The 55,701-nt window shown below is 60.2% G+C and carries 54 protein-coding genes and 1 pseudogene (1 of these 55 cut by a window edge); 26 read left to right on the forward strand and 29 right to left on the reverse strand.

Translation table 11 applies throughout. The features are described 5' to 3' along the window. Positions 1-85 precede the first annotated feature (85 nt). The 4 genes from QRN48_RS18845 to QRN48_RS18860 all read left to right on the forward strand — a co-directional run bounded on the left by QRN48_RS18845 (position 86) and on the right by QRN48_RS18860 (position 4,185). Positions 86-1,333 (forward strand): ribonucleotide-diphosphate reductase subunit beta, encoded by a 1,248-nt coding sequence (locus tag QRN48_RS18845; protein ID WP_037012114.1) that lies wholly within the window; start codon positions 86-88, stop codon positions 1,331-1,333. A 253-nt stretch (positions 1,334-1,586) separates the two neighbouring features. Further along, positions 1,587-2,120, forward strand: coding sequence for an REP-associated tyrosine transposase (locus QRN48_RS18850; RefSeq protein WP_285352323.1), 534 nt, complete (start codon positions 1,587-1,589; stop codon positions 2,118-2,120). 150 nt (positions 2,121-2,270) lie between these two features. After that, positions 2,271-2,990, forward strand: a complete 720-nt coding sequence (locus QRN48_RS18855; protein WP_285352325.1) for an HNH endonuclease — start codon at positions 2,271-2,273, stop codon at positions 2,988-2,990. 208 nt (positions 2,991-3,198) lie between these two features. Beyond that, positions 3,199-4,185 carry a restriction endonuclease gene (locus QRN48_RS18860; protein WP_285352327.1) on the forward strand — a complete coding sequence of 329 codons (987 nt, stop codon included), beginning with the start codon at positions 3,199-3,201 and terminating at the stop codon, positions 4,183-4,185. A gap of 726 nt (positions 4,186-4,911) precedes the next feature. Here QRN48_RS18860 and QRN48_RS18865 read toward each other — a convergent pair. Continuing rightward, entirely contained in the window at positions 4,912-6,165 is a 1,254-nt protein-coding gene (locus QRN48_RS18865) for a glycine hydroxymethyltransferase (RefSeq protein WP_285352329.1), read from the reverse strand. Positions 6,166-6,189: 24 nt separating this feature from the next. Further along, on the reverse strand, positions 6,190-6,915 hold the full coding sequence (locus QRN48_RS18870) for a GntR family transcriptional regulator (protein ID WP_285352331.1): 726 nt from the start codon (positions 6,913-6,915) through the stop codon (positions 6,190-6,192). Between the two features lie 154 nt (positions 6,916-7,069). Between QRN48_RS18870 and QRN48_RS18875 the strand changes: the two genes are divergently transcribed. The 4 genes from QRN48_RS18875 (at position 7,070) to QRN48_RS18890 (ending at position 12,280) form a co-directional block, all read left to right on the forward strand. Continuing rightward, entirely contained in the window at positions 7,070-8,281 is a 1,212-nt protein-coding gene (locus QRN48_RS18875; protein WP_037012125.1) for a pyridoxal-phosphate-dependent aminotransferase family protein, read from the forward strand. Between the two features lie 157 nt (positions 8,282-8,438). Beyond that, the gene (locus QRN48_RS18880; protein WP_285352333.1) at positions 8,439-9,737 is read left to right on the forward strand and encodes an MFS transporter; all 1,299 of its coding nucleotides are present in this window, start codon (positions 8,439-8,441) and stop codon (positions 9,735-9,737) included. A 72-nt stretch (positions 9,738-9,809) separates the two neighbouring features. Beyond that, the gene (locus QRN48_RS18885) at positions 9,810-10,574 is read left to right on the forward strand and encodes a 2-keto-4-pentenoate hydratase (RefSeq protein WP_285352335.1); all 765 of its coding nucleotides are present in this window, start codon (positions 9,810-9,812) and stop codon (positions 10,572-10,574) included. 1,121 nt (positions 10,575-11,695) lie between these two features. Next, positions 11,696-12,280: a DcrB/PsbP domain-containing protein gene (locus tag QRN48_RS18890; RefSeq protein WP_191945483.1), complete on the forward strand. Its 585-nt coding sequence runs from the start codon at positions 11,696-11,698 to the stop codon at positions 12,278-12,280. A gap of 85 nt (positions 12,281-12,365) precedes the next feature. Here the strand turns inward: QRN48_RS18890 and QRN48_RS18895 are convergent, their stop codons facing one another. Together QRN48_RS18895 and QRN48_RS18900 are read right to left on the reverse strand one after the other, a co-directional pair. Next, a complete protein-coding gene (locus QRN48_RS18895) occupies positions 12,366-13,535 on the reverse strand; it encodes an RsiV family protein (RefSeq protein ID WP_285352338.1) in 1,170 nt (389 codons plus the stop codon). A 102-nt stretch (positions 13,536-13,637) separates the two neighbouring features. Continuing rightward, positions 13,638-14,273: a LysE family translocator gene (locus QRN48_RS18900; protein WP_285352339.1), complete on the reverse strand. Its 636-nt coding sequence runs from the start codon at positions 14,271-14,273 to the stop codon at positions 13,638-13,640. A 301-nt stretch (positions 14,274-14,574) separates the two neighbouring features. On the opposite strand from QRN48_RS18900, the gene QRN48_RS18905 reads away from it, so the two are divergent. After that, positions 14,575-15,654 carry a diguanylate cyclase gene (locus QRN48_RS18905; protein ID WP_285352340.1) on the forward strand — a complete coding sequence of 360 codons (1,080 nt, stop codon included), beginning with the start codon at positions 14,575-14,577 and terminating at the stop codon, positions 15,652-15,654. 36 nt (positions 15,655-15,690) lie between these two features. Here the strand turns inward: QRN48_RS18905 and QRN48_RS18910 are convergent, their stop codons facing one another. From QRN48_RS18910 to QRN48_RS18935, 6 genes and pseudogenes are all read right to left on the reverse strand, one after another. Continuing rightward, positions 15,691-16,410, reverse strand: a complete 720-nt coding sequence (locus tag QRN48_RS18910) for a hypothetical protein (protein WP_285352342.1) — start codon at positions 16,408-16,410, stop codon at positions 15,691-15,693. A 172-nt stretch (positions 16,411-16,582) separates the two neighbouring features. Beyond that, positions 16,583-16,863: pseudogene (locus QRN48_RS18915) on the reverse strand (LuxR C-terminal-related transcriptional regulator). Between the two features lie 372 nt (positions 16,864-17,235). Further along, positions 17,236-18,555, reverse strand: a complete 1,320-nt coding sequence (locus QRN48_RS18920) for an MFS transporter (protein ID WP_285352346.1) — start codon at positions 18,553-18,555, stop codon at positions 17,236-17,238. A gap of 116 nt (positions 18,556-18,671) precedes the next feature. Next, positions 18,672-20,843, reverse strand: coding sequence for a TonB-dependent siderophore receptor (locus QRN48_RS18925; RefSeq protein ID WP_285352348.1), 2,172 nt, complete (start codon positions 20,841-20,843; stop codon positions 18,672-18,674). A gap of 222 nt (positions 20,844-21,065) precedes the next feature. Further along, positions 21,066-22,232, reverse strand: a complete 1,167-nt coding sequence (locus tag QRN48_RS18930; RefSeq protein WP_285352350.1) for a PQQ-dependent sugar dehydrogenase — start codon at positions 22,230-22,232, stop codon at positions 21,066-21,068. 62 nt (positions 22,233-22,294) lie between these two features. Beyond that, positions 22,295-22,651 carry a hypothetical protein gene (locus tag QRN48_RS18935; protein ID WP_285352481.1) on the reverse strand — a complete coding sequence of 119 codons (357 nt, stop codon included), beginning with the start codon at positions 22,649-22,651 and terminating at the stop codon, positions 22,295-22,297. Between the two features lie 427 nt (positions 22,652-23,078). Here QRN48_RS18935 and QRN48_RS18940 point away from each other — a divergent pair, with 427 nt between their 5' ends. The 3 genes from QRN48_RS18940 to QRN48_RS18950 all read left to right on the forward strand — a co-directional run bounded on the left by QRN48_RS18940 (position 23,079) and on the right by QRN48_RS18950 (position 25,710). Continuing rightward, a complete protein-coding gene (locus tag QRN48_RS18940; RefSeq protein ID WP_285352353.1) occupies positions 23,079-23,915 on the forward strand; it encodes an AraC family transcriptional regulator in 837 nt (278 codons plus the stop codon). 54 nt (positions 23,916-23,969) lie between these two features. After that, positions 23,970-24,572 carry a LysE family translocator gene (locus tag QRN48_RS18945; RefSeq protein ID WP_285352355.1) on the forward strand — a complete coding sequence of 201 codons (603 nt, stop codon included), beginning with the start codon at positions 23,970-23,972 and terminating at the stop codon, positions 24,570-24,572. Between the two features lie 67 nt (positions 24,573-24,639). Further along, positions 24,640-25,710 carry a diaminopimelate epimerase gene (locus tag QRN48_RS18950; RefSeq protein ID WP_285352357.1) on the forward strand — a complete coding sequence of 357 codons (1,071 nt, stop codon included), beginning with the start codon at positions 24,640-24,642 and terminating at the stop codon, positions 25,708-25,710. Position 25,711: 1 nt separating this feature from the next. On the opposite strand, the gene QRN48_RS18955 is transcribed toward QRN48_RS18950, so the two are convergent. From QRN48_RS18955 to QRN48_RS18985, 7 genes are all read right to left on the reverse strand, one after another. Further along, complete coding sequence (locus tag QRN48_RS18955; protein ID WP_191945472.1) at positions 25,712-26,149, reverse strand: nucleoside deaminase; 438 nt, start codon at positions 26,147-26,149, stop codon at positions 25,712-25,714. A 61-nt stretch (positions 26,150-26,210) separates the two neighbouring features. After that, positions 26,211-26,726: a hypothetical protein gene (locus QRN48_RS18960; RefSeq protein ID WP_285352360.1), complete on the reverse strand. Its 516-nt coding sequence runs from the start codon at positions 26,724-26,726 to the stop codon at positions 26,211-26,213. Positions 26,727-26,990: 264 nt separating this feature from the next. Then, positions 26,991-27,557: a GNAT family N-acetyltransferase gene (locus QRN48_RS18965; protein ID WP_285352362.1), complete on the reverse strand. Its 567-nt coding sequence runs from the start codon at positions 27,555-27,557 to the stop codon at positions 26,991-26,993. Between the two features lie 44 nt (positions 27,558-27,601). Then, entirely contained in the window at positions 27,602-28,615 is a 1,014-nt protein-coding gene (locus tag QRN48_RS18970; protein WP_285352364.1) for an ABC transporter substrate-binding protein, read from the reverse strand. Between the two features lie 57 nt (positions 28,616-28,672). Next, positions 28,673-29,182: a sigma-70 family RNA polymerase sigma factor gene (locus QRN48_RS18975; protein WP_285352366.1), complete on the reverse strand. Its 510-nt coding sequence runs from the start codon at positions 29,180-29,182 to the stop codon at positions 28,673-28,675. Positions 29,183-29,296: 114 nt separating this feature from the next. After that, complete coding sequence (locus QRN48_RS18980) at positions 29,297-30,088, reverse strand: phosphate/phosphite/phosphonate ABC transporter substrate-binding protein (RefSeq protein ID WP_285352368.1); 792 nt, start codon at positions 30,086-30,088, stop codon at positions 29,297-29,299. Between the two features lie 15 nt (positions 30,089-30,103). Further along, a complete protein-coding gene (locus QRN48_RS18985) occupies positions 30,104-31,045 on the reverse strand; it encodes a fatty acid desaturase (RefSeq protein WP_285352369.1) in 942 nt (313 codons plus the stop codon). 85 nt (positions 31,046-31,130) lie between these two features. Between QRN48_RS18985 and QRN48_RS18990 the strand changes: the two genes are divergently transcribed. Next, positions 31,131-31,565: a GNAT family N-acetyltransferase gene (locus tag QRN48_RS18990; RefSeq protein WP_285352371.1), complete on the forward strand. Its 435-nt coding sequence runs from the start codon at positions 31,131-31,133 to the stop codon at positions 31,563-31,565. Positions 31,566-32,566: 1,001 nt separating this feature from the next. Here QRN48_RS18990 and def read toward each other — a convergent pair. From def to QRN48_RS19005, 3 genes are all read right to left on the reverse strand, one after another. Continuing rightward, positions 32,567-33,106, reverse strand: a complete 540-nt coding sequence (gene def / locus QRN48_RS18995; protein ID WP_285352373.1) for a peptide deformylase — start codon at positions 33,104-33,106, stop codon at positions 32,567-32,569. Positions 33,107-33,170: 64 nt separating this feature from the next. Continuing rightward, complete coding sequence (locus QRN48_RS19000; protein WP_285352376.1) at positions 33,171-34,169, reverse strand: YihY/virulence factor BrkB family protein; 999 nt, start codon at positions 34,167-34,169, stop codon at positions 33,171-33,173. A 267-nt stretch (positions 34,170-34,436) separates the two neighbouring features. Then, a complete protein-coding gene (locus QRN48_RS19005) occupies positions 34,437-34,628 on the reverse strand; it encodes a CsbD family protein (protein ID WP_037012165.1) in 192 nt (63 codons plus the stop codon). Positions 34,629-35,073: 445 nt separating this feature from the next. On the opposite strand from QRN48_RS19005, the gene QRN48_RS19010 reads away from it, so the two are divergent. After that, positions 35,074-35,454, forward strand: coding sequence for a hypothetical protein (locus tag QRN48_RS19010; RefSeq protein ID WP_037012167.1), 381 nt, complete (start codon positions 35,074-35,076; stop codon positions 35,452-35,454). Between the two features lie 62 nt (positions 35,455-35,516). Here QRN48_RS19010 and QRN48_RS19015 read toward each other — a convergent pair whose 3' ends face one another. Further along, the gene (locus tag QRN48_RS19015; protein ID WP_285352379.1) at positions 35,517-36,353 is read right to left on the reverse strand and encodes a CvfB family protein; all 837 of its coding nucleotides are present in this window, start codon (positions 36,351-36,353) and stop codon (positions 35,517-35,519) included. Between the two features lie 383 nt (positions 36,354-36,736). On the opposite strand from QRN48_RS19015, the gene QRN48_RS19020 reads away from it, so the two are divergent. The 4 genes from QRN48_RS19020 to QRN48_RS19035 all read left to right on the forward strand — a co-directional run bounded on the left by QRN48_RS19020 (position 36,737) and on the right by QRN48_RS19035 (position 39,440). Next, a complete protein-coding gene (locus QRN48_RS19020) occupies positions 36,737-36,916 on the forward strand; it encodes a PFL_1563 family small protein (RefSeq protein WP_037012170.1) in 180 nt (59 codons plus the stop codon). 198 nt (positions 36,917-37,114) lie between these two features. Beyond that, positions 37,115-37,600, forward strand: a complete 486-nt coding sequence (locus QRN48_RS19025; protein WP_285352383.1) for a hypothetical protein — start codon at positions 37,115-37,117, stop codon at positions 37,598-37,600. Between the two features lie 160 nt (positions 37,601-37,760). Further along, positions 37,761-38,504, forward strand: coding sequence for a TorF family putative porin (locus QRN48_RS19030; RefSeq protein WP_274603692.1), 744 nt, complete (start codon positions 37,761-37,763; stop codon positions 38,502-38,504). Between the two features lie 63 nt (positions 38,505-38,567). Next, a complete protein-coding gene (locus tag QRN48_RS19035; RefSeq protein ID WP_285352386.1) occupies positions 38,568-39,440 on the forward strand; it encodes a DUF6279 family lipoprotein in 873 nt (290 codons plus the stop codon). A 17-nt stretch (positions 39,441-39,457) separates the two neighbouring features. Here QRN48_RS19035 and QRN48_RS19040 read toward each other — a convergent pair whose 3' ends face one another. Then, complete coding sequence (locus tag QRN48_RS19040) at positions 39,458-39,781, reverse strand: hypothetical protein (protein ID WP_037012175.1); 324 nt, start codon at positions 39,779-39,781, stop codon at positions 39,458-39,460. 125 nt (positions 39,782-39,906) lie between these two features. Then, positions 39,907-41,259: a DEAD/DEAH box helicase gene (locus QRN48_RS19045; RefSeq protein ID WP_037012177.1), complete on the reverse strand. Its 1,353-nt coding sequence runs from the start codon at positions 41,257-41,259 to the stop codon at positions 39,907-39,909. Positions 41,260-41,439: 180 nt separating this feature from the next. On the opposite strand from QRN48_RS19045, the gene QRN48_RS19050 reads away from it, so the two are divergent. Further along, on the forward strand, positions 41,440-42,720 hold the full coding sequence (locus tag QRN48_RS19050) for a mechanosensitive ion channel family protein (protein WP_285352415.1): 1,281 nt from the start codon (positions 41,440-41,442) through the stop codon (positions 42,718-42,720). 3 nt (positions 42,721-42,723) lie between these two features. Here QRN48_RS19050 and QRN48_RS19055 read toward each other — a convergent pair whose 3' ends face one another. After that, the gene (locus QRN48_RS19055) at positions 42,724-43,677 is read right to left on the reverse strand and encodes an AraC family transcriptional regulator (protein ID WP_285352417.1); all 954 of its coding nucleotides are present in this window, start codon (positions 43,675-43,677) and stop codon (positions 42,724-42,726) included. Positions 43,678-43,791: 114 nt separating this feature from the next. On the opposite strand from QRN48_RS19055, the gene QRN48_RS19060 reads away from it, so the two are divergent. Both QRN48_RS19060 and QRN48_RS19065 read left to right on the forward strand, forming a co-directional pair. Further along, positions 43,792-44,712 carry an alpha/beta fold hydrolase gene (locus QRN48_RS19060; RefSeq protein ID WP_285352419.1) on the forward strand — a complete coding sequence of 307 codons (921 nt, stop codon included), beginning with the start codon at positions 43,792-43,794 and terminating at the stop codon, positions 44,710-44,712. Positions 44,713-44,734: 22 nt separating this feature from the next. Beyond that, complete coding sequence (locus QRN48_RS19065) at positions 44,735-45,649, forward strand: alpha/beta fold hydrolase (RefSeq protein WP_285352421.1); 915 nt, start codon at positions 44,735-44,737, stop codon at positions 45,647-45,649. A 126-nt stretch (positions 45,650-45,775) separates the two neighbouring features. On the opposite strand, the gene QRN48_RS19070 is transcribed toward QRN48_RS19065, so the two are convergent. From QRN48_RS19070 to QRN48_RS19080, 3 genes are all read right to left on the reverse strand, one after another. Next, positions 45,776-46,012, reverse strand: a complete 237-nt coding sequence (locus QRN48_RS19070; protein WP_037012180.1) for a hypothetical protein — start codon at positions 46,010-46,012, stop codon at positions 45,776-45,778. Between the two features lie 152 nt (positions 46,013-46,164). Continuing rightward, positions 46,165-47,031, reverse strand: a complete 867-nt coding sequence (locus tag QRN48_RS19075) for a carboxylate/amino acid/amine transporter (protein ID WP_191944500.1) — start codon at positions 47,029-47,031, stop codon at positions 46,165-46,167. 394 nt (positions 47,032-47,425) lie between these two features. Then, positions 47,426-47,740: a 3-phosphoglycerate kinase gene (locus QRN48_RS19080; RefSeq protein WP_191944499.1), complete on the reverse strand. Its 315-nt coding sequence runs from the start codon at positions 47,738-47,740 to the stop codon at positions 47,426-47,428. Positions 47,741-47,790: 50 nt separating this feature from the next. Here QRN48_RS19080 and QRN48_RS19085 point away from each other — a divergent pair, with 50 nt between their 5' ends. The 4 genes from QRN48_RS19085 (at position 47,791) to QRN48_RS19100 (ending at position 51,867) form a co-directional block, all read left to right on the forward strand. Further along, positions 47,791-48,717 (forward strand): LysR family transcriptional regulator, encoded by a 927-nt coding sequence (locus QRN48_RS19085; protein ID WP_037012184.1) that lies wholly within the window; start codon positions 47,791-47,793, stop codon positions 48,715-48,717. Positions 48,718-49,022: 305 nt separating this feature from the next. Continuing rightward, the gene (locus tag QRN48_RS19090) at positions 49,023-49,580 is read left to right on the forward strand and encodes a peptidylprolyl isomerase (RefSeq protein WP_037012186.1); all 558 of its coding nucleotides are present in this window, start codon (positions 49,023-49,025) and stop codon (positions 49,578-49,580) included. A 189-nt stretch (positions 49,581-49,769) separates the two neighbouring features. Then, positions 49,770-51,602, forward strand: a complete 1,833-nt coding sequence (locus QRN48_RS19095; RefSeq protein ID WP_285352424.1) for an ABC transporter ATP-binding protein — start codon at positions 49,770-49,772, stop codon at positions 51,600-51,602. Next, the gene (locus QRN48_RS19100) at positions 51,589-51,867 is read left to right on the forward strand and encodes a hypothetical protein (protein ID WP_285352426.1); all 279 of its coding nucleotides are present in this window, start codon (positions 51,589-51,591) and stop codon (positions 51,865-51,867) included. The genes QRN48_RS19095 and QRN48_RS19100 overlap by 14 nt, the downstream gene beginning before the upstream one ends. Positions 51,868-51,923: 56 nt before the next feature. Here QRN48_RS19100 and QRN48_RS19105 read toward each other — a convergent pair whose 3' ends face one another. Next, positions 51,924-53,051 carry a GNAT family N-acetyltransferase gene (locus QRN48_RS19105; protein WP_285352428.1) on the reverse strand — a complete coding sequence of 376 codons (1,128 nt, stop codon included), beginning with the start codon at positions 53,049-53,051 and terminating at the stop codon, positions 51,924-51,926. A gap of 278 nt (positions 53,052-53,329) precedes the next feature. Between QRN48_RS19105 and QRN48_RS19110 the strand changes: the two genes are divergently transcribed. Next, on the forward strand, positions 53,330-54,649 hold the full coding sequence (locus tag QRN48_RS19110; RefSeq protein ID WP_037012190.1) for a putative porin: 1,320 nt from the start codon (positions 53,330-53,332) through the stop codon (positions 54,647-54,649). 334 nt (positions 54,650-54,983) lie between these two features. Here the strand turns inward: QRN48_RS19110 and QRN48_RS19115 are convergent, their stop codons facing one another. Further along, positions 54,984-55,701: the 3' portion of a beta-ketoacyl-ACP synthase III gene (locus QRN48_RS19115; RefSeq protein WP_191944495.1), read on the reverse strand. It continues 404 nt past the right edge of the window; the window shows 718 of its 1,122 coding nt (coding positions 405-1,122); its start codon lies off the right edge, out of view; it ends in the stop codon at positions 54,984-54,986.

Below are 55,701 nucleotides of genomic sequence, written 5' to 3' on the forward strand. Positions count from 1 at the left end.
GCCCCGCTATCAGCAACGCTGGCAACGCATACTTTGAAATCCACAGGCCGCTTAAAACCGGTCCTCTAGCAGGAGCCTCCTCACCATGCTGAGCTGGGACGAATTCGACAAAGAAGACGCCGCTGAACCCGCCAAAGGCGCCAACGCCGGCCACGCTTCCGAAGCCGCGATGGACAAACTCGACAGCGCCGGTGGTGCTGCTGCGCTTGAAGCCCGCGCCGTCAGCGCAAACGACTCCGACGCCATTGCCCGCGCCAAAGCTGCGCTGGACAAGCTGGACGTCGCAGAAGGTCTTGCCGAACTCGAAGGCTCAGCCGCCCGCGTCGCGGTCGACGAAAAACGCATGATCAACTGCCGCGCCGACCTCAACCAGCTCGTGCCATTCAAGTACGACTGGGCCTGGCAGAAGTATCTGGACGGCTGCGCCAACCACTGGATGCCGCAAGAGGTCAACATGACCACGGACATCGCCCTCTGGAAAGACCCGGAAGGCCTGACCGACGACGAGCGCCGCATCGTCCTGCGCAACCTGGGCTTCTTCTCCACCGCCGACTCCCTTGTTGCCAACAACCTCGTGCTGGCCGTGTATCGCCTCATCACCAACCCTGAATGCCGCCAGTACATCCTGCGCCAGGCCTTCGAGGAAGCGATCCACACCCACGCTTACCAGTACTGCATCGAATCGCTGGGCATGGACGAAGGCGAGATCTTCAACATGTACCACGAGATCCCGTCGGTCGCCAAAAAGGCAGCTTGGGGCTTGAAGTACACCCGTTCGATCTCCGATCCGAAGTTCGAAACCGGCACCGTTGAGACCGACAAAGAACTGCTGCGCAACCTGATCGCCTACTACTGCGTTCTGGAAGGCATCTTCTTCTACTGCGGCTTCACCCAGATCCTCTCCATGGGTCGCCGCAACAAAATGACCGGCGTCGCAGAACAGTTCCAGTACATCCTGCGTGACGAGTCCATGCACCTGAACTTCGGCATCGACGTGATCAACCAGATCAAAATCGAAAACCCGCACCTGTGGGATGCCGAGATGAAGGAAGAAGCCACCCAGATGATCCTTCAAGGGACCCAACTGGAAATCGAATACGCCCGCGACACCATGCCCCGCGGCGTACTGGGCATGAACGCAGCGATGATGGAGGACTACCTCAAGTTCATCGCAAACCGTCGCCTGAGCCAGATTGGTTTGAAGGAAGAGTACCCAGGGACCACCAACCCGTTCCCATGGATGAGCGAGATCATGGACTTGAAGAAAGAGAAAAACTTCTTTGAGACGCGGGTTATTGAGTATCAGACGGGTGGGGCTTTGAGCTGGGATTGATTTGATCTCGATTCAGTAAGCTGCATACAAAAGGGGCTGCCAGAAATGGCGGCCCTTTTTATTGCGCTGTCCGAATGATGATGATCGTTCCCACGCTCCGCGTGGGAACGCAAGCCCCTCGACGCTCCGCGTCCATCACGCCGTAGCCACCTAACAAACTGAAGCACCCCGCAACACCAAAACGATTCAACCCACCAACCACTTAAACTAGCCTCCGACGCTCCGCACCCATTTCAGATTAAAGGACGAATCCATGGGCCGAAGCCGCTACACGATTACGGAAATCGACAAACCCCACTTTCTGACCTGCACCATCGTTGAATGGCTACCGCTATTCACCCGCCCCGCCTTGGTGGACATCGTGCTGAATACATGGCGCTTTCAACAGGCGAATCAGGGCCTACAGCTTTACGGATATGTCATCTTAGAAAATCATCTCCACTATCTTGCTCAGTCTCCGGACCTTGCAAAGTCTGTGGCTGGCTTCAAGTCCTACACGGCGCGAAACATCATCGACCACCTCCAACTCGCGCATGCTGAAAGCACCCTTCAACGTCTTCGATTTGCAAGGCGCGCGCATAAGGTCGACCGCGTTTATCAGGTCTGGCAGGAAGGCGTGCATGCGGAGATGGTCTACAGCCAGAACGTCATGCAGCAGGAGCTCGACTACATACATCAGAACCCGGTAAAGCGAGGGTATGTGGACTTCGGAGAGCAGTGGCGATATTCGAGCGCGCGCGATTATCAAGGTGAGTCGGGGCTGATCGAGGTACGGCGTTGGTGCTGATGGACGCAGAGCGTCCTGGGCTGCATTCCCATGCAGAGCGCGGGAACGATCAATAGCGCAGGAAACGCAGCCGTCTTCTGTAGGAAATTTCCTAGACGAAGATAATGGCAATTCAGTATCGTTTGAAGGTCTTGAGCCTTCGGCGGTCGCATGGAAATTAAGAAAGGCAGTCTCAGATGGACGGATGTCGAGATAAGAGCATCAGTAGACGCGTACCTCGACATGCTGGAACGCGAGCAGAATGGCCAGAAGATTAACAAAGCTCATGAGAACCGAGCCTTGCGAGCAGGACCGCTGGCGGGACGCAATGCCAGCGCCGTCGAGTACAGAATGCAAAATATCTCAGCGGTTTTGAGCCAGATGGGCCGTCCCGGCATCGTTGGCTACAAACCCGCAGGTCACGCTGGCGCTAATGTCGAAAAGATCATTCGCGAAAGACTTAACGAGTGGGACAACAAACCTAATCCTGAAGACTTTGAACCTACAGCTGATGACGCGACGCTTGAACGGCGAGCGACTCAGCTTGAAAAGCGCACGATTAAAAATCCTCCGGAAGGTATAGCGAAGCCGCAACAATCAGCCTCTTCTAGAGCGATGTTTGTCCGCGATCCAGCGGTAAGAGCGTGGGTCCGTCAGCAAGCCCACGGTATTTGTGAAGGGTGTGGCGAGTCAGCTCCGTTTCTTATGAACGGGGTCCCATTCCTCGAAGTTCATCATGTGAAGCATCTAGCAGATCAAGGTTCGGATCGCATAAGCAACGCTGTCGCGCTTTGCCCGAACTGTCACCGCCGCTGCCACCACTCAAGCGACAGGGAAGAATTCACCGCGTCGTTGTATCAGAAGGTGCTTAGATTGACGCGAGAAGATTAGGTCAGCTGGCCCACTGTTTGCGAACTGAGTCGGACCGGGCCTTACTCGCTCTTCATGCGAGCGAGCAACGAAAAGGCAGGCCTATCGCAGCGGCGCAACCAGCCGATATATCGATATCCGCATTACCGCATCGCGAGCAAGCTCACTCCTACAGGTTCTGGAGCGCTCACCAAACATCCCTTCACGGACCAAGAAAAGACCAAAGGACATGGCCAAGAAAACCTCCCTCTTCGAAGACCTGTTTCACATCGCCAGCAAACTACCCTGGTGGCTTAGCGCTCTGATCGCGATCAGCTCCGGCCTCTATCTGCACTCGGTAGCAACCGCGCCGATGCCGGTCTATTCCGACCCTCAACACTTGCAGTCAGTAGTGTTCGGCACCTTCTGGCGCACGTTTGCCATGTTCGGCCAGTACCTGCTGCCATTCATCTTCACCGCCGGCGCTATCGCCTCAATCATCGGCCGCCGCAAACGCCGCAATCTCTTCGAATCCGCTGCCACCAGCAAAGGCAATCCCCTGCTGAGCATCACCTGGCACGAGTTCGAATTACTGGTGGGCGAAGCCCTCCGCCGCCGTGGCTACTCAGTACGAGAAACAGGCAAAAACGGCCCGGACGGCGGCATCGACCTGATTGCGCGCAAAGACGGCGAGACGTACGTGATGCAGTGCAAGCAATGGCGCTCCATGCAGGTGGGCTTGCCGGTGGTGCGGGAGTTGTATGGCGCGATGGCGGCCGAGGGCGCGGTCGGTGGTTTCGTGGTCACCAGTGGGACGTTCACCAAACCAGCGAGGGATTTTGCGGCCGGACGTAATGTGCAGTTGGTCGACGGCACAGTGCTGAAGCAGTGGATCGCTGAAGCAAGAAAGCCCGGTCCGCAACCTGCTGCCGAGGTGTTGCCAGAGCGTGTTGAGCCAGTGGTTGTGGAGCGGGAGCCGGTGGTGACGCGGAGCGCCGACCTCGTCCCTCTTCCAGTCCAAGCGCCAGCTACAACCGTGACGCAACCCGTCACCCAAGAAGCCGAGCCGAAACCTGCGTCCCTGCCTCCTGCCCCGCTATGCCCACATTGCCGTAAGACCATGGTGGTGCGTGTCGCGAGAAGTGGCGCCAACGCGGGCGGGAATTTCTGGGGTTGTGGGGATTACCCGAAATGCCGGGGGATTCGTCCGATCTTCGCGCCAATGACGGTTAAGTGACGGCGCCAGACCCGATAAGGACGTCAGCCAATGCCTGACGTGCTCTACACAGATATCGCAGCGACAAGCGGCCTCTGCGCCAACACATTGGCTGCGTTGTGAGATGGCGTTGTGTCAGTGACGAATTGGGCGCTGACGCTATTTTTGGGGGCAAGCGCGTTCCTACAGTGGGTGTGTGCTTGGCAGGGACAAGGCGGCCGCCGCGCCAACACACTGGCTGCGTTGTGAGATGGCGTTGTGTCAGTGACGGATTGGGCGCTGACGCTATTTTCGCGGGCAAGCGCGCTCCTACAGTGGATCGGTGCTTGGCAGGGACAACGCGGCCGCTACGCCTGGCTGGGTTATGAGATGACGTTGTGTCAGTGACGGATTGGGCGCTGAGGCCATTTTCGCGGGCAAGCGCGCTTCTACAGTGGGTGTGTGCCTGGCAGGGACTGTCGGGCGGCGCCCGTACAAAAGTGAAGCGTTACCACCATGGGAAAGTTCCCACTTGAACCCCCTTCCCCACATAACAATTTCGCTAAGTAATAGTTACCCGGGTTTCATTTGCCCCTTCCCGCGATGCTTCGTAAGGTGGCTTCACCCCATCGAACCCGCCCAGCGCGGATACGGTGAACGTCCACACCCAAGCCGGAGAAACGTCAAACAGCTGATCTGCACGTAGCATTTTGTTTCTGTCGTTCGCTGCGTCGTTGCTCCCGACGTGGTGCCTCCAAGCTCCAAACTTCAGCCGCTCCCCAGCGGCTTTTTTTTGCTCAGCAATTGCTGAACCCGCCCTGCTATCTGCGCCGTATCAGCGACAGGTCGGGCAAGCAGCCGACCGCAAACGCCCACCCGCAAAACATCGCCAAGCAATCGCGCAACCTCCACCATGTCCCGCACATCCATCCCCTGCCGCGTGATGAACTGCGTCCCCAGCCGCAACGCCTGATGCCCGGCGCGGGAAGGATCGACGCAGGTGCCGATCAGAATTCCTTGCGCCTCCAGGGCGTGCATCACCGCGCGTGGGTCGGCGTCGAGGGAAAGCGGGAGCAGTAATTGATGGGTATGCACTTCATCGTCGTTGGCCCCTATGACAGGCCAGCCGATGTCGAGCAGCGATCGGTGCAAAGCCGCGCTGTTGTTGACGATGCGGGCAGCGTATTCACGGCCACTGGCCTGGGCTTCAGTGAGGGTGACCGCGAGGGACGGCAGCCGGCCGGCGTCGTAATTGGCGAGCAGGCGGGTGTCGAGCAGGTTGCGCAGCGCCGGTGCGTCGTCGGGGTCGCGGCCGAGCACCAGCCCTTGGGGGCGGCCGGGCAGGGTTTTGTAGGTGGAGCTGCTGATGAGGTCGACGCCGGCGTCGAAAGGGTTGGGGTACATGCCGCCGGCGATCAGGCCGAGCACGTGGGAGGCGTCGAACAGTGTTTTGGCGCCGACCGCGCGCGCCGCTTCGACCACTGCGGCGATGTCGTCAGACTTGATCATGACGCTGCGTCCCAGCACCACGAGCTTCGGGCGCACGCGCATGATCATTTCCGCCGCGCCCGCTGTGTCCAGCGTGCAGTTATGGCGGTCGTACGGCAGGTCTTCGACCACCAGGCCCGCCAGTTGCGGCGTGCCGCCTCGGCGCTGGCTGAGGTGCCCGCCGTGTTCGGCGGCGGGTGCCAGCACTGTGTCGCCCGGTTGGCAGTAGGCGTGGAAGATGGCGAGGTTGGCGAGGGTGCAGCTGGCTAGCCGGACTTCAGCCCAGGCGGCATTGAACAAGGTCATGGCGGCCTGGGTTGTGAAGCTTTCGAGTTCGCTGACCAGGTCGGTGTCGGGCTGCTCCTTGTGGCCAGTCGGGCCCATGGCCGGGTAAGCACTGAGCGCCGGGTTATACGCGGCCATGGCGCGGGCGCTGGGCAGGTTGGCGCCGGCATACAGCATCAGGCGCTGCGTCTGCAGCTGCGGCAGCCGGTCGGAGCAGGCGGAAAGCAACGCATCGAGATCACGGGGCATGGTCGGCAGCTTCCTGAGTGAGAGTTAGCGGCGAATCGAGTTGGGGTGCTCCGACTCATCCCTGACGAGCAGCATCAGGGCGTCACGTTTTTCCAGCAGGTGGTGGCGCAGAATGCTGCTCAGGCGCTTGCCATCCCGGGCCTGCAGGGCCTCGATCATTTCTTCGTGGTCGTGCAGCGCGCGGTCCCATTTAGGGGCCTGATGATTGGAGAGAAAGCGTAATGCGTGGATACGCCGGTTCAGCGACAGGTAGACCTGACGCAGCGCCGAGTTGCGCGCGGCGAGGTTGATAAGGTCGTGGATGGCGCGGTTGCGCTGGTAGTAGCCCGGCAGGTCGTTCTGGTTTTTGCTGACGACCATGGCGTAGTGCAGCGCCTTGATCTCTTCGATTTCCTGGTCGGTGATGCGCTCGCACGCCAGCTCGCCAGCGAATGCTTCGATGCCGCTCATCAGTTCGAAGGTCTCGCGAATCTCCAGTTCCGACATACGCGCGACGCTCGCGCCACGATTGGGGTTGATCTCGATCAAGCCCTCCACCGCCAGCACCTTCAACGCTTCGCGCAACGGCGTACGCGAAATGCCGAGGGTTTCGCACAGCTCGCGCTCGTTGAGCTTGGTGCCCGGCGCGAGCACGCCTTCGGTGATGAAGCCGCGCAGGTGCTCGATCACGGTGTCGTGCAAGCGCTGGCGTTCGACTTTGGGGATCAGCGGGGCGCCAAGAAGCGGGCCGGTGTCTTCAGTATTTTGCATTCAAAAATCCTTGAGGACGGCGTGAGAGCCACGCGCCTTATTCGAAAACGCACCAGTTCGCAGGGAATATTAGCGTAATCCGCTCGTTTGACACACGACTGCCCTGTGCTACGGTAATTTTGAATTCAAAATACAAAATAACAAGGAGTCACCGATGCTCAAGCTCGACTTCCACCCTGCCGGCCGCCACTTTTTGCAGATCCCGGGGCCCAGCCCGGTGCCGGACCGCATTCTGCGTGCCATGAGTTACCCCACCATCGATCACCGCGGCCCCGAGTTCGGCGCGCTGGGGCTGAAGGTGCTGGAAGGCATCAAGCAAATTTTCAAAACCGTGCATCCCGTAGTGATTTATCCGGCATCGGGGACCGGGGCCTGGGAAGCGGCGCTGTGCAACACGTTGAGTTCGGGTGACGAAGTGCTGATGTTCGAGACAGGTCATTTCGCCACCTTGTGGCAGAAGATGGCCCTCAGCCTTGGCCTCAAACCGCAGTTCATTGGCCGGCCGGGCATTGAAGGCTGGCGCGGTGGTGTGGACGCGCAAATGATCGAAGACCACCTGCGTGCCGACAGCGCCCATCGCATCAAAGCGGTGTGCGTCGTCCATAACGAAACCAGTACCGGCGTGACGTCGGACATCGCGTCGGTGCGCAAGGCGATTGATGCAGCGGGCCACCCTGCCCTGTTGCTGGTGGACACCATCTCGGGCCTGGCCTCCGCTGATTATCGGCACGACGAGTGGGGCGTGGACGTGACAGTCTCCGGCTCGCAGAAGGGCCTGATGCTGCCGCCCGGCATTAGCTTCAACGCCCTGTCGCCCAAAGCCATCGAGGCCAGCAAGCGTGGCGGTCTGCCGCGCAGCTTCTGGGCGTGGGACGAAATCATCGAAATGAACAAGACGGGTTACTGGCCCTACACGCCCAACACCAATTTGCTGTACGGCTTGTCCGAGGCGCTGGACATGATCCTCGGCGAAGGCCTCGAAAACGTGTTCATCCGCCACAACCGTTTGGCCAAGGCCTGCCGCACCGCCGTCAATGCCTGGGGCCTGGAGATCCAGTGCGCTGACCCAAGCGTGTACAGCCCGGTGCTGACCGGCGTGATGACGCCCGACGGCATCGACGCTGACCTTGTGCGCAAGACCATTTACGAGCGCTTTGACATGTCGCTGGGCACCGGCCTGGGCAAGATGAAGGGCCGTATGTTCCGCATTGGCCACTTGGGCGACTGCAACGATCTGATGCTGATGGCGACGCTGACCGGCTGCGAAATGGGCCTGCAAATGGCCGGCGTGAAATTGCAGTCCAGCGGCGTGCTGGCGGCCATGGATTACCTGGGAGGGCAATCCGTGCCGCTGCGGCGCGAGTGATGCAACACCTGGCTGCGGGACGCCCGCAGCCTGATGACTTCCGCTGTTTTTCAATCTTCCTGCGTTACACCAAAGCTGTCCCGACTATCAGAACTGTCCCGAACTATCCCGAATCATCGCGTTGTCAGCGAAAACAATAAGAAACTGGAGATAGCACATGAAATTTTTACGTCTGCGCCCCACGGCGGTGGTGCTGTTCATGCTGTGCGCCATGTATTTCATTACGTACCTGGACCGCGTGAACGTCAGCACCGCCGCGGTCGGTTTCGGTAAAGAATTCAATCTGACCAAGACCGAGATCGGCATCGTCTTTTCGGCCTTCGCGTACCCCTACCTGATCTTTCAAATCATTGGCGGCTGGGTCAGCGACCGGTTCGGCGCCAAGCGAACACTGGTGGTGTGCGGGCTGATCTGGGCCGGCGCCACGGTGCTGACCGGCCTGGCGGGTGGCTTCGCCTCGTTGATCGTTGCGCGAATCCTTCTCGGACTGGGCGAAGGCGCTACGTTTCCGGCCGCAACGGCGGCGATGTCGCGATGGATCCCCAAAGAAAAACGCGGCTTTGCCCAAGGCATCACGCATGCGTTCGCTCGCCTCGGCAACGCGCTGGCCCCGGCCGCGATGATCGCCATCATGGCCACCTATGGCTGGCGGGAATCGTTTTACGTCTGCGCCGGCATCAGCTTCGTGTGGGTCCTGCTGTGGATGGTGGTGTTCACCGAGCACCCGAAGGACCACCCGCGTATCTCGAAACAGGAGCTGGACACCCTGCCGCCGCCAAAAGTGAAATCCAGCGTCGTGCTGCCGTGGGGTCGCCTGTTCAAGCGCATGGCGCCGGTCACCATCGTTTACTTCTGTTATGGCTGGACGCTGTGGCTGCTGCTGAGTTGGGTGCCGATGTACTTCATGAACATGGGCCTGGACTTGAAAGGCACCGCGATTTTTGCGTCTACGGTGTTCTTCGGTGGCGTGGTCGGTGACACCCTCGGCGGGATCGTCAGCGACCGCATCTATACGCGCACCAAGGACCTGAACAAGGCGCGCAGCCTGATGGTTGCGGTGTGTCTGGGGCTGACGCTGATTTCGCTGGTGCCGTTAATGTTCACCAAGGACATGCACATTTCCCTGGCTTGCCTGGCGATCGGGTTTTTCTTCTCGGAAATGACCATTGGCCCCATGTGGGCGATTCCCATGGACATCGCGCCGGACCACTGCGGTACAGCGAGCGGCATGATGAACACCGGGTCGGCCATGGCGGCCATCGTCAGCCCAGTCGCCGCCGGTCTGTTGATCGACAAATTCGGCAACTGGCAGCTGCCGTTTCTGGTCAGCATTGTGCTGCTGGCGATTGGCGTGGTGCTTTCGTTCCGCATGAAGCCGCAGAACAAGTTTGAGTATGTACAGCCAGCATCGCCTCAGGCAGCCAATGCGACGCCGGCGCCGATCGTCAGTAAATAGATCAGGCGTCGGCGGATGCGTTAAAGCCTCAATCTGGCAGCTTCTAACAAGCATCTAAACGGAGAGCATTTTTTGGACACTGAGACCCAACCTTCGCGCTTGGCGCAGCTGATCGTTGATGCACAAAACGCGAACAGCCTTCTGGACGCGCCTGATTTCGATCTGAACCCGAAGGACCGCGAAGCGGCTTATCTGACCCAGCAGAAGATCCTGCGCCTGCGCGGGGTGGAGGCAGGCGGCTGGAAGATCGGCTCGAAATCCCTGACCGGGCCGATTCAAGGATCGCCCCTGCCCCGCGACTGTCTGTTCCCATCCACTGGCACGCTGGACCGCAGCTTGTACGCGCCGGTCGGTCTGGAGCTGGAAATCGCCTTTCGCTTCAACCGCGCCTTTAGCCCTCGGGAACAAGCGTACAGCGACGAGGAGGTGATGGCCGGCATCGGTGAGATGGCTGCGGCCGTGGAGGTGGTGTCCAGCCGATTTGCGGCGTGGCCAAAAATCGAGCCGCTGACGCAGTTGGCCGATCTGCTGAATCACGGCGCTTTGGTGGTGGGTGACTTCGTGCCGTATGACGCGTCTTTTCCGTTCGCCGAACCGACGCTGTCGTTCACGGTGAACGGTGAGAGCGTCGTCCCCGGAAAGGCGGCCAATCCGGCAGGCGATCCGCGCCGTTTGTTGCCGTGGCTGGTCAATCATCACACGCTCCAGGGGCTGCTCTTGCCCGAAGACTTTGTGATCACCACGGGTTCCTACACCGGCATGTTTTTCGCCCAAGGGATGGCTGAAGTACAGGGCGAGATCACCGGCCTGCCGACCGTCGTGCTGACACTGGCCTGAGGCTGGGTCTCGGATAACCGCGCCTGGCGATCCAGCCAGCTAAACGCTGGCAGCAGTGGGACCGCGCATGACAACCGAGCCGGATAAACGCTGGCAGTCGTGGGACCGGCTTTAGCCGGGAAGGCGTCGGATGTCACACCTCAAAGTGTAGGAGCGCGCTTGCCCGCGAAGGCTTAGCCATGGACTGCACATGTGCGTCGGATTTACCGGCCTCTTCGCGGGCAAGCGCGCTCCTACACCGATCAGCGGCGAACACTAATATCTCGTCGGACGCACTGGCCTCTTCCCGGCTGAAGCCGGTCCTACAAGTGAGTATGCGCATGACGACCCAGCCGGAGAAACGCCGGCAGTCGTGGGACCGGCTTTAGCCAAGAGGCGTCGGGTGTCACGCGGGAGCAATGACCTGCCGCAGATCTGGGTGTAGGAGCGCGCTTGCCCGCGAAGGCCTGGGCACGGGCTTCAAATGTGCGTCGGATGTACCGGCCTCTTCGCGGGCAAGCGCGCTCCTACACCGATCGGCGGCGAACACTGATATCTCGTTGCAGGCACTGGCCTCTTCCCGGCTGAAGCCGGTCCCACAAGTAAGTATGCGCATGACGACCCCGCCGGAGAAACGCCGGCAGTCGTGGGACCGGCTTTAGCCGGAAGGCGTCAGCTGCCACACCTCAAATCTCATGGCGTAATGGCTCTGGGACCGGCTTCAGCCGGGAAGGCGTCGGATGTCACACGGGAGCGATGATCTGCCGCAGATCTGGGTGTAGGAGCGCGCTTGCCCGCGAAGGCTTGGGCACGGGCTGCACCTATGCGTCGGATGTACCGGCCTCTTCGCGGGCAAGCGCGCTCCTACACCGATCGGCGGCGAACACTGATATCTCGTTGCAGGCACTGGCCTCTTCCCGGCTAAAGCCGGTCCCACAGGTTTGGCGGCTGAAGCCGGTCCTACAGGTTTGGCGGCTGAAGCCGGTTCCACGGGTTCGGCGGCTGGGGTCACGTTGGTGAAATGCGCTTGCCTCGTGGGGGGATGCAGGACTGCGGGAATATTCCGCATTCTTGTCCCACTGGGAAACACCCTCAGGCAAAATGCCGGACCTTTGTAGGAATCATCCCCGGGAGTGGTCGGAATGCGCTTGTTCAGTTTGAAAACCCTGCTGGTCTGTACGGCCCTGGCTGCTTGTCTGGGGATGGTCGGCGCTCAGGGCGCTACCAAGGCTAAACCCGCGCCGAAACCGTCGGGCCAGAAGGTCTCGATGCTCGGCGGCAAGTTCCTGTTCACCCTGCCGAAGGACTACGTCAAAGGTCCGATGGAGGAGATCGATGCCAAGGCCAGGGCCGCGGGTGTGACCGGTTCGATGTACATGAATAAACCGGCCAAACGTGTGGTGATCATCACTGAAGCGCCGCTGCCGAATGATCAGAAAGTCGGCGCCAACGACAAACAAACCCTCGACGGCATCATCGCGGACACGCTGCAACAGCAGCAGACGAGCTACAGGGATTTCAAGAAACTGGGCGAGAAGAAGATCGTGCGAAAAGGCTTCGGCATGCGTCAGCTGGATATCGCTGGCAGCGTCGACGGCGGCCGCGTGCTGAGCACCACGATCACCGCTGCCTACGGCAAACGCACGGCGATGGTGAACGTGATTTCCCTGGCCAAGGACGCCAAGGCCCATGCCGACGTGGTGAAAGGCGTGACGGGAGGGAAGTAAAGTTGCTGCAGTCCCGACAGCGATTGCAGCCGGAGAAGCAGCACTTACCGTCATCGGATGTCTCAACACCTGCCAGCAGCCTGAATCACTCCGGCAGCATCAATTTCGTCCCGCCCGGATGCGCTTTGACGACGCTGTAGGGCACCACTGACCACTCCGGGCCCTCGCAGGCGCGCTGAACGCGGGCGAAATAGGGCCCGAAGTAAACGCCTTTTTCGGTGAAGTACCACGAAGGGAATTCCCACACCGAGGGGTCGGTGTAGTCGCAATCGTCTTCGGTCGCGGGCGCTTGCATGTCGGCGGGCTGCGTCGCTTTCAACTGGGCGACGAGCCACGGGGCGAACTGTTTGCTGCGGTAGTCCGAATAAGTCTCGAAACTCCCGTCACCCTGTTCATCTCGCTCGTAATGCAGCGGCGCGCCCTTGCCGACCCACAACACATCTTCCAGTGTCAAAGCCCTCCCCGTGCCGGCGTCCAGATTAAGCGGTGAGTCGCCGAAATCCGGGTGCGCGCCGCCGCAATCGTAGGAGGTAAACACGTTGAGGCTGACGATGCCCGGCGTCAGCAAATGCGGTGTAACGGTCTGGGCAAAATCGCCACCCGAGCGACTGGCATTGAGCATGCACTCGTTGTAGCTGACCACTTCTTGCCATAATCGCGCGCGCAGTTGCTGATTGATGCGAGCCGCCTGATCCGTCGGGTAGCCCGAAGTGATTTCAAACATCGAGACGCCCGACGCAGGCTCGACCCACCACTGCAACGCATGGCCCATGAACGTGGTCTTTTTATCCGCCTTGAGCGGCAGCTGGGTCAGCCGTAAATAGTCGTAGGCCGACTGCTTGTAGATGTCCTGCCAGCCCGGTTCAGCGGCTTGGTCCGGCGCAGCAATAGCGCGCTCTGCCAGCTGCACCTTGAAGGTCTTGCCTTTGCTGCTCCACTGACCGGCCCAGGTCGCGTCCGGATTTTTGTGGAGCACCAGTTTCGGCAGATCGGCTTGTTCGTCGTAGCTGAGGCCTTCGGTCAGCGTCAGATCGTTGCCCTTTGAGCTACCCGAAAGCGGCAGGTCCTTGTGGTACTTCTCATAAAAATAGCGGCCGGTCACATCCTCGGCACTGGCCAGATTCAGCTCAACGACGATCGGCGATTTGCCCAATGTGCCGGTAAGAACATGGACAGCGCTTTCGGCGTGAAGGGTAAAAGGCGCTACCAGCGCAATGAGGCAGGCCGTGCGCACAACGGAAAGCGAAACAGGCATCAGACGTCCCTTGTGAAGATGCTAACGAAGCGGGGGCGTCAATCTCGCGAATAGGCGAGCATCTGGCAAGGGTTTGCGGAATATTCCCCACGGTGCTTCCACTCAGCGCCGGCCGTCCACCGCCATCCTCACCGCGAAGCCGAACAGCACCGTGCCCATCAACCACCGTTGCGCCGCCGCCCAAGTGGGCTTTTGCGTGAGGAACAGCGCCATGGAGCCAGCGGCCATAACGATTAGTGTGTTGACGGTGAGGCTGACCAGAATCTGCGCGCTGCCCAGAATCAGCGACTGGCTCAGCACGCTGCTGTCGTTGTCGACGCTGATGAACTGGGGCAGTAAAGACAGGTAAAGCACGGCCACTTTGGGATTGAACAGGCTGGTCATCAGGCCCATCAGAAACAACTGTCGATGGCTGTCCCTGGGCAGCGCCTTGATCTGAAACGGCGAGCGGCCGCCCGGTTTCAACGCCTGCCAGGCGAGATAGAGCAAGTACGCGGCACCTGCCATGCGCAGGGCGTCGTAGGCATAAGGAACGGCCATCACCAGGCCGGTGATGCCCAAGGCCGCGCAAAGCATATAAAAGAAAAAGCCGACGGCGACGCCACCAAGCGAGATCAGCCCTGCCCTGCGCCCCTGTGAGAGGGATCGCGAAATCACGTAAATCATGTTGGGACCCGGCGTCAGCACCATGCCCAGAGCAATGAGGGAGAAAGCGATAAGGTTGGAAGGTTCGGGCATCGTGGGCTCCTGCCGCGTGATGAAGGCGTCGCGGACGATGCCCTATTGGCGGACATTTCAACCAACCTGCGCAGAACGGTCTATACACAGATGGCCGCAAAACAGGCCATGACAGATGCCGTCGGCGTTCATGCAGATCGCACCCGGCTTGCCAGGGCGGCCGGCCGACAGCCGGTGTGAATTATTTGATGAATAGTGGCACAACGCTCTTCCCAGCCCCACACCCGTAGGCCCACACTCTGAGCCGTTCCTCGTGACCGATGTATCCGTCGGGATGCTGTGTTGAAACCCGGTGAGCGCTATGAACACTTCGGTCCAAAAAGGTCTCTCCTTCGCCAGACGCATGTACTTGCCGCGCAGCATTGGCATGGGCATTGGCTTCTTTGCGGTGGCCGCAGCGTTGCAACCGTCCCATCCGCCGCTCTGGGTGTGGATCGCGATGATCGCCCACGGTTATGCCTGGCCACATCTTGCCTACCAACTGGCCAGGCGCTCACGCCAACCTTACGCCGCCGAGCGCCGCAACCTGATTTATGACTCGCTGGGCGGAGGCTTCTGGGCGGGTGCGATGGGGATCAGCCCGCTGCCGACCGTGACGGTGCTGTCGATGATGGCGATGAACAACATCGCGGCCGGTGGCATGCGTTTGTTCGTCATGGGTTCGGTCGCGCAGATCGCGGGCGCGCTGGTCGCCTACAGGCTCTTTCTGCCGCCGATGTTTCCCCACGTCAACGAGCTGCAGCTGTACGCCTGCTTACCGATGCTGGTGATCTACCCCATGGCTATCGGCCTGGTCTGTTACCGCGTCGCCGTGCAGCTGTCAAAAAGCAAGAAGACCCTGGAAAAGCTCAGCACCACCGACAGCCTCACCGGCCTGATGAATCACGGCGCGTGGAAGGATCGGCTGGCGCTGGAATTCGATCAATGCCAGAACCAGGATCGTCAGCACAGTGTGGCGTTGATTGACATCGACCACTTCAAAACCATCAACGACACCTACGGACACATCACCGGCGACAATGTACTCAAGCAACTGAGCAACACACTGTGCGCCGGTCTGCGTCAGACGGATCTGCCCGGGCGGTACGGCGGCGATGAATTCTGCGTCATCCTGCCTGATACCACTCTCGCCCAGGCCACCGAGATACTCGAACGGCTGCGCCGCACGGTGCACGACCATGCCCATTCCGCCCTCCCCGACCTGACACTGAGCCTGAGCATTGGCGTCGCCGCGTACGGCCCGCACCTGACTGACGCCGGCATGTGGCTGCATGAAGCAGACATGGCGCTGTATGAGGCCAAAAGCGCCGGGCGTAACCGCGTGACCTCGGCGCGCCCGTCCGGCAAAGGCTGCGTCCGGGAAGGGGCGGCGTTTGGGTGAGACAACTGCTGGATGGGTGCCAGCACTAAGCGGTACCTAATCGGCGCACGCCATGGCGTCGGTTGGCGTATCAATCTGTTTGAGCAGTTCAAGTGGCGTCATGCGCGTCAGCAGTGTCTGCAGGCTGTCACTCAGCACCAAAGGCCCGTACAAACCCTCTTCCCGCTCCAGATGCGTTTGCTGCACCTCGCGATACGCCTCGGGGTAGATGCTTTTTTCCACCGGCAAAAGCCGGTCGTAGTGTTCGAGCAGGCCAAGAAAGACAATGCGTCGCTCGGTCACGCCGCGTGTGGTGGCGATCAGTTTGATGAAGAAGTCCGAGTCGCTCTGACGCATGGCTTCGAAGGCGGCGTAGCGCTCCGCCAGGCTGTACGTCCCGGGCGCGTCGAACACCACGCAGCACAACTCCTGGCGCGAGCGGCCACCAAAAGGGTTGATCGCCGCATGACGTCGGTTGCACTGCGCCAAAGCGAAGGCGACTGCCTGCTCGGCCTCGTTGATGCGGGCTGTGCTGCCGAGCGAGGCCAGGTCGTCCAGCACCGGGGCCTGGCGCCCAAGGCGTTCGACTTCCGCACTGAAGGCTGCGAACACACCATGCGGCCCAAGCCATTGCCCATGGAGTTCGCTTAACTGTTTTCTGGAGAAAGTGTTTTGTTCTTCAACCAATCGTTGAAATGCCACAGAGGCATCGATATGGGTGCCGGTGTCGATCAGGCAGTGTTCGAGGGGCCCGGATGTTGTGATTTGAATGGTCATTCGGTTCCATCCTTATTATTGGTGATTATTGAAGTACATCAACGCGCACACTTTGACGGACCGCCCAAAGCGCTCACAGCGAGTTATATTCAAAAGCGAACACAGTGACGCGCGAAAGCATCACAACTTATCAGGCAAAACTTGGAACAGCACTGTTATCAAATCAGGGTGATTATGCACTTACAGTTCTGCGGAACAATCCGACAGATGTAGGGGTGGGGATGTTTTTCTTGTGCGAGGGGCGGCGGCATGCAGTGCGATCAGCTGACCTCGGCTCTTCACGGCGTGCTTCCTGAGCAACGCTGAAACGTGGTCCCGCGCCGTGTAATCACTGATTCCCAGCCGCTGGGCGATGTCCTTGTTGGTCTGACCCTGCAATACCAGCTGCAGGACTTCCAGTTCTCGCGGCGTGGCTCGATTCAATCGTTTTCGCTTGCGTTCTTCTTCAGACATTTATGCTCGTCAGGCTCCGCTTGTTGCGCTCATTGTTTAAACCACCTTTGACAGCGGTACTTTCGCAACTGCCCGAAATAGCAGCGCTGGCTTGATCAGGTTCTGGACAGCCGAATCAAAATAAGTAAAGTTTCCTACAAACAAGTGCGATACATCTCAAGCCAACTGCATACCAATACAGTCGAGCATGACCCTCTGGAGGGGCCGCGGGATATATATAAAGTCGGGCAAGTTGTATAGACAGGGACAATAAACGCTGCAAATGATAATTACAATCATCTGTTACAAATGAGCGGATGAAGCGTTGCGCTGCCGGGGTCTGGAATCAGCTGGAAGAAACCAACGGGCGCCATTGCGGCGCCCCTGCTCTGCTCAACCGCCGGTGTGTACCACGCGGGTGTCATCCACCTGCATGCCTTTGCGCATGCCAAAGAACATCGCGGTGGCCAGACCCACCGCCCCCATGATCACGCAGTAGCCCACGCACACCCACGGGCTCCATGGCATCAGGGCGATCAGTGCCAGCGGCGTAGTGCTGGCCCAGAGGGCGTAGCTGATGTTGTAGGTCAGTGAGATGCCGGAGACGCGAATATTCGCCGGGAACAGTCCGACCATGACCGACGGCACAACGCCGACGATGCCGCACGCCAGCCCCGCCACGGCATAGGCCAGGCCCATGGGCAACCAGTGGCCAACCAGACTGGCATAAAGCACACCAACCCCCACAGGCAGCAGCAGGCTGTAAAGGACCACGCCGCGCCAGGCGCCAATGCGGTCCACCAGCTTGCCCGCCAGGACGCAGCCAATGTTGAGAAAGACGATGCCGACGCTGCTCAGGGCGAACGTGTCGCTGGGGCTCATGCCAAAGCGTTGCTGCATCACGGTAGGCGTGATGACCACCAGGGTGACGACGGCGGAGGTCAGCACGCAGGTCAGCAGTGCGGCGGGCAACAGCGATTGCCGATGCTGACGCAGAACCGCGCGCAGCGGCAGTTCGGTCATGCCTTCGCGCTGCGCGTGCAGGGCCATGAACACAGGGGTTTCACTGAGCCAGCGGCGTAACCACACGCCAATGACGCCGAACACACCGCCCAGCAGAAACGGAATGCGCCACGCGTAATCGAGGATTTCCGCGTGGCTGAAGACTTTCGCCAGCCAGGTCGCGGTCAGCGCGCCGATGAGGTAGCCGAAGGTAAGCCCCGCCTGCAACACGCCCAGCGCATAGCCGCGATGGCCTTTCGGTGCGTGCTCGGCAACGAACACCCATGCGCTCGGCACCTCCCCGCCGACCGCGGCCCCTTGCAGGATCCGCAGCGCCAACAGCACCAACGGCGCCAAATAGCCGATGTCCGCGTACGTCGGCATGATGCCGATGAGCAGGCAAGGCAGCGCCATCATCAGAATGCTGAGGCTGAAGACACGTTTGCGGCCCAGCTTGTCGGCAAAGTGCGCCAGCAGAATGCCGCCCAGCGGGCGCGCCAGGTAGCCCGTGACGAAGATCCCGAAGCTTTGCAGCAGGCGCAGCCACTCGGGCATTTCCGGCGGAAAGAACAGCTGACTGAGCGTCAGGGCGAAAAATACGAAAATGATGAAGTCGTAGATTTCCAGCGCCCCGCCCAACGCCGCCAGGCCCAGGGTTTTGTAGTCTCCCCGGCTGATCGGTTGTGGGCGTGGTCCAAGAATGGCTGTCATGAAAGACCCCAAATCACAGGTTGAAACGGCAGTTAGGTGCGACAAAGGCGCGCAGGATAACAAAGCTGACGATTTGAGGGCGGATCACTGACGGCTGGCGCTGTTGACCCGACGGGTCAGAAGCTCACCGTTGCCGAGACCCGTGCCGTGCGCGGTGCGCCGAGGAACAGATAATCGTCGCCCAGGTATTCGCCCGCATCGCGCCAGTAGCGTTTGTCGAACAGGTTGTCGACAGTCAGGCGCAACACCGTGTCGTAGCCCTCGACTTTGGTGCTGTAGCGGCTGCCCGCGTTGAACACGGCGTAGTCATCGACTTTCACCGAGCCTTCCCGGTTGGCGTATTTGCTTGAGCTGTACTGCACGCCGCCGAGCAGCGCCAGGCCCTGAATCGGCAAGGCGTAGTCGGCCGACAGGCTGCTACGGAATTTCGGCACGTTGATCGCCTGATGATCTTCATAGGCCGTGGTGCCGCTGTCTTCGACCCTTGCCTTGATGGCCGCGACGCTGGCCGACAGTTGCAGTTGCGAGGTAAGGTAGCCGTTGGCGCCCAGCTCGACGCCGGTGTTTTTCTGCTGACCCTGCTGGACGAAGGTCAGGCTGCCGTCGTCGTTGGGCCTGGAATACTGATAGGCCTGGCGGGTCTGAAACACCGCTGCGGTAAAGCTCATGCGGCGCCAGTCGTATTTGACCCCGGCTTCAAGCTGACGAGAAATCGTCGGCGCCAGGATCTCGCCGACGTTGCTGTCGAACACCGACGCCGTGCCGCCCAGCGACAGCCCTTTGCTGTAGCTGGCGTACAGCGAGACATCGTCGATCGGCTTGTAGATCAAGGCCGCTTGCGGCAGGAAGACCGACCGCTCGGTGTGGCGATTTTCGCTGCCGTCTTCGTTGTAGGCTTTTTCGTCGAGCTTGACCTGACGCCCGCCCAGAATGGTCTGCCAGTGTTCGTTGAAACTGATGCGGTCCGTGGCAAACAGTCCGTACTGCCGGCTGTCGAGGCGGCGCTCGGTGTGGCCTGGGGTGAGGTCCGACGGCGCAAACTGGTCGGGCGTCTCGTGGATGTTCCCGGAGCCGACGTATTCGCTGAAATACGGCCGGGTGTCCACGGTGCGGCGGAACGCGCTGGTGCCAAAGGTCAGCTCGTGATTGAGCGCGCCGGTGGCGAACAGACCGGTCATCGTGGCCTCGACTTCGTCGTTGCGCCGGGTGTCATCGGGGCTGCGGAAATCATAGATGTCGTAGCCGCCGCTCGGCGTGAAGTGCCCCGTCAGCGGCTCTGGGGGGCAGTCGCTCTGGAAATAACAGCCATAGGCGAAGGCGCTGTAGTCGTCGATGACCACGCGACTGCGGGAGGCGCTGAGGCTGGCTTTCCAGCCATCGGTGAGACGGTATTCATAACGGCCGTTCATGTTCAGCGAATCGATGCCCACCGGGTTCGAGCCGCTTTGGTAGCCCAGCAGTTTGCGTGGCGAGGCGTCATGGGGCAGTTCGGTGCCGCCCAGCAGTTGGTAGCCCGGGACCGAGCGCTGCTCTTTGGTCTGGTATTCGACGTCAAGTTGCAGGGTGGACTGATCGTTGATGTTCCAGTCGAACGCCAGCGAGGCGAAATCGCGCTGGCCATTGGCGTGCTCGACGTAGGAACGAATGTCCTCGTGGGCGACGTTGGCGCGCAGCCCGAATTGTTTCTCGCTGCCAAACCAGCCGCCGACGTCGGTGGCGATGTAGCGCTCGCCATGCTCGTTGGTCGAGACCGTCACCGACCGCACGTCTTCCGGGCGCTTGGTTTTGTAATTGACCACGCCCGCCGGCTCCGACACCCCGCTTTGCAGCCCCGAGAGGCCTTTGAGCAATTCGACCTGTTCTTTGTTTTCCAGCGCCACGTTCTGCTCGCCGGTGATGCTGCGGCCGTTGATGCGATAACTGTTGGCGGCGTTGAGGGAGAAGCCACGCACGACGAAATTCTCGTAATACCCCACCGGCGCATAGCTGTCGCCCACCGAGGCGTCATTGCGCAATACGTCGCTGAGCAGTTTGGCTTGCTGGTTTTGCAGCCGTTCGGCGTTGAATACCGAAATCGACGCCGGCGTGTCGCGCAGAGGCGCCTCGCTGAAACCGCCAACTGATGCGCTGCCGGCCTGATAAACCGATTCCTGCTCACCCGTCACCCTGAGCGCGTCCAGCGTCACCGGTTCAGCTTCTTGGGCCGCTAGCCACGGCGAAGCGAAGGCGATACTCAGCGGCAACAGCCGACGCGTGAAACCGGCAGCAGGACGGGAAGAGATGATCATCGGCGGGCAATTCCTGGAATAAGCAGTCGGGCAGCAAAAAACGCAGGCCAGTTCGGCGGCGCATCTTGTACGTTCTGCGCCGACTTTTTACAACTGCAATGAGTCCATCGACCCAGCGTGCCTGGTCCCACAGAACGTATCGCGTGCATCCAGATGAACTGCACCCGCCTCTTCCCGCCTAAACCCAGCCCCACACCGCTATCCCAGGACCGGGAATTCCAATCAGTTCTCGACCTTCAAACCCACCTTCAACAACTTGCCGTCATCCTCGTCCGTCAACACATACACATACCCATCGGGGCCTTGGCGCACATCGCGGATGCGTGATTTGAGTTCGCCGAGCAACCGCTCTTCGTGCACAACCTTGTCGTCCTTGAGCTCCAGACGGATCAGGTCATCCGACGCGAGCGCTCCGATGAAAATATTGTGGTCCCACGCCTTGAAGGTGCTCGAGTCATAGAACGCCATGCCGCTGATGCCTGGTGATTTCTCCCACACATGAAACGGGTTTTTCACGCCCTCGACGATCTTGCCCTTGGATTCAGGGATCGCCTCGCCGCTGTAATTGATGCCAAAGGTCGAGATGGGCCAGCCGTAATTGCCGGCGCGTTCGATGATGTTGATCTCATCGCCGCCGCGCGGGCCGTGTTCATTGGTCCACAGCGTGCCGGTCCATGGGTTGAGCGCGGCGCCTTGCTGATTGCGGTGGCCGTAACTCCAGATCTCCGGGCGCACGTTCTTCTGGCCCACAAAAGGGTTGTCCTTGGGCACAGTGCCGTCGGGATAAAGGCGCACGACTTTGCCCTGAAGCTTGTCGAGGTCCTGAGCCGTGGCCCGCTCGTTGTTCTCGCCCAGGGCGATAAAGAGGTAGCCGTCTCGATCAAACACCATGCGCGAACCGAAGTGGTTGCCCACAGACAACTTGGGCTGCTGCTGGAAGATGCGGGTAAAGCCCTCCAGTCGGGTCATGTCGTCCGAGAGCCTCGCGCGGCCCGCTGCCGTGCCGCCGGTTTTGCCGTCGTTGGCCGCTTCGGCGTAGGTCAGGTACACCATGCGGTCCTTGGCAAAATCGGGGGACAGCACGACATCGAGCAAACCGCCCTGCCCCTGCGCCCAGACCTTCGGCACGCCCGAGATCGGCGCCGAGAGTTTGCCGTCCGGCGTGACCCGGCGCAGATTGCCCGCACGTTCGGTGACCAGCATGCCCTGGGCATCCGGCAAAAACGCCACCGCCCATGGATGCTGCAGCCCGCCGACCACTTCATCGACGGTCAGCGTGCCGTTTTCGCTCTGGTACGTTGCGGCGGTCGCCTGTACCGAGACGCCCAGCAACGCGGAAGCGCATAAGGTCGCCAGCAAGGTCTTGCGAAGGAAAGTGGTGCGCAACATGGACGGTTCCTTGTGAGATGGAAGTAGAGGCAATGAATCGGTTGGACGATCAACAGCCGGCCTCAATTGCTGCGACGCTGGGCATCGCTGGAAGGCCGAGCGGGTGCTTGCCGAGTGGGATAGCCGTTGCCGATGCCGCCATTTTCGAGCGTGGGCGGCCGCGGCTGAGCAGGCCCGAGACGCGGACCATCGACGCGCGGCGCGATGGAGTCGGTGCCCTGACGGCTGTTGGGGTTGGCGCGGCGAATGGCGCCGTTGTCGGGCACATTGATCGAGCGGTTGGGGTAACCGGCGGCGGCCAGCAACTGCGGTGCTGGCGCGGTGTGCTCATCGGCCTGCACCACACCGGCGGGCAGGAGCCCTACAGACATGAGCCCGCCGAGCAGGACAACGACAAGGTGTCGCGAAAAGCTGTTCATCATTTACCTTCTGTGGGATGGGTAACGATTCCGGTCTTTGATGGCGCTCAGGCGCGTAGGTTCGCGCCGGACGGATGGATCGGCAACGTGTAGGACGATTCGCTTTGTAACAAGAATAGTCGGCGATCATCTGGCTGGGACCGAATAAGCGGACGTCACGAAGACACCGTCCGTGTTTCGCGGGCACACACATCTGTAGGAGCCGGCTTGCTGGCGAACGCATGAGTCCAGCCTCTACAGGCTGAACGCCAGATCGCATTCTTCAGATCGCATTCTTCAGATCGGCGGCGCGGCGACAGATGCACACCCACCCACGACGCCTCGTCGGCTTCTGCACAATTCTTCCAGACCTGCCGTAATCAGCGCGGTAACGTATCCGGCTTGACTGACGACCCACACCCGCCACGCCACCCGCCCCGAGGCCGCAATGTCCGACCGTAACTGGATCGAGCTCAAGCAGGACCCCACGTCCGGCATCGAGACAGTGCGCGCGCATTTCGAGGGCCATGCCTACGACCCGCACTGGCACGACAGTTATCTGGTGGGCATTACCGAACAGGGTCTACAGCAGTTCAACTGCCGACGGCAGCAGCACAACAGCACGCCGGGCAAGGTGTTTCTGCTTGAGCCCGGCGATATCCACGACGGCACGGCCCCACAAGCGGGCGGCTTTACCTACCGCACCTTGTACCTGGACCCGAACTGGCTGGACCGCGAACTGCGTGCGCAGTTTGAGGACACCCCTGACAACACCCAGTTAAGCTTCGCCGCCACCCTGGCCGAAGACCCGCAACTGGCAATCGCCACCGCCAGTGCCTTTGAAGCGATGCACCACGACGAGCTGCGCATCGTCCGCCAGACCGCTCTGGATCACCTGCTCGCCAACCTGACCAGCCACCTGCGCTGGCGCACCGTGCTCAATCCCGATCCACGTCTGCCGCTGGTGGCGCAACGCGCACGCGACTACCTGCACAGCCATTTGCATCAGGACATTGGTCTGGACGACCTGGCCCAGGTAACGGGCGTCGATCGCTTTCGCCTGAGCCGCGCGTTCAAGGCTGCATTCGGCATGGCGCCCCACGCCTATTTGATTCAGCTGCGCCTGACCCGCGCCCGGCTGCTGCTGGCACGCGGCGAGTTGCCGGTCAACGTCGCCGCAGCGCTGGGCTTCGCCGATCAAAGCCATCTGGGCCGCTGGTTCCAGCGCGCCTACCGCATGACGCCCGCCGATTACCGGCGGCGCTGCTCAATTGTTCCAGACTGACAGCGCACCGCACGTCGATCATGGCCAGACGATCAACGACCGTCGAGTTGCCCCATGCAAACGCTGCTGCCTTTTTTGCTGTTCGCCTTCGTCGCCTCCATTACGCCGGGCCCGACCAACATTCTGGTGCTGACCAATAGCTCGCGTCACGGCTTGCTGCGCACGCTCCCAATAGTCTTCGGCGCCTGTGCCGGTGCCGCGTTGCTGGTGCTGATGGTGGGCACCGGGCTGGGCGACGTATTGGCTCGGCACCAGCAGGTGCAAACGGTAATGTCCTGGGTCGGGATCGGCTGGCTGACCTGGCTGGCCTGGCAGATTTTCAGCGCGCCGGCCGAGGCGATCGACCCGACGCAACCGCGCGGTGGCCCGACGCTAGGCCTTTGGGGCGCTGCGAGCCTGCAACTGGTCAACCCGAAAACCTGGATGATGGCGCTGGCCGTGGTCAGTGTATTCGCCGGCACCGACGCGGACCGCATGATGCGGGTGATCTGGCTGTCGCTAGCGTTCTTTCTGGTGTCGATCCCGTGCATGAGCGCCTGGGCGTATCTGGGCGTCAGTGCCGCCAGATTCTGCCGGTCGGCGCAGAGCATGAAGCGCTTCAACCAGGCGATGGCAGTGCTGCTGCTGGTGTCGGCGTGGTTAACGCTGGTGGTCTGAATCCTCCGACGGCAGGCTTCAACGGGCCGTGATTTAATGCCCGCTGATCCCCTGATTCGGACCGACCATGGCTCGCCTCTACGACGCACGCGGCAACCTCTACGCGGTGATTACCCCTGAAGCCCTGCGCGGGCTCGGCGTTGCTCTGCCCGTCTCAGCCGCAGACGCTGCTGCCCAGCGTCATACCTGGACAGCTCAGGCCATCGCCGCGATCTGTGACTGGCCGCCAGGCACCCGGCCGCTCGCCAGCAAACCCCATCGCTCGGACGGGTTGCTGGTGGGGCCGTTTGAAGCGGCTGCGCCGGGTGGAATGTCTGCGCCGGGTGGAATGCCTGCGCCGTGTGAAATGTCCGCACCGTCCGCGTCGTATGACGTGCTGATCGTCAACACCGATGGCACGTTTGCCGAGCGCAGCGGCAACGGGCTGACCATCTTCGCGCAATCACTGACGGATGCAGGCCGAATCACCGGCACCGAGCCGTTCATTTTGAATGTGCATCACGACAACACGGGCTCGGTCAGCCCCGTACCCACCCAAGTGACCCCTGCACTGCTCGACGGAGCCAGCGGCTTCTGGTTGAACATCGGCGCACCGGGGTTTGGCGCACACGCCGTGGGCGCCACTGGAGATGGGGTCGGCACCGCGACGTTCAACACGCGCGAGGTCAATCGGGTCGAACGGCTGGCCGCCCTGAACCCGGCCTGGCACAGCAGCGTGTTTGTGCGGGTCGGCAATCCCCATTGCGTCACGCTGGTCAGTCAGACCAGCGACCTGCCAGGCTTCGAGGATCTGCACGAAGCTGAGCTGAATGCAGCACTGACGCGAATTGCCTTCGTCGCCGGCGCGTCAGGCGACGGCGACCCCTGCCCCGGCGGAATCAATCTGCAATGGGCCGCGCAATCGGGTGCAAATCGCATCACCGCGCGGGTGTTTGAACGAGGCGAAGGCCCGACGGCATCTTCGGGTACCAGCGCCAGCGCCGTTGCGTCAGCCGCGTGGTTGTGCGGGTGGGTGCAAGCGGGGTTGATCGAGGTGGTCATGCCCGGCGGCACCGCGCCGTTGCGCCTGATCGAGCGCGACGGGCAGTTACAGCAAGTGGAGTTGTTCGGCGCGGCGCAGTTGAAGCCTGAGCCGTAGCCTACTCGCCGATGTCCTCGTTCCACAGCTCCGGCTTGTCGGCGATGAACTGCTGCATCAGGCCGACGCAAACCGGATCATGCAACACGTCCACCTCAACGCCGCGAGACTTGAGCAGCTCCTCTTCCCCCATGAACGTTTCGTGCTCGCCGACGATGATCTTGCGGATGCCGTACAACAGGATGGCACCGCTGCACATGGCGCAGGGCGAGAGGGTTGTGTAAAGCGTTGCCTCGCGATAAACCCGGGCAGGCTGGCGGCCAGCGTTTTCAAACGCGTCCATTTCGCCATGCTTGATGGCACTGCCTTCCTGAACCCGGCGGTTGTGGCCGCGGCCGATGATCTTGCCGTCGTGGACGATGACCGAGCCGATGGGAATGCCGCCTTCGGCCAGGCCTTTTTGCGCCTCTTCAATGGCCGCTTGCATAAATGGGTCCATGGTCTCTCCTTGCTGGGTGACGGGGGTATTCGACGATGCAACGCCTGAGAAAGGCGTGCACTCAAGGCTTGGCTTTTTTCAGCGCGTTGTCCAGTGCGGTGGACACGTAAACTTTGAGCAGATCGCTGGAGCGGTCTTTCATGTCCGCGCCGACATCGCGCTGTTTGTTGCGGAATTTGCTCGCTACGTCCGGCGCCGGGTCTGCGGCATCCAGCGCTTGCAGCTCTTCGGGGCTGAACGATGAAGCGTAGGCCGCCGCCAGGTTGCGGTCCCACTCCTGCTGGTAGTTGGGCTGCAGGCTTTGCAATTCGTCCTGCACGATTTCCTGCGCTTTGGTGCGGCCAACGGCCTCGACGATGGTGGCGAAAGTCACGGTGTGCGACGCGACCTGGTAGCCGAGCCAGCCCAGGCTTTCGCCCAAATGCCGGTCCTGGACGAAGGTCAGCGCGGAATCCGTTGCCGGTGCTGGCGTGACGTCTGCGGCGACGGTGATTGAAGGCAGCAGTATCGCGCCCATTAGCGCCAGTGCCCGCGTTGCGCGTGGCAACGTCAGCGCTGTCGATCTGCGATATTCCATGTCCTCTCCCGGCGACTTTTCAGTGTGATCAACGCTCTGACCGCCTTTTGTCGGCTAACGTCAGTGCCGTGGGTCATGTATCGGACGAAACGGCCTCTTCCCGGCTAAAGCCGGTCCCACAGAGGCGCGTAAAGCTCTTCCCGGCTGAAGCCGATCCCACAAAAGTGCGCTGTGCGGAGTCGGCAGCGTGAGCATTGCACACTGATTGCACACTGATTGCACACTGTAGGACCGGCTTTAGCCGGGAAAGCTGAAGTGGCATCGCTAAAGCGGCTTGCTACTCACTGATACCCATTGCAATGCCGTCATGCGGTAAATCCTGACTGCCCGGCGATGATACTGGCTATGGACATACCCACCGAACCCGAGCTTTTGGATCACAGCCACCGAGGCGACATTGGCTGGCTGGACGATGGCGATCACCGACGCCACGTTGAGCTGTTCAAAGCCAAAGCGAAGCGCGGCGCGGGCGGCTTCGGTGCCCAATCCCCTGCCCCAAAATGCCGGCGCAAGCCGATAACCAAGCTCGATTTCATCGGCATCATCGACGCGCTCGGCGTTGAGACCGCAGAAGCCGGCCAGCGCAGCGCTGGATTTCTCCACCATTGCCCAGGGACCAAAGCCGTGTTGCTGGTAGGAATACTGACACCACTCGATGAACTCACCCGTGGCCTTTTCCGACAACACCCCGGCCACCGAATACTGCATGACCTCGGAATCGCCAAGTATCTGCGCCAGCGCCGGACGATCATCCGGTGTGAGCCGGCGCAGCATTAGCCGCTCGGTCTCCAGCAAGGTATCAGCCGCTTCCACATTGGCGCGTTCAGGCAAATCAGTGACCATGACGCTCGCCTCTCAGCCTGAACGGCCCCCGCTTACAGGCCCGCCGTCACCTTCTTGGCGACGTCCGCAGGTACCCACTTGGACCAGACGTCCGGGCGGTCTTTCAAGAAGCTTTTCGCCACAACGGATGGCTCTTGGCGCTTTTCGCTCATCTCGCCCAAGGTCTTGTTCAACTGGTCGATCGGCAGGTCGACTTTTTCAAAGAAGCTCACCAGTTCCGGGTACTGCTGGCGGAACGGCTCCGACACGCCGATGGCCAGGTGCGCAGCCAGAGAACTCGAACCGATGGGGTTCGGGTTGCTGGCGTCGGCGAGGGTTTTCCAGGCGGCTTCGTTGAACGGCGGCTCCTCAAGCTTGATCAGCTTGAAGCGACCGAGCAGCGGCGTCGGTGACCAGTAGTAAAACAGCACTGGCTTGCCGCGACGAATCGACGACGCCACCTCCGCATCCAGCGCCGCGCCGGAACCGGTGCGGAAGTTCACGTAGCTGTCGTTGAGCTTGTACGCCTTGAGCTTCTGCGTATTGACGATCTCCGAGGTCCAGCCGGTCGGGCTGTTGAGGAAGCGGCCCTTGTCCGGGGACTCAGGGTCCTTGAACACGTCTTTGTACTTGGGCAGGTCCGCCACCGATTTCAGGTCCGGCGCCAGCGGCTTGATACCGCGCTCCGGATCGCCCTTGATCACGAATTCCGGCACCCACCAGCCTTCGGTCGCGCCTTTGACGATGTCGCCCAGGCCGTGCACCTTGCCTTCCGCCTCGGCCTTGACCCACGCAGGGCTGCGACCGGCCCACTCTTCGCCGATCACCTGAATGTCGTTTTTCGCCAGCGCCGCTTCCAGGCTGACCGTACTACCCGGCAGCTTGTCAGTGGGATACCCGTAGCCCTTCTCCACGATGGTGCGCAGGATTTCGGTGATCAGGCTGCCGCTCTCCCACGTGATGTCCCCGAAATGAATGGGCGTTGTTTTGTCTGCGCCGTGCGCCGAGCCGGTGAGGGCCGCCAGTGCCAGCAGCGAGCCGCCCAGCAGTTTTTTGATTGGTGTCATGAGGTCTCTCGTCGCTCAGGGATGGGGAAGCTCGTTCGGTTGGGCACAGCGCACGCCTTACTCCAGACAAGCGCGGCGGCAACAGGTTTCAGCCTGATCCATGTAGTCGCTCACCGAACGCCGCGAAATGCCCAGGTGCGCGGCAATTTCAGGGTAGGTCAGACCGCCGCGCCGTGACAGCACAAAGGTCGATTTGATCTTCACTGGCAGGCGGTCGAGGCGGCGGTCCAGGCGGTCAAGAATTTGCAGCGTGGCCGCATGGCTTTCTACCGATGCGGAAGAAACCGAGGCCTCTTGGGACACTCCTTGCAGGTAGCCGCGCTCCTGGTCACGTCGCCGCCAGTGCTCATAGACCAGGCGTTGAGCAATGGTGGTCAGCAACGCACGCGGATCACGGATCGGCACAACGTTGGGTGCAGCGAGCACTTGCAGGAAGGTGTCGGACGCGATGTCTTCGGCGGTTTGCACGCTGTCCACCCAACGGCGAATGCGCAGACACAACCAGCCGTGGTGCTGGGCAAAAAGCTCGCTTACATAGTTGCTATGCGTAGGATCGGCACCGGTCATCGAACATCCCCTGCCCTGAGTCGTGTCGTCGGGAGTTTGTTGGGGGCATCCTAGCAAGCGCAGTTATGCAGTAAAAATACCTAAAAGGCGAACTGATAGACCGTTCTGGAATAATCAGACCTCATGCAGGCCGAGCGATGCCGCCTGGCGCTGGTAATCGAGCAACACCTCGTAGTCGGCTTCACTCGCAGGCAGCACTTCCCTGATCGCCAATGCCGCCGCGACCTCCGGGTGTTCGAGCAATGCCTGATTCATTGCCAGACGGATGGCCGCTGCGTCGGCACCCAGGCGGGTGATGTAGGGCAGGCAAGGTCCGGGCGCCGTGCGAGCAACGACTTTCAGGCCGGCGACTTCATCGCTTTCGTCGCGGGCCAGGTAGTCGAACGTGACGCTGTCAATGGCCGCAAGGTCGCCCTCGCCCGCCTTGATCCGGGCAAGGCTGTTGCGATGGCCACCGGTGAGCGTGGTATCGGCGAAGAACCGCCCTTCTCGCTGGAGCGGCGCCAAGGTGTGACGGAGCAGGTTCATGCCGGAGTTTGAGTCCCGGGAATTAACAAGTCCGTGGCTGCCGCGGAACGCCTCAAGGGTCTGGCGAGAATCGTCCGCGCGCGCGACCAACAGGCTGCAATGAGCGCCTTCGTTACTGTGAGGCAACTGGTAAACAGGACGGCCAACGACCTGGACCTTGCCGCGCAGCGCCGTCATCAGCGGATAGCCACAGGTTTGCGTCAGCAGCAGTTGCGGCGACAGCCACAGCGCCATGAGGTCCGACGCCAGCCCCGCAGCCTGCGCATCCAGTCGCCCGACCCCGAGGATTCGGGTTATTTGCTGCAGCCACTGGTGTTGCGCCTGCTGAATGCGTTGCGGGGCCACGTACATCAGGAGTTCGGCAAAGCCCGTTTGCATGTTCTGGTTTCCGCTTCAGACGTAGGGATGTTGAGGACTGTCGATAGGATTGAAGCTGTGGCGACGAAAGAGTTCAGCGTAACCGGCCACCAGAAACCCGCCGCTGCGCGCCAGCCATTGCTCACGCCGCGCCCGGTACACGCGGGGCATGTGATACCACGACAAGCCGGGCAAATCGTGATGCACCAGATGCAGGTTCAGATTGAGGAACAGCCACGCCCATGGCCACGACGCTTCGTTGATCACGGTGCGCTCCTGAGGTTGTTCGCCAGGGCGATGCTCGTAATAGGAACGCACCATCGATACCGCCAGCGCCGGCACGCTGCAGAAAAGCAGGTAATGCACTGCGGACATCGCGCTGTAACGCTCGATGAACGTGAACATCAGGATCAAGAAGGAGCCATGGGTCGACCACATGAGCCACGCCTGACGCTCGCCTCGCAGCAACCGCCGGGTTTCGCCGACGAACAGGCTGCTCAGGGCCAATGGCACGCCGAACACCAGACGCCCCGGCGGGGTCTTGTCGAGCCAGCGGAGGACGCGCATCAAGGTGCCGGTCTGCTTCCACTGCAACTCGCTCAGGTAACGGCTTTCCGGGTCGCGACCGGGCACAGTCAGGTCTTCATCACGGTGATGCTGCATGTGCGTGTCACGGTAAAGGGTGTACGGGTACCAGACCGCCAACGGCGCGTAGCCCAGCGCTTTGTTCAATCTCAGCGAGCGCGTCGGATGGCCGTGCAGGACCTCATGCTGCACCGACATCCACAGCACGAGCAGGGGAATCATCAACAGCGTGCTCAGCCACGCCCCCAAGTGTGGGCTGGCAAGCAGCAACGCTGGCCAGCCTGTGTACACGCCGACCAGCAACAACCATGTCGGCCATTCCGTGCGGCCTGTAAAGCTTGCACGCAAGCGCACGATTTCTTCGCGCTGCGCGTCGTCCAGGTAGTTGGGCATTGCCGGTTCCTGCATTCGGGCTGATAAACCCTTGTGCAACGGCTCGGAAAAAACTTGTAGACCAAATGGTTATGACGGTAGAACCATGCGCCATCCTCCGCTGATACAGCACATGCCCGCCATGTTGTTTCTGCCACTTCCCGACTTGCAGCGCCCGATGCTGGCGAAATTCTACCGAGCGCATCGCTCGCCCATGCGCGCCAGAGGCGAGGCGCAGCTGTGGGTTGCGCGCACTTCCGAGATTGTCGGCGCTCTGTGCCTGACACCTGTTGCTGATGGGCACTGGCTGACCGGGCTCTTCGTCGCACCGGCCGAGCGCGGACGCGGCGTCGCCGCGGGCCTGGTGGCGGCGGCCCTGGCAGCAACGAATGGCGATGTCTGGTTATTTTGCGAACCCGAACTTGGCGAGTTCTATCAGCGGCTTGGCTTTGCTGAGGCAACCGACCTGCCACCACCACTCGCTGAAAGACTCGCCCGCTACCGACAGAGCAAACAGCTGATTGCCTTCGTCCGCGTTTGAACTATGGGTGCGGTTTAATAGATCACCTGCGGGAGCGCGCTGGAATGAAGATCACGGCAGTAACGCGCTTGAATAAGTGTCGACTGTAGGAGCCGGCTTGCTGGCGAACGCGGTGGGTCATCGGCATCAATGGCGGCTGGCACTCCGCATTCGCGGGCAAGCGCGCTCCTACACCAGTTTGCGTCACTTTTGAGAGGGTGCGGGCAGTGCACGAATTGGCAACAATCACTCAAATTTTTGAGGTCAGGTCAGATCCGTAGGAGCCGGCTTGCTGGCGAACGCGGTGTCATTGGCATCAATGGCGGCTGACCCACCGCATTCGCGGGCAAGCGCGCTCCTACAAGGGGTCTGCGTCGTGTTAAGGCTCTGCGTCGTTTTTAGAAATTGCAGCTGCCCCAGATCCGTAGGAGCCGGCTTGCTGGCGAACGCGGTGGGTCATTGGCATCAATGGCGGCTGATCCACCGCATTCGCGGGCAAGCGCGCTCCTACAAGGGGTCTGCGTCGTGTAAGGCTCTGCGTCGTTTTTAGAAATTGCAGCTGCCCCAGATCCGTAGGAGCCGGCTTGCTGGCGAACGCGGTGGCGTCATTGGCATAAATGGCGGCTGGCACCCCGCATTCGGGGGCAAGCGAGCTCCTACACCGGTTTTGGGTCATTTTTGAGAGGTGCAGCCGGTCCAAGATTTGGCAATGATTATTCAAATTTTTGAAGTCAGGTCAGATCCGTAGGAGCCGGCTTGCTGGCGAACGCGGTGGGTCATTGGCATCAATGGCGGCTGACCCACCGCATTCGCGGGCAAGCGCGCTCCTACACCGGGTCTGCGTCGTGTTAAGGCTCTGCGTCGTTTTTAGAAATTGCAGCTGCCCCAGATCCGTAGGAGCCGGCTTGCTGGCGAACGCGGTGGGTCATTGGCATCAATGGCGGCTGATCCACCGCATTCGCGGGCAAGCGGGCTCCTACAAGGGGTCTGCGTCCTGGTAGAGCTCTGCGTCTTTTTGGCCTTCATTCGTCGCTGTTCGGGTCCATCCCCGGGAACAACACTTCGATAAACCCGAACCGGCTGAAGTCGGTAATCCTCGAAGGATACAAGCGCCCGATCAGGTGATCGCATTCGTGCTGAACAACGCGCGCATGAAACCCTCGGGCTTCGCGCTGGATGCGATGGCCGTCGGGGTCGAAGCCTTCGTAGCGAATGTGCTCGTATCGATCCACTACACCGCGCAGGCCGGGCACTGACAGGCAGCCTTCCCAACCCTCCTCCAGCGTCTGCTCCAGCGGCGTAATCAATGGGTTGAGCAGAATGGTCTGCGGCACCGCCTCTGCATCGGGGTAACGCTCACTGCGCTCGAAGCCGAAGATGACCAGCTGCAGATTAATGCCGATTTGCGGGGCGGCCAGACCCACGCCGCCGACACTCTCCATGGTTTCAAACATGTCCTCGATGAGGGTTTTCAACTCCCGGGAGCCAAACATCGATTCAGGGACAGGCGGTGCGATACGCAACAAACGCTCGTCACCCATTTTCAGAATTTCACGAATCATTGCGGGACCTATGTGACGGGTAACGGGCAAGGGCCCGGGAACCGGACCCTTGCCGCCAGCGTTATCAAAATTTATCGGTCTTCAGCGTCGGCGGCACAGGCGTGTAATCGTGATCATGGCTATGGTCACGGCCCAACCCGGATACGTGCTGCTTGATGTGCACCGTCTCCACATTGGCCACGGTGTCACGCTCGCCTTCTTCCTTCTCGCCCTTGTCCTTGCCTTCGGCTGACATGTGCTCGATCACCGCATTCATTTCTGCGCCCAGCAGCAATACCGCTGCCGAGATGTAGAAATACAACAGCAAGACGATGATCGCCCCGATGCTGCCGTACATCGCGTTGTAATCGGCGAAGGTCTTCACGTAATAGGCAAATCCCAGCGACGCGAGGATCCACACCACCACCGCCAGGACCGAGCCCGGGGTGATGAACCGGAAGCTCTGTTTAACGTCCGGCATCACGTAATACATGATTGCAACTGCCACCATCAGGAGCACGATAATCAGCGGCCAGCGCAGGATCGTCCACAACGTGACGATGAAATCTTCCATGCCGATCTGTGCAGCGAGCCAGTTCATGACCTGCGGGCCTGTCACCATCAACGCCGCCACGGTCAGCAGCATGCCGGCGATGCCGATGGTATAGAACACCGACAATGGAATGCGCTTCCAGGCCGGACGGGCTTCCACCACGTCATACGCAGCATTCATTGCGCTCATCATCAGCCTGACACCGGCGGAGGCGGTCCAGAGGGCGATGACGATACCGATCGACAACAAGCCGCCTTTGGACTGCTGCAGCTGGTCAATGACCGGGTTCACTTGGTCCAGCGCCTGCGGCGGGAGCACGAGCTCGGATTGCAGTCGCAACCAGCTGAAAAAGTCCGGCAGGTGCAGAAAGCCGATCAGGGCGATGAGGAACAACAGGAAGGGGAACAACGAAAACAGCATCTGGTAGGCCAGTGCCGAGGCGTACGTCGACATCTCGTCATCGAGAAACTCTTTGACCGTTCTGACCAACACTGTTTTGACACTGAGCTGGCGCAATTCCGGGAATATCATGGCGTCTCCTTCGCGACACAGATGTAGCCCAAGCCTATTTTTCAATTCGAACGCATCTACAGGCGCTAAGCATACGAGCAGGCAAACGCGTTGAAATTCCGTCGGCCGCCCGCAGTGCCCGGCTTTTTACCCTTAGCCTTCCCGGTTGGCCAGCATTGTTGAGTTTCCAGCTACCGGTGACACAAACAATAACGGCCATCAAAGGATGGCCGTTACGGTGATTCAAATCAGCTCGCCGGGAGCCCTACAGCCACCGGCGCAAGGGATTTAGACCTTGTCTACGCCTTTCTTCACGGCGTCTTTTGCGTCGCCAACAGTCTGCTGGGCTTCGCCTTTGACTTCCTGCGCCTTGCCTTCTGCGCGCAGTTTGTCGTTGTCGGTGGCTTTACCGACGCCCTGCTTGATGTTGCCCACTGCTTCGTTAGCCATGCCTTTGACTTTATCGCCGGTGCTGCTCATAGGGTTCACTCCAGGGTGAGAATAGGATGTCATTGTCTCGACACTAGAACTGACCGAAGCCTGCGATCAGAGGTTCAATGAATTCTCAAACGGATTGATTGGAGGTCACGGCGGGTTGCTCAGCCCGCGAATCCGGCGACTCCCATTATGAATGTCCGCCTATTGATCCGGGCCCTGCAGGAGCGCGGTTTTCCGCGAAGGCGTTCCAGGCCCAGCGCATGTATCGCCTGAAATGAAGCATTCGCGGGCAAGCGTGTTCCTGCATCTCACTGCCTGCCGTGAACATTGCGGGCACTGCAACGGTCGGGTGATAGCTGGAGACAAGACGGCGACCTGCACCAATTTTGACTTTATGTTTGCCCCGGAACCTCGGAGAATGCCCGACCGAACCGGACGCGCTCAATGGCGCTGGCCCCGGTTGACGAGACAGCGATTCAGGAATGTTATGAAACTCGACAAGCAGCAGGCCATTGCCCGCCGTAACGAACAGCTCGGCGGCGCCGTGCTCGGCACCAACAACACGCATTTCGCGGTTCTCGACCCCAAGCGCAATATCTGGTGGTTCGACTTGCCCATGAGCCGCCTGGCAGTGGGTCAGTACGAGTGGCTGCACCTGCTGTTGCACACACCGGCCACCGACGAGTTGATTCACCTCAAAGTGACAACCAAGTTCCTGCGCGAGCAGAAAGACGGCGTGGTCATCCGCAACGAAGGCAAGCGCAAATCCACCGTGAGCCTGGAGCTCTCGGCAGACAAGGATTCGTACTTGAAGGACATGCGCCCGAACGGCGCGAACCTGAGCTTCGCTGCTTTCGTGCAGAATTAATCAGCGGGAAATGATGTAAAAACCGCAGCCCGGTCTCTCCGGCGCTGCGGTCCGCTATGACGTCAGACGAGCTCGATGCGGTCAGCGTGAATGACAATCTGGCCCTGTTTGTACAGCGCGCCGATCGCTTTCTTGAAGTTGCCTTTGCTGACCCCGAACAGGTTGCTGATGACCTGTGGATCGCTCTTGTCACTGACCGGCAACACACCGTTGTTGTCGCGCAACTTGCCGAGGATCTGCGCGTTCAGGCTGCTGGCAAGCTGCTCGCCCACCGGCTGCAGACTCAGGCTGATATTGCCGTCGCTGCGCACTTCCTTGATGAAGCCTTTTTCCTGTTTACCCGGACGCAGGAACTTGAACACCTCGTTCTTGTGAATCAGGCCCCAGTGCTTGTTATTGATAATCGCCTTGAAGCCCATCGCGGTCTCTTCGGCCACCAGCAAATCGACTTCCTGACCGACTGTGTAGTTGGCCGGCGTTTTATCCAGGTAACGATCCAGACGCGTGGTCGCCGTGATCCGCCGGGTGTGCTTGTCGAGATAGACGTGCACGACACAGTAATCACCAGCCTTCAACGGTCGCTTTTCTTCCGAGTACGGCAGCAGCAGATCCTTGGGCAATCCCCAGTCCAGAAAGATACCAATGCTGTTGACCTCAACCACTTTGAGGCTGGCAAATTCGCCCACCTGAACTTTTGGCTTCTCGGTGGTAGCGATCAATTTGTCATCGCTGTCCAGATAAATGAAAACATTGAGCCAGTCTTCATCTTCGCTGGGAATGTCTTTGGGAATATATCGATTGGGCAGCAATATCTCGCCGTCCTGTGCCCCGTCCAGATATAAACCGAAGTTGGTGTGTTTAACCACTTGCAAACTGTTGTAGCGCCCGACTAAAGCCATGTGCAGATACCCTCGTTACGTCGGCGGCATTCTACCCGAATTCCCGCCTGCGTTTGGCTTCGCCCTTTGACATGGCTGTGCGGTCCCTTCGGCCAGACCACAATAAATGAAGCGCCGCTCATGCCGCTTGCCGTGACCAAGGCTGGCCAAGGCCATTCGTCAGGTTATCGAATCTGCTCAGAAGGTGAGCGCCTGTGCGCTTCCGCCTGACTCCAAAGTCAAACAATGCAATTAAAACAGGCATTTAGTCGTGTGATCACAACCAGATTGCCCGGGAATTATTCATTCCCCACTGTCCGGTCGCCCGATAATTACCAAGCAATTTGTGCCTGATTCCGATAGGATGGCCGGCCGTATTAAATTTATATAGGTCAATTGCAGCCATGCGTGTAAAAGCATCCAATTCGAAAGCCAAACCAGCTCCTGCCGTTGAAACCAGCGATTCGATCAACGCACAAATTGCAGCTTTTCTGAAATCCGGTGGCGAGATCCAGCAAATCGCCAAAGGTGTCAGCGGCCAGACCTTCGGCCCGTCCAAGCAGATCTCCCTCGGCAAAAAGTAAATTTTCTCCCGCCTCCGCGGTCGACATCCAGGCGCTTTGATCACAAGGCGCCAGGTCCATCGCTCCTCGCTTCACAGAGCTCTGCTTTACTCTTTTTGTCACACGGCGCACCTTGTTGCCTCTTCGCAGCACTGTGCACGACCATGGCGAATGAACGGACGATGCACTGATCTGCTGACGTCTCTGCGGAAAACAGTCATGAACAAACGGATGATCATCGGTGCCTTGTTAAGCCTCGGGCTGACGGGCTGTGCGACTCACGGTTGTGACACCAGCCAGGCGGGCAGTGCCTGTCGTGTTGACTATCTGCTGTATCAGAACGACATGCTCCAGGCCAAGCTGCTGCTCAACGAGCGTCGCCCGGAGAATGACGAGCTCGCCAGCGCATTGCTTGAGCGGGCAGCCCGGGATGACACGACGGGCGAAGCGGCGTTTTATCAGGCGATCTTGCTGGTGCGCCAGAATGCCAGCCCGGCGCTGGCGGATGACAAGCTCAACGATGCTGCCGACGCCAACTACCCGCTGGCCATCGCGCTCCTGGCGCAACGCGCTGGAACGCAAGACCCGGACAAGGCCAGCGCCTACCGTGCCAGGTACGACAAGCTGGACGTGGCCACGAGTGGCTATCCCTCGTTCCCCCAGGCGCTGATCGTCGTCAATCAGCTGGTTTCCCCCGGAAACTGATCGCCTTTTTCGACGCATCTGCATCCAATCGACCAATGGTCGCGAGAGATCGTCAATCAGCGGTATCCTTGCGACGCTCTAGCTCGCGGTTCTTGTCTGGCCTTCCGGCTTCTGGATAAAGACCTCCGACCCACTCCTCTGAACCTGAAAGGAGTGAAGCATGCCCCATGCTCGCTGTTTTACCCGTTGGACCGGTGCGGTGTTCGCCTGCGCCACCCTTATGCACCATACCGCCAGCGCTCAGGTGATCGAGCGCGAGCTGGGCGACTTCAGCCTTAAGCTCGGCACAACGCCAAGCCGGACCATGGCCCAGGGCCTGGTCACCCCGAGTGGTGGCGATTCAAAATTCCATGGTGGGCTCGACCTGACTCACGAAAGCGGTTTCTACTTCGGCCAATGGTCACCCAGCACAGGACTGGCGCCAGATACTTCGCTGGAAGTCGACTCCTACATGGGGTTCAAAAAGCCGTTCGACAAAACCCTCGGTTATGAGTTGGGCGTCATCCGCTACAGCTACCCGAATACCGATCAGCTCGACAGCCACGAGCTGTATGCCGGCTTCCGCATCTTCGACAGCCGCATCGGCACCGCTTTCAGCACCGACGCCGGGCGCCAGGACAGCACGTTGTTCCTGGACCTTGGCAGCGTGATTCCGCTGGGCCTCGACCTGCGCATGCAGTACGGCAATCACCAGCTCGACTCCCCTTCGATCATCGACGGCGGCGGCGTGGTCAACGCCTACAGCGACTGGTCGTTCAACGTGTCGCGCCCTGTGCTGGGCATGGACATGAACCTGATGTACAGCGGCTCAAGCCTGACCGGCGCCGATTGCAGCGCCTACAGCGGGCACAACACCCAATGCGAAAGCACGGTCACGCTCAAGGTTGTGCGCTCGTTTTTCTGATCGGCTGAACCGCCATGACCTGACTTGCTCTATAACTGGGAGACGAACCGGCAAGGAGCTGTCATGGGAATTGTGTTGAAGACCTGTTTTACGCTGTGGCTGAGCCTGGCGCTGTTGGCGGGGTGCAGTCAGATCGGTCTGACGTATCGGCATCTGGACTTCATCATTCCCTGGTCGCTCAACGACTACCTGGACATGAACGCTTCGCAGAAAGACTGGCTCGATGAGCGCCTGAAGGAGCACCTGAGCTGGCACTGCACCACCCAGATTCCCGGCTACCTTGACTGGCTGGACCGCCTGGAAGCGATGGTCCGGGACAACCAGGTCAACGAAGACCAGCTCAAGGCGCGCACCGCCGAAGCGCGGCAAGCCATCGCCACCCTTTCCAAGGAAATCACACCATCGGCGGTCGAGCTGCTTCGCCAGCTGGACGACCAGCAAGTGGGCGAAATGCAGGCCGCGTTCGCCAAGGACCTGCGCAAGCATGAGGACGAATACGTGGACCAGCCACTGGATCGGCAGATTCGCGATCGTGCCGAACGCATGGAGAAAAGGCTGACACCCTGGATAGGCAAGCTGAACCCCGCACAGCATGCGCGAGTGGTGCAGTGGTCGACCTCCCTGGGCGAACAAAACCGCGTATGGATCGACAACCGCGCGCACTGGCAGTCGCTGCTACTGACCGCAGTCAAACAGCGCAATGCTCCTGGCTTCGATCAGAAGATCGCCAGCCTGTTGCAGGACCGGCAGACCTTCTGGACGCCCGAATACCGCACGGCCTACGACCACACCGAGCAGGCGGCCATCTCGCTGATCACAGACTTGATGGCGCAGAGCACCGACGATCAACGGCAGAAGCTGCTGACCAAGATCGCCGACGTGCGCAAGGATTTCACAGATCTGAGTTGCTATAAGAGCATGAAAAAAGCGTCCTGATCAGGACGCTTTGAGAGTCAGGCGATCTGCGCCTTGGAGGCCACTTCATCAAAGGTCGCCGTATCCAGCGCATCGCCCTGTTCATCCAGCACCTGACGCGGATGGTCATTGCCCGGGATGCTGCTGTCGATCATCGCCAGCAAGCTTGCGCCTCGGGGGGTAAGGCTGGCGCCTTGGCCATTCCCGCCTGCACCACTGGTGTGAGCGGCAATGAACCCACGTTCAAGCAACAATGCTTTCAATTCGGTGGCAGACGCCTCTGATGCATCGGCGCTCGCGACGCTGTTTTGAACGTCGTGCAACAGACGCTCGATCACGTCCCAGTCGTATCGTTTGGACATATCTCAACCTCCAGTGGGCCAACAGGGCAATACCCGTGACATCCGGTCATCGGGCTTGATGCTCTGTGGATGTGACCCAGCGGAGCGCCAGCCGTTCAGCAGGCTGGCGGTGGCAGAAACCGGCGTTATTCGGCGACCGGCGGGCGCGTGACGCGCTTTTTCAGCGGCGCCATCCCGTCCTGACTGACCAAAGACTCGGCTTTCGGGCGATTCACCGACTTGCGCTTGGTCGGCCCCTTGGCGACGGCCTTCTTTTTGTCGCCCTTCTTGTCACCTTTGCCATCGGTTTTTTTCTTCTTCACGCCAACAGCCTTGCCCGACGCCTTGACCTTCTTCGGTCCGGTATAGGTGCCTTTGACTTCCTTGATCGTGCGGCGCTCGAATTTCTGCTTGAGGTAGCGCTCGATGCTGGACATCAGGTTCCAGTCACCGTGGGTGATCAGCGAGATCGCCAGACCTTCGCCGCCCGCCCGGCCAGTACGGCCGATACGGTGAACGTAGTCATCACCGGTGCGCGGCATGTCGAAGTTGATGACCATGTCCAGGCCGTCGACGTCCAGACCACGGGCCGCGACGTCGGTAGCCACCAGAATCTTCACGCCGCCCTGCTTCAGACGATCGATCGCCAGCTTGCGGTCTTTCTGGTCCTTGTCGCCGTGCAGCACGAACGCTTTGTACTCAAGCGCCACCAGACGCCCATAGATACGGTCGGCCATGGCGCGGGTGTTGGTGAAGATGATGGCTTTCTGGTAGGTCTCGTTGGCGAGCAGCCAATTGAGGACCTGCTCTTTGTGAACGTTGTGGTCGGCGGTGATGATTTGCTGACGGGTGCCCGGGGCCAGCTCGCTCACGCTGTTGACCTGCAGGTGCTGAGGGTCTTTCAGCACCTTGCCGATCATTTCGCGCAGACCCGAACCGCCGGTGGTGGCCGAGAAAAGCATGGTCTGTTGACGATTGGCGCATTCGCCAGCCAGACGCTCGACGTCTTCGGCGAAGCCCATGTCGAGCATGCGGTCGGCTTCATCGAGCACCAGCAGCTCGACGTGCTTGAGGTCGAGGTTGCCTGCGTTGAGTTGCTCCAGCAGGCGGCCCGGCGTACCGATGAGAATGTCCGGCACCTTGCGCAACATGGCGGCCTGAACCTTGAAGTCTTCGCCACCGGTAATCAGCCCGGCCTTGATGAAGGTGAACTGGGAGAAACGCTCGACTTCCTTGAGGGTCTGCTGCGCCAGCTCGCGGGTCGGTAACAGGATCACTGCGCGGATGTCCACACGCACCTTGGCCGGGCCCATCAGACGATTGAGCATCGGTAATACGAACGCGGCAGTCTTGCCGCTGCCGGTCTGCGCCGTCACCCGTAGATCGTGCCCTTCCAGCGCCAGCGGAATGGCCGCTGTTTGCACAGGCGTAGGCTCGACGAAATTGAGTTCGGCCACGGCTTTTAGCAGGCGTTCGTGCAGGGCGAATTGGGAGAACACGGGTGTTACCTCGGCGGAATACAAAAAAACAGTCGCATAGGTTACCGGTTTAAGCCCGATTCGCCGAGCGTCTTTAGCTCAAAGGGCCTATTTTGTTACCGGATTTGCCCCGCACTGCCCTCCCTTTCCCAACAATGCTCTAATCGCGCCCCGCTTTTTTGATCAGGAGATGCAGCGCCCATGGACACCTCTTCGCTTTGGCTACGCGCCCAGGAAATCTGGACGCTGCTGGAGAACCAGCCAATGCTGCGCACCATCGTCGGCTTGCTGCTCTTGCTCGTCGCCGCCTTCGCCCTCGGGCGGCTGGCACGCTGGATCATCCTCTATGCCATGAAGGCACTCAGCCGTCAGCCGGCGCTGTTCTGGCTCAACGATTTTCTGCACACCAAAGTCTTCCATCGGCTGGCCCAGGTCACCCCGTCGCTGGTGATCCAGTTCGGTCTCAACCTGGTTCCCAACCTTAGCCCCGCCGCCAACCATGTGCTGGGCAACATCGCCCTGGCGTTCACCATTCTCTTCCTGATGCTCACCATCGGCGCGTTGCTCAACGCGTTGCTGGACATCTACGCGCGCACCGAGCACGCCCGTACCCGCTCGATCAAGGGCTACGTGCAGCTGACGAAGATGATCCTGTACGTGTTCGCGGCAATCATCATCGTTGCCACGTTGATCGACCGATCGCCGCTATTGCTGCTGTCCGGCCTTGGCGCGATGTCGGCGGTGATTCTGCTGGTTTACAAAGACACCCTGCTGTCGTTCGTTGCCAGCGTGCAGCTGACCAGCAACGACATGTTGCGCGTAGGCGACTGGATCGAAATGCCCCAGGTCGGCGCCGACGGCGACGTGGTGGACATCACATTGCACACCGTGAAAGTGCAGAATTTCGACAAGACGATCGTCTCGATTCCGACCTGGAGACTGATGTCGGAGTCGTTCAAGAACTGGCGCGGCATGCAGCAATCAGGCGGGCGCCGGATCAAGCGCAGCCTGTTTATCGATGCCAGTGGCGTGCGTTTCGTCTCCGATGAAGAGGAGCAGAAACTGACGCAGGTGCGTCTGCTGACTGATTACATGGGCCGCAAAAAAGCCGAGCTAAAGGCCTGGAACCAGGCGCAGGGCAATGTCAGCGAAATGGCCGCCAACCGCCGACGCATCACCAACATCGGCACGTTTCGCGCCTACGCACTGGCGTACCTGAAAAGCCACTCCGACATCCACCCGGACATGACCTGCATGGTGCGCCAGATGGAAGCCACGGCGCAGGGTGTGCCGCTGGAGATCTACTGCTTTACCCGCACCACCAGTTGGGCTGACTACGAGAGGATTCAGGGGGATATCTTCGATTACCTGCTGGCGGTGCTGCCGGAGTTCGGGCTGGGGGTTTATCAACAGCCGAGCGGTGCGGATTTACGGATGGGGTTGGCGAAGATGTCAAACGAGCGATTGACTGAAGGCGTCTGACTACTATGCTTCCGCGTTTCTGACGCGCACCGCCCCTGGGGACATGCCCACCGAGCGTTTGAACGCGCGACTGAACGCGGCCAATGACCCGTAACCCAGCTCGCTGGCGACGGTTTCAACCGGTTGACGTTGGCGACTCAAACGGAGAACAGCCAGACGCATTCTCAAGTCCGTCAGGTATCGAAGCGGGGTGACGCCGGTTGCAAGGAAAAACCGCTGGGCAAACACAGAGCGGGATTGCCCGGCTTCCTTTGCAAGCAATGCGACTGTCCAACTGTGGCCGGGCTGTTTGTGCATCATGACCAGCGCCCTGCTGAGTCGGGGATCCTGTAACGCGCTCAACCAGCCCGAGGCGCCGCCGCATCCGCCGGCCACCCAGCCTCGTACGATCAGGGCGGCGACCACTTCGGCCAGACGCGCCAGGATTCCCATGTGCCCCGCCTGGAGGGTCAGCGACTCACGCTCCATCGCCTCAAGCATCGGGCGGATCTCGGGTGATGACTCAAGCAGGGTACTCACCTGCAACACCTCTGGCATGGCTGCTACGAGCGGTTGCATGCCACCGAGCTCCAGCGTCATGCAGCAACTGAAGAGAATCGGCGCGCGGCCCTCTCGCTTCTGATCCACGAAGGACTTTTCACTGCCGTCATCCCTGGCCAAGGCGTCCAGAGCAAAGGGCTTCACATCGGCGGCGCGGGCATTTTCAGAAGCCAATACCGCATGGGCCCCTCCATGAGGAAGGAGCACGGCATCCCCTGTGTCGAGCCGATGAAGATGGCCGCCCGGGCTGCGCAACCAGAGGGGTCCACGCCCTGCAAAATGAAATTGAGCCCGGCCCACTTCGTTGCTGAAGCCAATGCCCTGAGAGACTGGAACTTCCATTCTGCGGAACTGCACGCCGAACAAGCGCATGCCTGACAGCAATTCACTCACAAGGGCACTGGAAGAAGGATGCATAAAAAGGGACCACGACAGGACGGATAATCAAATAAGAAGCTTTTTGGATCATAGAACGTCCCGACCACCCTGCCTAGACTTTGCCTCCAACCTTGAAGTCAGGAAGCAGCCCCCATGAACTACCCTCGATTTACCCGAATGCTGCGCGGCACCTGTGCGGTCGTCCTGTTGGGAGGCCTATCCTCGCTAACCATGGCCGCAGACCGGAGCTATACCGTGACTTCCCCGGATGGCATCAAGCTGGCGGTGCAAGAGTCAGGCAATCCACAGGGCCCTGCCATTGTTTTCATTCATGGACTGTTGGGCAGTCGACTCAACTGGGAGAAACAAACGAGCAGCGCCGAGCTGCAACGCTATCGCATGATCACCTACGACCTGCGTGGTCATGGTCTTTCCGACAAGCCGGAACATACCGAGGCCTATACCGACGGGCGCCGGTACGCCGATGACTTGGCCGCTGTGCTCAAGGTTACCGGCGCCAGGAAGCCGGTATTGGTCGGCTGGTCATTAGGCGGAGTGGTCATGTCGAATTATCTCGCAGCCTATGGTGACGCTGATATTGGCGGGGCAATGTACGTCGACGGCGTCATCGAACTTAACGCTGCGCTCATCACTTCCCACCCTGATGTCTATGCAGGCCTGGCGTCCGAGGAGCTGAAAACCCATCTGGAGGCCGTGCGCACTTTTCTGTCGCTCTGCTTCAACACCCGGCCGGACTCGACCACGTTCGAGCTGCTGTTATCCAATGCTGCCATGGCTTCCTGGCCAATGACTCGCGCCACGCCCTCAATGACCGTCGCGGTGGCGGAAGGACTGCCCAAGGCACGCGTGCCGGTCCTGATGGTGTATGGCGAAAAGGATGAGCTGGTTCAGGTTCAGCCCAGCATCGTCCGTGCCAGGCAGTTGAACCCTCGCATCAAGACGAGGCTGTACGAGAACTCGGGCCATGCCCCGTTCCTGGAAGAAGCCGCGCGCTTCAATCGGGATCTGGTTCAGTTCATGGACACGTCTGTGACCGCTGCTCAGGGTCACTAAAAGCAGACAAGGAGGCTGGCTGATGTCCGAGCTGACAATTTCAACATCCACACCTTTTTATCGTGGCTTCCGGCCACTCGACATGGAAGCAGGCGGAGTTCGCTTCGCCGGTGTCATTGGGGGTAATGGCCCACCTGTGCTCCTGCTCCACGGCTACCCGCAAACGCACATCGCCTGGCGGCGAATTGCACCAGCGCTGGCGCTGACCCATACGGTAATCGCCCCGGACCTCCCGGGGTACGGATCGAGCCTGATCACGCAAACAACACCTCGATGGACGAAGCGCCGCGTCGGGAACGCACTGGTCGCACTCATGGAGAAGCTTGGACATAAGCGATTCTCTGTGGCCGGCCACGACCGAGGGGCGCGGGCCGGATATCGCATGGCCCTTGATCACCCTGAGCGGATCACCGCTTTCGCCTCCCTCGCCGTGGTGCCGACGCTGGATGCACTGGCCTTGATTGATTTTCGCGGTGCTACAAAAGCCTTCCACTGGTTTCTTCTCGGTCAGCAGGCGGACTTGCCCGAGCGCTTGCTGGCCGCTGACCCGGACGCATTCATTGATTTTGCGCTGAATAAGATTACTGAGGGTCGAGAGGTGATCGAATCGGCAGCCATGGAGGCTTACCGGGCAGCATTCCGCAGACCTTCGGTGCGTCTGGCCATGATTGAAGATTACCGGTCTGCGCTGGATGAGGATCTTGCGCTGGACGAAGCAGACGTCGCGGCAGGGCGAAAGCTGCGGTGCCCGGTGCTGGTGCTATGGCCGGATGCCGATCACGCTGATAACCGCCCGACACCTATCGACATCTGGCGGCGCTGGGCAACTGACGTTAGAGGCAGCTCAACGCCGGGTGGGCATTTGCAGCCAGAGGATGCTCCAGAACAAGTACTGGCGGTACTCGCTCCCTTCTTGCGAATGCAAAACATCCAGTGATGTTGAAGGTAAGTTGTTATCAGACGAGCGCGAAAAACGAGTGAGCGCGCCGCACTTTAATTCAAACAACAAAAAGCCCGGCGTCTGCCGGGCTTTTATGTTTTGGATATTCAAACATCCAGAGTATTAACGGTCACGCTGGTAGCTGGAACCGAATTCCTTGCGGTTTTCAGCAACGGTCAAAGTGCCGGAAGTCTGAGCGGCGAACGGCTTGACCGCGTCTTTGCTGGCTACTTTGCTGTCCAGCAGCGTGGCGCTGGAGGCGTCAACGATGGCGCGTTGGCTGATCTGCTCAGGGCTGGCGAAGGCAGAACCGGCGGCCAGGATGGACAATGCGAAACCGAAGGCGATGGACTTTTTCATGTTTTAAATCTCCGCTTAGTGGGTAGTAAGTTGGTTAACTCGTTTCGTTGGGGCCAATCTAATGGGTCGACCCCAACATGAAAAACCAAGCGTGAAGATAGCTAACATCACCGCCGCTGATGTCGTTGACGCGGGTGTCTAACCCGGATGTTTCAGACTGCCGCTCGGCGTTCGACCAGACCGCGCCGACTGATCCAGACCGACAAAACAATCACCAGCGCGCCGGAAAACAGCTTGCCCAGGTCTTCGTTTTGCCCCCAGATCAGCAGATTGATCAGCAGCCCGACGGGCACGTGCAGGTTGTTCATCACCGCCAACGTCGCACCGTTGACCAGGCAGGCGCCTTTGTTCCACCAGTACATGCCGAGCGCGGTTGAGCACAGGCCGAGGAACAGCAGAACCCCCCACTGCTCAGGCGCATCCGGCAGGCGCTGGGCGTTGCCGAACAACAGAAACGCCGGCAACGCCACCGCCAGCGCGCCGAGGTAGAAATAGCCGAAGCGGCGGTAATGCGGCACATCGCCGGGATAGCGGGCCACCAGATGTTTGTAGAGGACTTGCCCTGCGGCGTAGGTAAAGTTTGCCAGCTGCAGCAACAGGAAGCCGCCCAGGAAATCCGGATCGACCCGGTCGTAACGGATGATGACCGCGCCGAGCACGGCGACCAGTGCCGCCAGCAGACCCCACGGGTTGAAGCGTCGATTTAGGGCATCTTCAATCAGCGTGACGTGAAGCGGTGTGAGGATGGTGAACAGCAGGACTTCCGGCACCGTCAGCACCCGGAAGCTCAGGTAGAGGCAGACGTAGGTCACGCCGAACTGCAGCGCGCCGATCAGCAGCATGCCGCGCATGAACGGCGCCTCTACTCGACGCCAGCGGGTCAGAGGGATAAAAACCAGCCCCGCCAGCAGCACCCGAAACAGCACGGCAAAGTAGCTGTCGACGTGCCCGGCCAGATAAACGCCAATCAGGCTGAAGGAGAACGCCTGGATCAGCGTCACGAAAAGTAGATAGCCCATGGTTGCCCCTTTTTTGAAGGCGGCGACCTTAGCCGTTTGGCCCATGACGTGTCCATTGCACAACGTTGCCTGCGTTGCCCGCCCGTGAACGCGGCAGCAGCGACCGTAAAAGAAAAAACCCGATGACCCGGCGCAATCCTGCGGGTCGATCGGGCAATGCACTCAGGAGCGAACGAGTGCCAATGGAGTGTCGATGAACGAGAGGATGATCACGCGGCAGGATTAACGGGCGATTAACGATTGAATGACGCTTTGGCGGGATGTGCCGTCAGCCAACGGATGGCAGGTTGTGGCAGCGCTCTCGATCAATGCGCACGGAAATCACCCCTAACCCATTCAAGAATTTGTTTTATCGACGACGGCGCAGTACGCTCCGTCGACGCCGGGCATGGCCTTACAACGGCTCGCAGTTCAGAGAGATACGCAGTTTGACGATGTCGCGGGTGAATTTCGCGGTGACTTCGGTGCTGCTCCTGGGCGCGACCTGAACCCGGCGTGTACGCGGCGCTTCCGGGCCGTTTCGAAAGACCACGCTGCATTTGGCAGGCACGTCGCCAAAGTTGTTCAGGGTGATGTTGCCGATGTCATAGGCGACGTCATGGCTGTTGTAGTCGACCTGCACGCCCTTGATGTTCTTTTCGACATCGATCGGGTAGGCAAACGCGCTCAGCGGCAACATCGCCAGCAGCACACAACTGATTATTTTCATGCGGCAGTCTCCATGCAGGGACGGCCAGCTTAGGACAACAGGAGCGACAGATGAAAGCGCCCCGCGTGACCCTTGATCAATGGCGCACTCTGCAGGCCGTTGTCGACCACGGTGGTTTTGCTCAGGCCGCCGAGGCCCTGCACCGTTCGCAGTCCTCGGTCAGCTACACCGTGGCCAGGATGCAGGATCAGCTCGGTGTGCCGCTGCTGCGCATTGACGGCCGCAAAGCGGTGCTGACCGAGGCGGGTGAGGTGCTGCTGCGGCGCTCGCGGCAACTGGTGAAGAACGCCAGCCAGCTGGAAGATCTGGCGCACCACATGGAACAAGGCTGGGAGGCGGAGGTGCGTCTGGTGGTGGATGCCGCTTACCCCAACGCTCGGCTGGTGCGGGCATTGACCGCTTTTATGCCGCAGAGCCGCGGCTGTCGCGTGCGCTTGCGTGAGGAGGTGCTGTCAGGGGTGGAGGAAGTCTTGCTGGAGGGTGTAGCCGATCTCGCCATCAGTGGCTTCAGCATTCCGGGCTACCTTGGCAATGAGATGAGCAAGGTGGAGTTCGTTGCGGTGGCGCACCCCGGGCATGCACTGCACCAGTTGCAGCGCGAGCTTAACTTCCAGGATCTGGAAAGCCAGTTGCAGGTGGTGATCCGTGACTCGGGGCGTAATCAGCCCCGGGATGTGGGGTGGCTCGGTGCCGAACAGCGCTGGACCGTGGGCAGCCTGGCGACGGCCGCTGCGTTCGTCAGCAGCGGATTGGGCTTTGCGTGGCTGCCGCGCCACATCATCGAGCGAGAGATCCACGAAGGCGTGCTGAAGATTCTGCCGCTGGACAAAGGCGGCAGCCGGCATCCGACGTTTTACCTTTATTCCAGCAAAGACAAGCCGCTGGGTCCTGCGACGCAGATCCTTATCGATCTGATCCAGAGCTTTGACACTGCGCCGCTGGACGCCCCCTTTCCAGGGCCCAAGCAGATGCTCTGAAGAAAGTGTCATTGGCGAAACGCTCGCTTTCTAGTGGGACTGGCTTTAGCTGGTCAACGAATGCGCCATATTGTTCTGTGGGACCGGCTTTAGCCGGGAATGCGCCAGGGGTTACACCGCGAGATTGACGGCGTTCACGCTGGCCCCTTCCCGGCTGAAGCCGGTCCCACAAGGGCGCCGTATTGTTGGCCCCTTCCCGACTGAAACCGGTCCCACTAGCAGGTCCCCACTGTCCAAATCCGCGCAAACGTGGTTCCCTTACGTCCTGTTTTATCGCCGTCGAAATTACTTTCAGGACACTGCCCATGCTGAAGAAACTCGCCCTCTGCGCCACTGCCATGTTGTTCGCAGGAAATCTGATGGCCGCTCCGGCGCCTCATGTCGTGCTCACCACCAGTTTCGGCGATGTCGAAATCGAGCTGAATCAGGACAAGGCGCCTGTCAGCACTCAGAACTTTCTGAAATACGTCGACAGCAGCTTCTACAACAACACCATCTTCCACCGCGTCATCCCGGGCTTCATGGTTCAGGGCGGCGGTTTCACTGCGCAGATGCAGCAAAAGAACACCAACGACCCGATCAAGAACGAAGCTGACAACGGCCTGCACAACGTGCGCGGTACCGTTGCCATGGCACGGACCTCGGACGTCAATTCGGCGACCAGCCAGTTCTTCATCAACGTCGTCGACAACGCGATGCTCGACCACGGTGCCCGCGACTACGGGTACGCAGTATTCGGCAAGGTGGTGAAAGGCATGGACGTGGTTGACCAGATCGTCAACGTCCAGACCAGCACCAAAGGCGGCATGCAGAACGTGCCCGTGGACCCGATCTTCATCAAGACGGCCAAGCGCGTGAACTAAGCTCTGCCTTGAGCGCAAAAGCCGGGCCTCTGCCCGGCTTTTGCATTTCAGGGCCTGACCGCTTGAATCAACCTGAGCAATCGCGGTTTCGCGCGGTCTGACTCGGGGACTGTCCTCAAGCTCCTCGCATGCCGCTGCATACAAACCCTATCGAAAGGAGAGCCCGCTCAAGCGTGGGCGTCATTGCCAATGCTCTATCGCCGTTTTGAACAGCTGATCGATATCTTCCGCGAAGCCCCCAGCGCCGCCCCGCCCAACACCGTCTCGTCGTTCTACCTGTATTACCTACGGCAGGTGTGGCCGACATTCGCTGCATTGCTGGTGGTTGGCCTGATTGGCGCGCTGATCGAAGTGTCGCTGTTCAGTTACCTGAGCCGCATCATCGATCTGGCCCAGGGTACGCCCAACCCGAATTTCTTCCGCGAGCACGCATTCGAGCTGACGTGGATGCTCATCGTCGCGCTGGTTCTGCGGCCCATCTTCGTCGCCCTGCATGACCTGCTGGTTCACCAGACCATCAGCCCCGGCATGACCAGCATGATCAACTGGCAAAACCACAGTTACGTGCTCAAGCAGAGCGTGAATTTCTTTCAGAACGACTTCGCCGGGCGCATCGCCCAGCGCATTGTTCAGACCGGCAATGCGTTGCGTGAATCGGCCGTGCAATCGGTGGACGCGCTGTGGCACGTGCTGATCTATTCGATCAGCGCCCTGGTGCTGTTCGCCGAGGCTGACTGGCGCCTCATGCTCCCGCTGTTGAGCTGGATCATCGCGTTCGTCCTTTCCCTGTGGTACTTCGTCCCGCGGGTGAAGGCACGCTCGGTTATTTCTTCCGATGCGCGCTCGAAACTGATGGGGCGCATCGTCGACGGCTACACCAACATCACCACGCTCAAGTTGTTCGCTCACACTCAGTCCGAGCAGCAATATGCGCGCGAAGCCATCAGCGAGCAGACCGAAAAGACCCAGCTGGCCGGCCGTGTCATTACTGAGATGGACACGGTCATCACCACCCTCAACGGGATTCTGATTGTCACCACCACAGGCCTGGCCTTGTGGCTGTGGACCCAATCGTTGATATCGGTGGGTGCGATCGCGCTGGCGACTGGCCTGGCCATCCGGATCGTCAACATGTCCGGCTGGATCATGTGGGTAGTCAACGGCATTTTCGAGAACATCGGCATGGTTCAGGACGGTCTGCAGAGCATTGCTCAGCCGGTCGGCATCACGGATCGCGACGCCGCGCCCAAGCTGGCCGTCGACCGCGGCGGGGTGAAGTTCCAAGACCTCAACTTTCAGTACGGCACAAGCAAGGGTGTGATTCATGGGCTTAACCTGGACATTAAACCGGGGGAGAAAATCGGCCTGATCGGGCCGTCGGGGGCAGGCAAATCGACGCTGGTCAATCTGCTGCTGCGCCTGTATGACGTTCAGGGCGGGCGAATCCTGATCGACGATCAGGACATTGCTCACGTAACGCAGGAAAGTCTGCGCTCGCACATCGGCATGATCACGCAGGACACCTCGCTGTTGCACCGCTCGATCCGCGACAACTTGCTGTACGGCAAACCCGACGCCACCGACGCGGAGCTTTGGGAGGCCATGCGCAAGGCCCGCGCGGATGAATTCATTCCGCTGCTCACTGATTCCGAGGGCCGCAGCGGGCTGGATGCTCACGTCGGCGAGCGCGGCGTCAAGCTGTCCGGCGGCCAGCGTCAGCGCATCGCCATCACTCGTGTGCTGCTCAAAGACGCGCCGATTCTGATCATGGACGAGGCCACTTCTGCACTGGACTCCGAGGTCGAAGCGGCGATTCAGGAGAGTCTGGAAACGTTGATGCAGGGCAAGACCGTTATTGCCATTGCGCACCGGCTGTCAACCATTGCGCGGATGGACCGCTTGATTGTCCTTGGAAACGGCCGCATTGCCGAAAGCGGGACCCACACCGAGCTGCTTGCGCACAAGGGTCTGTACGCACGGTTGTGGGCGCATCAGACAGGCGGGTTTGTTGGGGTGGATTGATCGGGCGGTGACGGTGGCTGTGGCCGGCACGGTGATGGTCATGGTCATGGTCATGGTCATGGTGACCGTAACCGTAACCGTAGCCGTGATCGTGATCGTGATCGTAGCCGTGATCGTGATCGTGATCGTGACCGACATTGTAGGAGCCGGCTTGCTGGCGAACCCGGTCCGTGATTCACCATTGATGTGGCTCAATAAATCGGTTCGCCAGCAAGCCGGCTCCTACAGGGGAATGCGTCTGTTCAGTTGCGTTGGTGGTGAATGACAGACCGCATTCGCCGGCGCGCTGTTTGGTACGCAAACGCGCCGAGCTCTGTATAGCTACTCAACCTGCCGGTACGGCAACGCCCCACGCGCTTCTTCGGCATAGGCCAGAACCCCTGCGCGCTCCTGGGTGAGAAAGTCTGCCACGGCTTCGCGCAATCCCGGGTGCGCCAGGTAATGCCACGAGTGGGTGATCACCGGCTCGAAGCCGCGAATCAACTTGTGCTCCCCCTGGGCGCCCGCGTCGAAGCGCTTGAAACCATGGGCGATGGCGTAATCCATCCCCTGATAGAAACACGTCTCGAAGTGCAGCCGATCAAACTCGGCCAGGCAGCCCCAATAGCGACCGTAAAAGCTGTCGCCACCCGTCAGGCTGAACGCCATCGCCACCGGCCGTGAACCTTGCCGGGCGAGTACGACACGAATGGCCTCGGGCATCCGCTCGGCGACGAGGCTAAAGAATTCTCGCGTCAGGTACGGCGTTTGCCCACGCACTTCATAGGTATTTGAATAGCAGGCGTAGACGAAATCCCAATGCGCCTCGCTCAGCTCTTGCCCTTCGAGCCAGTCGAAATCAAAGCCCTGCCCCGCTACTTGCTCGCGCTCCTTGCGCATTTGCTTGCGCTTGCGTGAACTCAGCGCGTCGAGAAAATCCTGAAAGTCACGGTAACCGCGGTTCTGCCAATGGTACTGGCAGCCGATGCGTTGCAGCCAGCCGGACTGTTCGGCGAGCAGTGCGTCGGCGACCGGATCGGTGAAGTTGACGTGGACGCTGGACAGCTCCTCGCTCTGGGCATACCCCGGCAGGCACGCGAGCAGTTCGCGGCCATCTTCGGGTGTCTTCGCCAACAGGCGTGGCCCGCTTACCGGACTGAACGGCACCGCCACCAGCAGTTTCGGGTAGTAAGCCAGACCCGCGCGACGGCAGGCGTCCGCCCAGGCGTGATCGAAGACGTATTCGCCGTAAGAGTGCCATTTGCGGTACGCCGGCAGCGCAGCGATCAGCTGCTCGCCCTCGTACTGCAGCAAATGCTCGGCGCGCCAGCCGGAGCGCGGCCCGAGGCTGCCGCTGTCTTCCAGCGAACTGAGAAAAGCATGGCGCAGAAACGGTGAATCGCCAGATATCAGGGCGTCCCACTGTTCAGGCGCAAGGTCAGAGAGCTTATCCAATCGGTGTAACGACATCCCACCACTCCAGGTCGCGCCAACGTGGGCGCAGTATCACCTATTCATCCGTTCTGCACATGAAATTACTCATGGCACCGCTCTAGCCCGCAGGTCCAACGAAATTTTCACATGTCATCGACATGACATCACTTAGCCACTGTTTCGTCATAAACGCTGGCAATACTGGCGCCTGTTTTTAGAGCCAGACGTTCTAAAAACTCCGATTTGTTCCCGCCCGAATTTGGTCGGTTGTTCCCTGGATGATTCGGTCATCCCTCTCAGTTACGGAGATTGATATGCGTCTTGCTTCCACGAAAACTGCGGCAGCCCTGTGTGGTGGTGTGCTGCTGGCCATGAGCGTTCCGGCCAGTGCCGCAGTCGACGCGAAACTGCTCGACATGCTCAAGGCCAACGGCTCGATTTCCCCGGCCCAGTATGCCGAGTTGCAAACCGAGCTGACGAAAGATCAGTTGGCTCAGCAGCAGGCCCAGAAAGCCACCTCTGACCAGATCGCCGCCGCCACTGCTGCCAAGTCCTCCGAGCTCTCGGCCTTCGAGCAAAAAGTCGCGTGGGCCGCCAAGACTCAGTTCAAAGGTGACGTTCGCGTTCGGCAAGAGACGGTCAAGATCGACGACCAGAACAACAGCCAGGATAAAAACCGTCAGCGCATTCGTGTGCGACTGGGCGCTTACACCGATATCAACCCGCAAGTCAGCACCGGCATTCGCATCGCCACCGGTGGCGACAACAAGGCCAACTCCACCAACGTTGACCAGAACGATTACTTCACCAAAAAAGACCTGTGGCTGGATCAGGGCTTTATCGACTACCACCCGACTGCCATCCAGAACCTGCACGTGATTGGCGGCAAAATGGCCCAGCCGTGGGTCAGCGAAGGCGACGTCATCTGGGACAACGACATCAACCCTGAAGGTCTGGCGGCCACCTACAGCCTGCCGATCAATAAAGGTTTCGAGCTGTTCGGCAGCGCCGGTACCTACACCCTCAAGGACAACATCAGCGGCGAAGGTACGCAGTTCAAGAATGACCTGCGCCTCAACGCTGCGCAGTTGGGCACACGCGTTGCCATCACCGATAACGTGAAAATGACGGTCGGTGGTTCGGTCTACAACTACGAAAACTCCAACGACTGTAATCCGGCCGCTGCGAGCACCAGCACGACGTTCTGTGGCTTGAGCATCAACGGCAACAACACCACGGACTTCCGCCTGTACGAAGGCTTCGGTCAATTGGACCTGACCGGGTTCGCCGTGCCGGTCGGTCTGTACGGTCAGTACGTGGTCAACAGCGCGACGAACAGCGACGAAGACACCGCCTGGCTGGCGGGCGTGAAGACCAAGGTGTTCGGTTTCGGTCTGGACTACAACTACCGCGACACGCAGCGTAATGCGGTGGTCGGTGCGTTCACGGACTCTGACTTCGCCAACGGCACGACCGGTTCGCGTGGCCACAAGCTGAGCGTTTCCTACGACATCGACAAGAACTTCGCTGTCGGCGCGACGTACTTCCTGACCAAGGCAGACTTTGCGACGTCGGCGCTGCCGCGCGACCAGGATGCCAATACGCTGCAGCTGGACGTGCTGGCGAAATTCTAAGAAAGCGAGCTTCAAGCCACAAGTTGCAAGCGACAAGTTAAAAGCTTCAAGCGGCGTGCTTCTGCCGTTTGAAGCCGCTAACACTAAAGCCCGCCGTTGCCCTGCCGGATCCCCATCATCCGTTCCGACAGAGCAGCGCCGGGCTTTTTTGTGGACTCTGCGAATCTTGTGCTGATCCCACCACTGCACGAGATATTCCCTCTCTTGCAGCTGGCGCAGTTCTTGTGGGAGTGAGCTTGCTCACGAAGGGGCCAGTCCAACCACCACATCTCTGGAGGCTGAAAGAACTTCGCGAGCAAGCTCACCCCCACAATTTACAGCGGAGCCTGTGAGATCACTTCTTGCGCAAAATCACGCTGCCAATCGAATACCCCGCGCCAAACGAGCTGAGCACCCCCAGCGCGCCGCTTGGCAGGTCGTCCTGGTACTCGTGGAAGGCGATGACCGAACCTGCCGAGCTGGTGTTGGCGTAGCGGTCGAGGATGACCGGCGCTTCTTCCACGGTGGCATCGCGGCCCAGCAGCTTCTTCACGATCAGGTGGTTCATGCTCAGGTTGGCCTGATGCAGCCAGAACCGTTGCACGTCGGCGATGTTCAGCTGATTCTCGTCCAGATGCGCGGCCACCAACTCGGCAACCATCGGGCACACGTCGCGGAACACCTTGCGACCTTCCTGCACGAACAGCTTGTCCGGCTTGCCTTCGCCCTCTTCCGCGGTGCGGTTGAGGAAACCGAAGTTGTTGCGGATGTTGTTGGAGAAGGTCGTCAGCAGCTTGGTGCCGACGATGTCGAACTGGTGCGCTGAAGTGGCAAGATCGGCACGCTCAACCACCACGGCCGTGGCGGCATCGCCGAAGATGAAATGACTGTCCCGGTCACGGAAATTGAGGTGCGCGGTGCAGATTTCCGGGCTGATCACCAGCAGCGCGCGGGCCTGGCCCAGCTTGACACTGTTGGCGGCGGTCTGGATGCCGAAGGTTGCCGACGAGCAGGCCACGTTCATGTCGAAGCCGAAGCCTTGAACCCCCAGTGCCGCCTGGATTTCGATGGAG

The sequence above is a fragment of the Pseudomonas sp. ME-P-057 genome, assembly GCF_030208975.1.
Classification (GTDB): Bacteria; Pseudomonadota; Gammaproteobacteria; order Pseudomonadales; family Pseudomonadaceae; genus Aquipseudomonas; species Aquipseudomonas lutea.

What these genes read in the sequence shown, in the direction of transcription:
- QRN48_RS18845 (WP_037012114.1), top strand. Translation starts at nt 86, where the DNA reads ATGCTGAGCTGGGACGAATTCGACAAAGAAGACGCCGCTGAACCCGCC.
- QRN48_RS18850 (WP_285352323.1), top strand. Translation starts at nt 1,587, where the DNA reads ATGGGCCGAAGCCGCTACACGATTACGGAAATCGACAAACCCCACTTT.
- QRN48_RS18855 (WP_285352325.1), top strand. Translation starts at nt 2,271, where the DNA reads ATGGAAATTAAGAAAGGCAGTCTCAGATGGACGGATGTCGAGATAAGA.
- QRN48_RS18860 (WP_285352327.1), top strand. Translation starts at nt 3,199, where the DNA reads ATGGCCAAGAAAACCTCCCTCTTCGAAGACCTGTTTCACATCGCCAGC.
- QRN48_RS18865 (WP_285352329.1), bottom strand. Translation starts at nt 6,165, where the DNA reads ATGCCCCGTGATCTCGATGCGTTGCTTTCCGCCTGCTCCGACCGGCTG.
- QRN48_RS18870 (WP_285352331.1), bottom strand. Translation starts at nt 6,915, where the DNA reads ATGCAAAATACTGAAGACACCGGCCCGCTTCTTGGCGCCCCGCTGATC.
- QRN48_RS18875 (WP_037012125.1), top strand. Translation starts at nt 7,070, where the DNA reads ATGCTCAAGCTCGACTTCCACCCTGCCGGCCGCCACTTTTTGCAGATC.
- QRN48_RS18880 (WP_285352333.1), top strand. Translation starts at nt 8,439, where the DNA reads ATGAAATTTTTACGTCTGCGCCCCACGGCGGTGGTGCTGTTCATGCTG.
- QRN48_RS18890 (WP_191945483.1), top strand. Translation starts at nt 11,696, where the DNA reads ATGCGCTTGTTCAGTTTGAAAACCCTGCTGGTCTGTACGGCCCTGGCT.
- QRN48_RS18895 (WP_285352338.1), bottom strand. Translation starts at nt 13,535, where the DNA reads ATGCCTGTTTCGCTTTCCGTTGTGCGCACGGCCTGCCTCATTGCGCTG.
- QRN48_RS18900 (WP_285352339.1), bottom strand. Translation starts at nt 14,273, where the DNA reads ATGCCCGAACCTTCCAACCTTATCGCTTTCTCCCTCATTGCTCTGGGC.
- QRN48_RS18905 (WP_285352340.1), top strand. Translation starts at nt 14,575, where the DNA reads ATGAACACTTCGGTCCAAAAAGGTCTCTCCTTCGCCAGACGCATGTAC.
- QRN48_RS18910 (WP_285352342.1), bottom strand. Translation starts at nt 16,410, where the DNA reads ATGACCATTCAAATCACAACATCCGGGCCCCTCGAACACTGCCTGATC.
- QRN48_RS18920 (WP_285352346.1), bottom strand. Translation starts at nt 18,555, where the DNA reads ATGACAGCCATTCTTGGACCACGCCCACAACCGATCAGCCGGGGAGAC.
- QRN48_RS18925 (WP_285352348.1), bottom strand. Translation starts at nt 20,843, where the DNA reads ATGATCATCTCTTCCCGTCCTGCTGCCGGTTTCACGCGTCGGCTGTTG.
- QRN48_RS18930 (WP_285352350.1), bottom strand. Translation starts at nt 22,232, where the DNA reads ATGTTGCGCACCACTTTCCTTCGCAAGACCTTGCTGGCGACCTTATGC.
- QRN48_RS18935 (WP_285352481.1), bottom strand. Translation starts at nt 22,651, where the DNA reads ATGAACAGCTTTTCGCGACACCTTGTCGTTGTCCTGCTCGGCGGGCTC.
- QRN48_RS18940 (WP_285352353.1), top strand. Translation starts at nt 23,079, where the DNA reads ATGTCCGACCGTAACTGGATCGAGCTCAAGCAGGACCCCACGTCCGGC.
- QRN48_RS18945 (WP_285352355.1), top strand. Translation starts at nt 23,970, where the DNA reads ATGCAAACGCTGCTGCCTTTTTTGCTGTTCGCCTTCGTCGCCTCCATT.
- QRN48_RS18950 (WP_285352357.1), top strand. Translation starts at nt 24,640, where the DNA reads ATGGCTCGCCTCTACGACGCACGCGGCAACCTCTACGCGGTGATTACC.
- QRN48_RS18955 (WP_191945472.1), bottom strand. Translation starts at nt 26,149, where the DNA reads ATGGACCCATTTATGCAAGCGGCCATTGAAGAGGCGCAAAAAGGCCTG.
- QRN48_RS18960 (WP_285352360.1), bottom strand. Translation starts at nt 26,726, where the DNA reads ATGGAATATCGCAGATCGACAGCGCTGACGTTGCCACGCGCAACGCGG.
- QRN48_RS18970 (WP_285352364.1), bottom strand. Translation starts at nt 28,615, where the DNA reads ATGACACCAATCAAAAAACTGCTGGGCGGCTCGCTGCTGGCACTGGCG.
- QRN48_RS18975 (WP_285352366.1), bottom strand. Translation starts at nt 29,182, where the DNA reads ATGACCGGTGCCGATCCTACGCATAGCAACTATGTAAGCGAGCTTTTT.
- QRN48_RS18980 (WP_285352368.1), bottom strand. Translation starts at nt 30,088, where the DNA reads ATGCAAACGGGCTTTGCCGAACTCCTGATGTACGTGGCCCCGCAACGC.
- QRN48_RS18985 (WP_285352369.1), bottom strand. Translation starts at nt 31,045, where the DNA reads ATGCCCAACTACCTGGACGACGCGCAGCGCGAAGAAATCGTGCGCTTG.
- QRN48_RS18990 (WP_285352371.1), top strand. Translation starts at nt 31,131, where the DNA reads ATGCGCCATCCTCCGCTGATACAGCACATGCCCGCCATGTTGTTTCTG.
- def (WP_285352373.1), bottom strand. Translation starts at nt 33,106, where the DNA reads ATGATTCGTGAAATTCTGAAAATGGGTGACGAGCGTTTGTTGCGTATC.
- QRN48_RS19000 (WP_285352376.1), bottom strand. Translation starts at nt 34,169, where the DNA reads ATGATATTCCCGGAATTGCGCCAGCTCAGTGTCAAAACAGTGTTGGTC.
- QRN48_RS19005 (WP_037012165.1), bottom strand. Translation starts at nt 34,628, where the DNA reads ATGAGCAGCACCGGCGATAAAGTCAAAGGCATGGCTAACGAAGCAGTG.
- QRN48_RS19010 (WP_037012167.1), top strand. Translation starts at nt 35,074, where the DNA reads ATGAAACTCGACAAGCAGCAGGCCATTGCCCGCCGTAACGAACAGCTC.
- QRN48_RS19015 (WP_285352379.1), bottom strand. Translation starts at nt 36,353, where the DNA reads ATGGCTTTAGTCGGGCGCTACAACAGTTTGCAAGTGGTTAAACACACC.
- QRN48_RS19020 (WP_037012170.1), top strand. Translation starts at nt 36,737, where the DNA reads ATGCGTGTAAAAGCATCCAATTCGAAAGCCAAACCAGCTCCTGCCGTT.
- QRN48_RS19025 (WP_285352383.1), top strand. Translation starts at nt 37,115, where the DNA reads ATGAACAAACGGATGATCATCGGTGCCTTGTTAAGCCTCGGGCTGACG.
- QRN48_RS19030 (WP_274603692.1), top strand. Translation starts at nt 37,761, where the DNA reads ATGCCCCATGCTCGCTGTTTTACCCGTTGGACCGGTGCGGTGTTCGCC.
- QRN48_RS19035 (WP_285352386.1), top strand. Translation starts at nt 38,568, where the DNA reads ATGGGAATTGTGTTGAAGACCTGTTTTACGCTGTGGCTGAGCCTGGCG.
- QRN48_RS19040 (WP_037012175.1), bottom strand. Translation starts at nt 39,781, where the DNA reads ATGTCCAAACGATACGACTGGGACGTGATCGAGCGTCTGTTGCACGAC.
- QRN48_RS19050 (WP_285352415.1), top strand. Translation starts at nt 41,440, where the DNA reads ATGGACACCTCTTCGCTTTGGCTACGCGCCCAGGAAATCTGGACGCTG.
- QRN48_RS19055 (WP_285352417.1), bottom strand. Translation starts at nt 43,677, where the DNA reads ATGCATCCTTCTTCCAGTGCCCTTGTGAGTGAATTGCTGTCAGGCATG.
- QRN48_RS19060 (WP_285352419.1), top strand. Translation starts at nt 43,792, where the DNA reads ATGAACTACCCTCGATTTACCCGAATGCTGCGCGGCACCTGTGCGGTC.
- QRN48_RS19065 (WP_285352421.1), top strand. Translation starts at nt 44,735, where the DNA reads ATGTCCGAGCTGACAATTTCAACATCCACACCTTTTTATCGTGGCTTC.
- QRN48_RS19070 (WP_037012180.1), bottom strand. Translation starts at nt 46,012, where the DNA reads ATGAAAAAGTCCATCGCCTTCGGTTTCGCATTGTCCATCCTGGCCGCC.
- QRN48_RS19075 (WP_191944500.1), bottom strand. Translation starts at nt 47,031, where the DNA reads ATGGGCTATCTACTTTTCGTGACGCTGATCCAGGCGTTCTCCTTCAGC.
- QRN48_RS19080 (WP_191944499.1), bottom strand. Translation starts at nt 47,740, where the DNA reads ATGAAAATAATCAGTTGTGTGCTGCTGGCGATGTTGCCGCTGAGCGCG.
- QRN48_RS19085 (WP_037012184.1), top strand. Translation starts at nt 47,791, where the DNA reads ATGAAAGCGCCCCGCGTGACCCTTGATCAATGGCGCACTCTGCAGGCC.
- QRN48_RS19090 (WP_037012186.1), top strand. Translation starts at nt 49,023, where the DNA reads ATGCTGAAGAAACTCGCCCTCTGCGCCACTGCCATGTTGTTCGCAGGA.
- QRN48_RS19095 (WP_285352424.1), top strand. Translation starts at nt 49,770, where the DNA reads ATGCTCTATCGCCGTTTTGAACAGCTGATCGATATCTTCCGCGAAGCC.
- QRN48_RS19105 (WP_285352428.1), bottom strand. Translation starts at nt 53,051, where the DNA reads ATGTCGTTACACCGATTGGATAAGCTCTCTGACCTTGCGCCTGAACAG.
- QRN48_RS19110 (WP_037012190.1), top strand. Translation starts at nt 53,330, where the DNA reads ATGCGTCTTGCTTCCACGAAAACTGCGGCAGCCCTGTGTGGTGGTGTG.